The organism is Mycobacterium sp. AT1 (assembly GCF_002043095.1).
In the GTDB taxonomy this organism is placed as follows: domain Bacteria; phylum Actinomycetota; class Actinomycetes; order Mycobacteriales; family Mycobacteriaceae; genus Mycobacterium.
Genome location: NZ_MVOC01000009.1, coordinates 1 through 56,362, shown reverse-complemented (window position 1 = coordinate 56,362; position 56,362 = coordinate 1). Strand labels below are relative to the sequence as shown.

At 67.9% G+C, this 56,362-nt stretch carries 55 protein-coding genes and 1 pseudogene; 29 read left to right on the top strand and 27 right to left on the bottom strand.

The annotated features are described in order from the left end of the window. Nucleotides 1-4 precede the first annotated feature (4 nt). Nucleotides 5-790: a helix-turn-helix domain-containing protein gene (locus B1790_RS04725; protein WP_079922169.1), complete on the bottom strand. Its 786-nt coding sequence runs from the start codon at nt 788-790 to the stop codon at nt 5-7. A gap of 84 nt (nt 791-874) precedes the next feature. Here B1790_RS04725 and B1790_RS04720 point away from each other — a divergent pair, with 84 nt between their 5' ends. Beyond that, nucleotides 875-1,216 carry a hypothetical protein gene (locus B1790_RS04720; protein ID WP_079922051.1) on the top strand — a complete coding sequence of 114 codons (342 nt, stop codon included), beginning with the start codon at nt 875-877 and terminating at the stop codon, nt 1,214-1,216. Here the strand turns inward: B1790_RS04720 and B1790_RS04715 are convergent. After that, nucleotides 1,167-2,429: a cytochrome P450 gene (locus B1790_RS04715; protein WP_079922050.1), complete on the bottom strand. Its 1,263-nt coding sequence runs from the start codon at nt 2,427-2,429 to the stop codon at nt 1,167-1,169. The genes B1790_RS04720 and B1790_RS04715 overlap by 50 nt on opposite strands. 232 nt (nt 2,430-2,661) lie before the next feature. On the opposite strand from B1790_RS04715, the gene B1790_RS04710 reads away from it, so the two are divergent. Beyond that, nucleotides 2,662-3,234 (top strand): hypothetical protein, encoded by a 573-nt coding sequence (locus B1790_RS04710; protein ID WP_233164938.1) that lies wholly within the window; start codon nt 2,662-2,664, stop codon nt 3,232-3,234. A gap of 12 nt (nt 3,235-3,246) precedes the next feature. On the opposite strand, the gene B1790_RS04705 is transcribed toward B1790_RS04710, so the two are convergent. From B1790_RS04705 to B1790_RS04690, 4 genes are all read right to left on the bottom strand, one after another. Continuing rightward, nucleotides 3,247-4,053, bottom strand: a complete 807-nt coding sequence (locus B1790_RS04705) for a family 16 glycosylhydrolase (RefSeq protein ID WP_079922167.1) — start codon at nt 4,051-4,053, stop codon at nt 3,247-3,249. A 38-nt stretch (nt 4,054-4,091) separates the two neighbouring features. After that, a complete protein-coding gene (locus tag B1790_RS04700) occupies nt 4,092-6,329 on the bottom strand; it encodes a molybdopterin-dependent oxidoreductase (protein WP_079922049.1) in 2,238 nt (745 codons plus the stop codon). After that, a complete protein-coding gene (locus B1790_RS04695) occupies nt 6,319-6,888 on the bottom strand; it encodes a TetR/AcrR family transcriptional regulator (RefSeq protein ID WP_079922166.1) in 570 nt (189 codons plus the stop codon). Before B1790_RS04695 ends, B1790_RS04700 begins: the two co-directional genes overlap by 11 nt. Nucleotides 6,889-6,993: 105 nt before the next feature. Then, a complete protein-coding gene (locus B1790_RS04690; protein WP_079922048.1) occupies nt 6,994-8,127 on the bottom strand; it encodes a nitronate monooxygenase in 1,134 nt (377 codons plus the stop codon). Nucleotides 8,128-8,359: 232 nt separating this feature from the next. On the opposite strand from B1790_RS04690, the gene B1790_RS04685 reads away from it, so the two are divergent. Further along, nucleotides 8,360-8,992 carry a fatty-acid--CoA ligase gene (locus tag B1790_RS04685; RefSeq protein WP_079922047.1) on the top strand — a complete coding sequence of 211 codons (633 nt, stop codon included), beginning with the start codon at nt 8,360-8,362 and terminating at the stop codon, nt 8,990-8,992. Here the strand turns inward: B1790_RS04685 and B1790_RS04680 are convergent. Then, nucleotides 8,929-9,711: an HAD family phosphatase gene (locus B1790_RS04680; protein WP_079922046.1), complete on the bottom strand. Its 783-nt coding sequence runs from the start codon at nt 9,709-9,711 to the stop codon at nt 8,929-8,931. The genes B1790_RS04685 and B1790_RS04680 overlap by 64 nt on opposite strands. 251 nt (nt 9,712-9,962) lie before the next feature. Here B1790_RS04680 and B1790_RS04675 point away from each other — a divergent pair, with 251 nt between their 5' ends. After that, nucleotides 9,963-10,316, top strand: a complete 354-nt coding sequence (locus B1790_RS04675) for an STAS domain-containing protein (protein ID WP_079922045.1) — start codon at nt 9,963-9,965, stop codon at nt 10,314-10,316. 43 nt (nt 10,317-10,359) lie between these two features. Further along, a complete protein-coding gene (locus B1790_RS04670; protein ID WP_079922044.1) occupies nt 10,360-10,803 on the top strand; it encodes an ATP-binding protein in 444 nt (147 codons plus the stop codon). 7 nt (nt 10,804-10,810) lie between these two features. Here B1790_RS04670 and B1790_RS04665 read toward each other — a convergent pair whose 3' ends face one another. Then, nucleotides 10,811-11,887 carry a diacylglycerol kinase gene (locus tag B1790_RS04665; protein WP_079922043.1) on the bottom strand — a complete coding sequence of 359 codons (1,077 nt, stop codon included), beginning with the start codon at nt 11,885-11,887 and terminating at the stop codon, nt 10,811-10,813. 100 nt (nt 11,888-11,987) lie between these two features. Between B1790_RS04665 and B1790_RS04660 the strand changes: the two genes are divergently transcribed. Continuing rightward, the gene (locus tag B1790_RS04660; RefSeq protein ID WP_079922042.1) at nt 11,988-12,731 is read left to right on the top strand and encodes a glucose 1-dehydrogenase; all 744 of its coding nucleotides are present in this window, start codon (nt 11,988-11,990) and stop codon (nt 12,729-12,731) included. 94 nt (nt 12,732-12,825) lie between these two features. Next, on the top strand, nt 12,826-15,609 hold the full coding sequence (locus B1790_RS04655; RefSeq protein ID WP_369832287.1) for a sugar-binding domain-containing protein: 2,784 nt from the start codon (nt 12,826-12,828) through the stop codon (nt 15,607-15,609). Between the two features lie 287 nt (nt 15,610-15,896). On the opposite strand, the pseudogene B1790_RS35190 reads toward B1790_RS04655, so the two are convergent. Continuing rightward, nucleotides 15,897-16,706 (bottom strand): annotated as a pseudogene (locus tag B1790_RS35190) (glycosyltransferase family 87 protein); the annotation flags it as partial. 165 nt (nt 16,707-16,871) lie between these two features. Between B1790_RS35190 and B1790_RS04645 the strand changes: the two are divergent. Beyond that, nucleotides 16,872-17,123 (top strand): hypothetical protein, encoded by a 252-nt coding sequence (locus B1790_RS04645; protein WP_079922039.1) that lies wholly within the window; start codon nt 16,872-16,874, stop codon nt 17,121-17,123. On the opposite strand, the gene B1790_RS04640 is transcribed toward B1790_RS04645, so the two are convergent. Further along, nucleotides 17,038-17,730 (bottom strand): DedA family protein, encoded by a 693-nt coding sequence (locus B1790_RS04640; protein WP_079922038.1) that lies wholly within the window; start codon nt 17,728-17,730, stop codon nt 17,038-17,040. The two genes, B1790_RS04645 and B1790_RS04640, sit on opposite strands and share 86 nt — an antisense overlap. 144 nt (nt 17,731-17,874) lie before the next feature. Between B1790_RS04640 and B1790_RS04635 the strand changes: the two genes are divergently transcribed. From B1790_RS04635 to B1790_RS04620, 4 genes are all read left to right on the top strand, one after another. Further along, complete coding sequence (locus B1790_RS04635) at nt 17,875-19,161, top strand: competence/damage-inducible protein A (protein ID WP_079922037.1); 1,287 nt, start codon at nt 17,875-17,877, stop codon at nt 19,159-19,161. Between the two features lie 6 nt (nt 19,162-19,167). Then, nucleotides 19,168-20,091, top strand: a complete 924-nt coding sequence (locus tag B1790_RS04630) for a choline kinase family protein (protein WP_079922036.1) — start codon at nt 19,168-19,170, stop codon at nt 20,089-20,091. A gap of 21 nt (nt 20,092-20,112) precedes the next feature. Then, nucleotides 20,113-22,569 carry an FAD-dependent oxidoreductase gene (locus B1790_RS04625; RefSeq protein WP_079922035.1) on the top strand — a complete coding sequence of 819 codons (2,457 nt, stop codon included), beginning with the start codon at nt 20,113-20,115 and terminating at the stop codon, nt 22,567-22,569. 135 nt (nt 22,570-22,704) lie between these two features. Further along, nucleotides 22,705-23,934: a S9 family peptidase gene (locus B1790_RS04620; protein ID WP_079922034.1), complete on the top strand. Its 1,230-nt coding sequence runs from the start codon at nt 22,705-22,707 to the stop codon at nt 23,932-23,934. Here B1790_RS04620 and B1790_RS04615 read toward each other — a convergent pair whose 3' ends face one another. Further along, nucleotides 23,935-24,852 (bottom strand): alpha/beta fold hydrolase, encoded by a 918-nt coding sequence (locus tag B1790_RS04615; protein ID WP_079922165.1) that lies wholly within the window; start codon nt 24,850-24,852, stop codon nt 23,935-23,937. 113 nt (nt 24,853-24,965) lie between these two features. Here B1790_RS04615 and B1790_RS04610 point away from each other — a divergent pair, with 113 nt between their 5' ends. Further along, the gene (locus B1790_RS04610) at nt 24,966-25,619 is read left to right on the top strand and encodes a response regulator transcription factor (RefSeq protein WP_079922033.1); all 654 of its coding nucleotides are present in this window, start codon (nt 24,966-24,968) and stop codon (nt 25,617-25,619) included. 7 nt (nt 25,620-25,626) lie between these two features. On the opposite strand, the gene B1790_RS04605 is transcribed toward B1790_RS04610, so the two are convergent. Continuing rightward, nucleotides 25,627-25,980, bottom strand: a complete 354-nt coding sequence (locus tag B1790_RS04605) for a response regulator transcription factor (protein ID WP_079922032.1) — start codon at nt 25,978-25,980, stop codon at nt 25,627-25,629. Between the two features lie 122 nt (nt 25,981-26,102). Here B1790_RS04605 and B1790_RS04600 point away from each other — a divergent pair, with 122 nt between their 5' ends. Continuing rightward, a complete protein-coding gene (locus B1790_RS04600) occupies nt 26,103-27,728 on the top strand; it encodes an ATP-binding protein (protein WP_079922031.1) in 1,626 nt (541 codons plus the stop codon). Here B1790_RS04600 and B1790_RS04595 read toward each other — a convergent pair. The 3 genes from B1790_RS04595 to B1790_RS04585 form a co-directional block, all read right to left on the bottom strand. Then, nucleotides 27,671-29,131 carry an amidase gene (locus tag B1790_RS04595; protein ID WP_079922030.1) on the bottom strand — a complete coding sequence of 487 codons (1,461 nt, stop codon included), beginning with the start codon at nt 29,129-29,131 and terminating at the stop codon, nt 27,671-27,673. The genes B1790_RS04600 and B1790_RS04595 overlap by 58 nt on opposite strands. A 9-nt stretch (nt 29,132-29,140) precedes the next feature. Beyond that, nucleotides 29,141-30,145 carry a TerC family protein gene (locus B1790_RS04590; protein ID WP_079922029.1) on the bottom strand — a complete coding sequence of 335 codons (1,005 nt, stop codon included), beginning with the start codon at nt 30,143-30,145 and terminating at the stop codon, nt 29,141-29,143. Nucleotides 30,146-30,315: 170 nt separating this feature from the next. Beyond that, nucleotides 30,316-30,555 (bottom strand): hypothetical protein, encoded by a 240-nt coding sequence (locus B1790_RS04585; protein WP_079922028.1) that lies wholly within the window; start codon nt 30,553-30,555, stop codon nt 30,316-30,318. A gap of 77 nt (nt 30,556-30,632) precedes the next feature. On the opposite strand from B1790_RS04585, the gene B1790_RS04580 reads away from it, so the two are divergent. After that, nucleotides 30,633-31,040, top strand: a complete 408-nt coding sequence (locus B1790_RS04580; RefSeq protein WP_198951911.1) for a VOC family protein — start codon at nt 30,633-30,635, stop codon at nt 31,038-31,040. 27 nt (nt 31,041-31,067) lie between these two features. Here the strand turns inward: B1790_RS04580 and yaaA are convergent, their stop codons facing one another. Further along, on the bottom strand, nt 31,068-31,814 hold the full coding sequence (gene yaaA, locus B1790_RS04575; protein ID WP_079922027.1) for a peroxide stress protein YaaA: 747 nt from the start codon (nt 31,812-31,814) through the stop codon (nt 31,068-31,070). A gap of 10 nt (nt 31,815-31,824) precedes the next feature. Then, complete coding sequence (locus B1790_RS04570) at nt 31,825-32,961, bottom strand: alkaline phosphatase family protein (RefSeq protein WP_079922163.1); 1,137 nt, start codon at nt 32,959-32,961, stop codon at nt 31,825-31,827. A gap of 64 nt (nt 32,962-33,025) precedes the next feature. On the opposite strand from B1790_RS04570, the gene B1790_RS04565 reads away from it, so the two are divergent. Next, on the top strand, nt 33,026-33,613 hold the full coding sequence (locus B1790_RS04565) for a M15 family metallopeptidase (protein ID WP_079922026.1): 588 nt from the start codon (nt 33,026-33,028) through the stop codon (nt 33,611-33,613). 1 nt (nt 33,614) lies between these two features. Here the strand turns inward: B1790_RS04565 and B1790_RS04560 are convergent, their stop codons facing one another. Beyond that, nucleotides 33,615-34,049, bottom strand: coding sequence for a Rieske (2Fe-2S) protein (locus B1790_RS04560; RefSeq protein ID WP_079922025.1), 435 nt, complete (start codon nt 34,047-34,049; stop codon nt 33,615-33,617). Between the two features lie 272 nt (nt 34,050-34,321). Between B1790_RS04560 and B1790_RS04555 the strand changes: the two genes are divergently transcribed. Both B1790_RS04555 and B1790_RS04550 read left to right on the top strand, forming a co-directional pair. Further along, nucleotides 34,322-35,593 (top strand): acyltransferase, encoded by a 1,272-nt coding sequence (locus tag B1790_RS04555; RefSeq protein ID WP_079922024.1) that lies wholly within the window; start codon nt 34,322-34,324, stop codon nt 35,591-35,593. Then, on the top strand, nt 35,593-36,300 hold the full coding sequence (locus tag B1790_RS04550; RefSeq protein WP_079922023.1) for a GDSL lipase: 708 nt from the start codon (nt 35,593-35,595) through the stop codon (nt 36,298-36,300). The genes B1790_RS04555 and B1790_RS04550 overlap by 1 nt, the downstream gene beginning before the upstream one ends. On the opposite strand, the gene upp is transcribed toward B1790_RS04550, so the two are convergent. The 7 genes from upp to B1790_RS04515 form a co-directional block, all read right to left on the bottom strand. Next, nucleotides 36,301-36,930 (bottom strand): uracil phosphoribosyltransferase, encoded by a 630-nt coding sequence (gene upp, locus B1790_RS04545; protein ID WP_079922162.1) that lies wholly within the window; start codon nt 36,928-36,930, stop codon nt 36,301-36,303. 16 nt (nt 36,931-36,946) lie between these two features. Further along, entirely contained in the window at nt 36,947-38,179 is a 1,233-nt protein-coding gene (locus tag B1790_RS04540) for a URC4/urg3 family protein (protein WP_079922022.1), read from the bottom strand. Next, nucleotides 38,176-39,411: a GTP cyclohydrolase II gene (locus B1790_RS04535; protein ID WP_079922021.1), complete on the bottom strand. Its 1,236-nt coding sequence runs from the start codon at nt 39,409-39,411 to the stop codon at nt 38,176-38,178. The genes B1790_RS04540 and B1790_RS04535 overlap by 4 nt, the downstream gene beginning before the upstream one ends. 91 nt (nt 39,412-39,502) lie before the next feature. Beyond that, on the bottom strand, nt 39,503-39,886 hold the full coding sequence (locus B1790_RS04530) for a VOC family protein (protein WP_079922020.1): 384 nt from the start codon (nt 39,884-39,886) through the stop codon (nt 39,503-39,505). Then, nucleotides 39,883-40,491 carry a class I SAM-dependent methyltransferase gene (locus B1790_RS04525; protein ID WP_079922019.1) on the bottom strand — a complete coding sequence of 203 codons (609 nt, stop codon included), beginning with the start codon at nt 40,489-40,491 and terminating at the stop codon, nt 39,883-39,885. The genes B1790_RS04530 and B1790_RS04525 overlap by 4 nt, the downstream gene beginning before the upstream one ends. 75 nt (nt 40,492-40,566) lie before the next feature. Next, nucleotides 40,567-42,780: a catalase/peroxidase HPI gene (gene katG, locus B1790_RS04520; RefSeq protein ID WP_079922018.1), complete on the bottom strand. Its 2,214-nt coding sequence runs from the start codon at nt 42,778-42,780 to the stop codon at nt 40,567-40,569. A gap of 46 nt (nt 42,781-42,826) precedes the next feature. Beyond that, nucleotides 42,827-43,270 carry a Fur family transcriptional regulator gene (locus B1790_RS04515; protein WP_079922161.1) on the bottom strand — a complete coding sequence of 148 codons (444 nt, stop codon included), beginning with the start codon at nt 43,268-43,270 and terminating at the stop codon, nt 42,827-42,829. A gap of 136 nt (nt 43,271-43,406) precedes the next feature. Here B1790_RS04515 and B1790_RS04510 point away from each other — a divergent pair, with 136 nt between their 5' ends. The 4 genes from B1790_RS04510 (at nt 43,407) to B1790_RS04495 (ending at nt 47,380) form a co-directional block, all read left to right on the top strand. Then, the gene (locus B1790_RS04510) at nt 43,407-44,696 is read left to right on the top strand and encodes an ammonium transporter (protein ID WP_079922160.1); all 1,290 of its coding nucleotides are present in this window, start codon (nt 43,407-43,409) and stop codon (nt 44,694-44,696) included. A gap of 71 nt (nt 44,697-44,767) precedes the next feature. After that, complete coding sequence (locus B1790_RS04505) at nt 44,768-45,613, top strand: hypothetical protein (RefSeq protein WP_079922017.1); 846 nt, start codon at nt 44,768-44,770, stop codon at nt 45,611-45,613. A 7-nt stretch (nt 45,614-45,620) separates the two neighbouring features. Continuing rightward, nucleotides 45,621-46,406: a GNAT family N-acetyltransferase gene (locus B1790_RS04500; protein ID WP_079922016.1), complete on the top strand. Its 786-nt coding sequence runs from the start codon at nt 45,621-45,623 to the stop codon at nt 46,404-46,406. A gap of 29 nt (nt 46,407-46,435) precedes the next feature. Next, nucleotides 46,436-47,380 (top strand): enolase C-terminal domain-like protein, encoded by a 945-nt coding sequence (locus B1790_RS04495; protein ID WP_369832285.1) that lies wholly within the window; start codon nt 46,436-46,438, stop codon nt 47,378-47,380. Here the strand turns inward: B1790_RS04495 and B1790_RS04490 are convergent, their stop codons facing one another. Continuing rightward, on the bottom strand, nt 47,381-48,064 hold the full coding sequence (locus B1790_RS04490) for a cutinase family protein (protein WP_369832284.1): 684 nt from the start codon (nt 48,062-48,064) through the stop codon (nt 47,381-47,383). It lies immediately after the preceding gene. A 167-nt stretch (nt 48,065-48,231) separates the two neighbouring features. Here B1790_RS04490 and B1790_RS04485 point away from each other — a divergent pair, with 167 nt between their 5' ends. Next, the gene (locus B1790_RS04485) at nt 48,232-49,428 is read left to right on the top strand and encodes an ABC transporter permease (protein WP_079922014.1); all 1,197 of its coding nucleotides are present in this window, start codon (nt 48,232-48,234) and stop codon (nt 49,426-49,428) included. A 124-nt stretch (nt 49,429-49,552) separates the two neighbouring features. After that, nucleotides 49,553-50,959, top strand: coding sequence for an amino acid permease (locus B1790_RS04480; RefSeq protein ID WP_079922158.1), 1,407 nt, complete (start codon nt 49,553-49,555; stop codon nt 50,957-50,959). Here the strand turns inward: B1790_RS04480 and B1790_RS04475 are convergent. Next, nucleotides 50,956-51,396, bottom strand: coding sequence for an SRPBCC family protein (locus B1790_RS04475; RefSeq protein ID WP_079922013.1), 441 nt, complete (start codon nt 51,394-51,396; stop codon nt 50,956-50,958). The two genes, B1790_RS04480 and B1790_RS04475, sit on opposite strands and share 4 nt — an antisense overlap. Nucleotides 51,397-51,460: 64 nt before the next feature. On the opposite strand from B1790_RS04475, the gene B1790_RS04470 reads away from it, so the two are divergent. The 5 genes from B1790_RS04470 to B1790_RS04450 all read left to right on the top strand — a co-directional run. Continuing rightward, nucleotides 51,461-51,886, top strand: a complete 426-nt coding sequence (locus tag B1790_RS04470) for a hypothetical protein (protein WP_233164936.1) — start codon at nt 51,461-51,463, stop codon at nt 51,884-51,886. 172 nt (nt 51,887-52,058) lie between these two features. Beyond that, a complete protein-coding gene (locus tag B1790_RS04465) occupies nt 52,059-54,368 on the top strand; it encodes an MMPL family transporter (protein WP_233164935.1) in 2,310 nt (769 codons plus the stop codon). Further along, nucleotides 54,361-55,443 carry a type III polyketide synthase gene (locus B1790_RS04460; protein WP_255407245.1) on the top strand — a complete coding sequence of 361 codons (1,083 nt, stop codon included), beginning with the start codon at nt 54,361-54,363 and terminating at the stop codon, nt 55,441-55,443. The genes B1790_RS04465 and B1790_RS04460 overlap by 8 nt, the downstream gene beginning before the upstream one ends. 4 nt (nt 55,444-55,447) lie before the next feature. Continuing rightward, nucleotides 55,448-55,957 carry an isoprenylcysteine carboxyl methyltransferase family protein gene (locus B1790_RS04455; RefSeq protein ID WP_079922010.1) on the top strand — a complete coding sequence of 170 codons (510 nt, stop codon included), beginning with the start codon at nt 55,448-55,450 and terminating at the stop codon, nt 55,955-55,957. Then, the coding region (locus tag B1790_RS04450; protein ID WP_142271030.1) for an NAD(P)/FAD-dependent oxidoreductase at nt 55,954-56,362 on the top strand (409 nt) is incomplete at its 3' end. The genes B1790_RS04455 and B1790_RS04450, both read left to right, overlap by 4 nt.

The window sequence follows — 56,362 nt, the reverse complement described above, 5'->3', positions numbered from 1 at the left end:
GAGGTCAAGTGGTAATACCAGTTTGATGGGAGCGCAGGGCTCTCGCCGTGTGTTCGTCAGCGGGCAGGAACGCCTCGATGCTGAGCTCTGCGGCGGTCAGGTCCAGCGCCGTACCGAATGTCGTCACCGTGCCGAGGAAGGACAGGACCGTTCCCTCGGGGCCGTCCAGCTGTAGCGGCACGGCGACCGCACCCAGGTCGAGGTGGGCGTCGAACCCGCCCGGGTACGCCTCGACCTCGGCGAGTAGCTCCGCCAGGGTCTGCGAGCCGCTGACGGCGACCTCACGGCGCAGCCGGCCGACGACGTGGTGGCGCCACTGTGCGAGGTTGCGGATGCGTGGCGCCAAACCGTCCGGGTGTAGCGAAATGCGAAGGGCGTTGGGCTGATTCAGCAGATCCGCGGCGACACCCTCCAGCAGGAGAGTGGCCCCGCCGTTGGCGGCGACCACGTCCCAGTCGCGATCTACGGCAAGACACGGGTACGGCTCATAGGCCTTGAGCACCGTGTCGAGGCCGTCGCGGACCGCGGCCATGTCGGGATCGTCCCACCCGCGTTCCCCGTGCACCGGTGCCAGTCCGGCGGCAAGCAACATCCGGTTCTGCTCCCGTAAGGGCACGTCGAGCGCGCCGGCCAGACGCATCACCATGGCGCGGCTGGGTGCCGACCGGCCCGTCTCGACGAAGCTGACGTGGCGGGACGAGACGCCGGCCGCCAAGGCCAGGTCGAGCTGACTGAGGTGACGTCGCCGCCGCCACTGCCGCATCAGCGTTCCGAACGGGGGAGTCGGCATTCCCATTCGCTACCTCCGAGGTAATTGTCTCCACTACCCCTAGCACGCACGCTGGAAGGTGACCAGACGACGAAGGGAACGACCATGCGAGCCGCCCCGACCCAACCGCCGATCCCGAGCTGGCTGCGCTTCGTCCTCGCCTCCGACCGCGCGGGCTCCGCCTGGTACATCGGGCTCGGGTTCTTCTTCGCGCCGGCACTGGCCCTGGTGTCGCCGTGGCCGGCGGTGACCACCGCGCTGTGGGTCGTCATCGCACTCGCCGGGCTGTGGCTGGGGCTGCTGGGACTGGCGATGGCCACCGGTCTCGCCATCGTGCTGAGGTCCGGCGCGGAAATCCCCGAGGACTACTGGCGCTCGATCTTCGACTGGGACGCGCCTACGAAGCCGCCGCTGAAGCGCCCGTGTAGTCGACCTGCCAGTGCTTGATTCCGTTGAGCCAGCCCGAACGTAGCCGTTCCGGCTTGGCCAGCGACTTGATGTCGGGCATCGCGTCCGCGATCGCGTTGAACATCAGGTCGATCGTCATCCTCGCCAGGTTGGTGCCGATGCAATAGTGCGCGCCAGTGCCGCCGAATCCGACGTGCGGGTTGGGGTCGCGAAGGATGTCGAAGGTGTAGGGATCCTCGAAGACGTCCTCGTCGAAGTTGGCTGAGCGGTAAACCATCACGACTCGCTGCCCCTTCTTGATCTGCACGCCTGCGAGTTCGGTGTCCTCCAGCGCGGTGCGCTGAAACGACGTGACCGGGGTGGCCCAGCGGACGATCTCGTCGGCCGTGGTCGCCGGACGCTCCCGCTTGAAGAGCTCCCACTGGTCCGGGAATTCGGCGAAGGCCATCATGCCCTGGGTGATCGAGTTGCGGGTGGTCTCATTGCCCGCCACCGCAAGCAGGATCACGAAGAAGCCGAGTTCGTCGTCGGAGAGCTTGTGGCCCTCCACGTCGGCCTGGACGAGCTTGGTGACGAGATCCTCACCAGGGCTGTCGGCGCGCTCGGCGGCGAGCGTCATGCCGTAAGTGATCAGTTCGACCGACGCACTGATCGCGTCGTTGCCCGCGAATTCGGGATCCATGTCGCCGACCATCTGATTCGACCAGTGGAACAGCTTCATCCGATCTTCCTGCGGCACGCCCATCAAGCCAGCGATCGCCTGCAGCGGGAGCTCGCAGGACACCTGCTCGACGAAGTCACCCGTGCCCTCCGCGAGCGCCTTCTCCGCGATGTCACGGGCCCGCTCGGCGAGCTCGGCGCGCAGTCGTTCGACGGCGCGCGGGGTGAAGGCCCGCGAGACGATCTTCCGAAGGTGAGTGTGATGCGGTGCGTCCATGTTGAGCAGCACGAACTTGCCGGTGTCGATCTGCGCGGCAACGGTGCCGTCGGCGTACCTGGGTAGTGCCGTCTTCTCGAGGCTGGAGAAGACGTCGCTGCGTCGCGACACCTCCTTGACGTCCTTGTGCTTCGTGACGACCCAGTACCCGCCGTCGCCGAAGCCGCCGACCCCGTCGGGTTGGGCGTTCCACCAAATCGGCGCGACCTTGCGCATCTCCGCGAGCTCCTCCACCGGAAGGCGTTCGGCGTAGATGTCGGGGTCGGTGAAGTCGAATCCCGGGGGCAAGTTGGGGCTGGCTGCGGCGTTCGGCATGTCGTGGAAGCTCCTCACGATGACGCGGTCTAGCGGGATAAGGCATTGCTACACCACAGATCGCGGGTACCGCGGCAGGTTCCCGAAAGTCGCGAGTAGAACGTGTTCTCGCTGAGCAATCGCCCCGGGGAACACCTGTTCAGGGATTGCCCTGTAACGAAAAAGGGTCGATTGTGGATGGACCCAACAGCAACATCAGTCCCTGAGGCCACAGGGGGAAGGGGTCACGTACATGAAGGCAACCACGACCGCCAAGATCGCGACAGCGGCGGCAAGTTGTGCGACCGGTTTGTTCCTCGCGGTGCTCTCGGCGTCGCCCGCCGGGGCAGATCCCGTCGACCCCGCTCCGCCCCCGCCCCCGCCAGCGCCGGCGCCGCTGACGGTCATCCCCGCCCCCAGCCCGCCGCCAGGACCGGACGCCATCGTCCAGGCCGCCGCGCCCGGCGCACCCGTGCTGCCCCCGGACGCCGCTCCGCTGCCGGCGACCCCGCCCGACGGCGTTCCGCACCTCGCTAGCCCGGATGCGCTTCCCCCGGGGTCGACGATGGTGCCCCAGGACGCGGACTCGCCGAACGTCAGCTACCTCAAGGACCTGTGGCAAGCCGTGCAGAACCACGAGATCAGCGGCAAGGAAGCGCTGATCATGGGCATGGCCCAGCGTGGGATGAACACCCCGATCCCCGGTCAGGCCCCCGGCCCGAACGTACCGATCACCCCTGGTGCTCCCGGGGTCGCGCCACCTCCGCCGCCAGCCCCGATGGATCCGCCGCCGGCGCCGATGGGTCCGCCGCCCGCAACCCCGTAGCGACCGACCGGACTACCAGACCCGCACGTAGTCGACGAGCATGTCCGCCGGATACGTGCCGCCCGAGGGATCGCCACCACCGGATCCGGCGACCGCGAGGTTGACGATCGGGAACAGCGTGTAGCCAGGGGTGTTGAACGGCCAGTCCGGCAATGCGCTCGCCGGCACGTCGAAGTACGGCTGCGCGCCGTCGACGTAGTCCTTCCAGAAGCGGATCCCGTTGGTGTCCCACTGGGCGCGCCAGGTGTGCCACGCACTGTCGACCGCGATGGTCTGACTCGAGTGCTCGCCGCCGTTGAGCTTGGCGTGCACGGTGGTGCCCGGCGCCCAGCTGCCGTTGCCGTACCACTCCATGATGTCGACCTCGCCGCCGTTGACGGGGTTGTTGTTGGCCAGATACCAGGCCGGCCACGCACCGGGGGTGAGGCAGTTCAGCTTGATCCGCGCCTCCCAGGTGGTTCCGATCGGCCCGCGGTACTTGCCGAAGAGCTTCCCGCTGTAGAACGTGTTGCCGTCCTTCGCTGCGCGGAAGACGAGGTTGGACTTGCCGTCGAGGAAGACGTTGCGCCGGTCGTCGCGGTACTGCCCGACGTTGCCTGGGAGCTCCCAAAACGTCGGGTCCTCCATCGACTCGCGCTCCGTCGCCGTCTCCCACTTGGACGCGTCGGGCGCGGAGCCGGCCGGGCCGTCGAACTCGTCGCGGAACAGGTACTTGACCGGCGCGGGAGCGGCGTGGGCAGTGGCTCCGGGAAGGGCGACCGCGGCGCCGAGCACGCCGATCCCCGTCATCAGCATCCGGCGACGATCCATTTCAGGCATGTCGACCATGTAAGTCGCATGGTCGCGCCGGGTGCAAGTCAGCCGAGTCCGGCGACCGCCTCCACCCGGGCCGGAACGTGCTTGTGCCACGGCGTGCCCGCGTAGGCGTCCCGCCAGTCGGTGGAGGTCAGGGCGTTGGGCGCCACACCAGGTGAGGTCGACGAGCCGTCGGCCTCCCGGTAGTCGACTCCGTAGCCGTTGGGCAGCGAGACGTGCCCGGCCAGCATGGTGTCGGTGATCTCCACGGTGGCCTCGGCCGTGCCCGCCGCCGTCGTGATCCTGACGCGACCCCCGTCGGCCAGCCCGATCGCGCTCGCGTCCTGGGGGCTGATCCGCAGCGCGCCGTCGGCGTCGCGCGTGCGCCAACTCGGATTGCGCAGGATGTCGTTGGCGGTGAACGCGCGCCGCTCCCCGGCGGAGAGCACCATCGGAAACTCCGTGCTGGTGAGCGCCGTCGGTGCGGACCGCAAGGCTCGGACGTCGTCGAGCAGCTCGGGGATTTCGACGGAGATCATGCGGTCGGGATGGGAGATCAACGCGAAGTCGTCGGCGTACTCGTGCACGGTGAACGTCACGCCGGACTTCTCGGCAAGGATCGCCTCGAACAGGGCGTTGCCGTCGGCGTGCCCGGCGCGCTGGACGGCCGCCGGGTAGGTCATGGCCGTCTTCTGCGCCAGACCCCACAGGGCCGCCGCGCCGGCCAGGCCCTCGGGAAGTGCCGGCCCGAGCGTCTCGTACAACACGAACGGCAGCACCCGGCCCAGCTGCGGATTGGCGCCGACGGCGACCAGGAACGCCTGCGCGTAGGCGTCGAGCCCCTCGGCGGCCGCCCGGCGCAGAGGTGTCAACTCGGCGTCGTCGACCACGCCAAGCGCCCGGACCAGCCTCGCCCAGATCTCCGGCTCGGCCAGGGTGCCCGGCAGCGCCTCCATTACGGGGTGGCGCAGGTGAAAGGTGTTGTGCGGGAACTCGAGGTTGAAGAACGTCGCCTCGGGCTTCTCGAACTGGCTCGCCGCGGGCAGCACGTAGTGCGCGAGCCGGGCGGTCTCGGTCATCGCGACGTCGACGACGACGAGCAGCTCGAGTGATCGAAGCGCCTCGGTCACCGCGGCCGAGTCCGCGACCGAGTGCGCCGGGTTGCTGCTCTCCACGATCATCGCGCGGAGGCGGTCGGGGTGATCGGTCAGGATCTCCTGCGGCACCACGTTGCTGGGCACCAGCCCCGCGATGATCGGGGCGCCCGTGACCGGAGTGCGGCCGACGCCGGCAGGGCTGAAGAGCGGGGCGAACGACGAATGCAGATGCTGTGCACCACGTTTGGCGAAGTTGCCGGTGAGGATCCACAGCATCTTGTTGAGATACGAGCAGAGCGTGCTGTTGGGCGCCTGTTGGATGCCGAGATCCTCGAACACCGAAACGCTTGCCGCGCGGGCAATCCGACGGGATGCCGCACGCAGCAGCTGCTCGTCGACGCCACACCGTTGGGCGTACTCGCCGATCGGCACCTCGGCCAGCACCTCGCGGACCGCCTCGACGCCGGTGACGTGCTTGGCGAGGAACGCCTCGTCGCAGAGTTGCTCCTGGACCAGCACCGCGGCCAGGGCCGCCAGACACCACGCGTCGGTCCCCGGCCGCACGCGCAGGTGGAAGTCCGCAAGCTTCGCCGTGTCGGTGACCACCGGGTCGATCACGATCATCGAGCGGGTCGGATCCTTGGCGATGTCGTTGAGCACGACCCGGGCGCGCGGAAAGCTCTGCGACATCCACGGGTTCTTGCCGATGAACACTGACACCTCGGCATGGTCGAACTCGCCACGGGTATGCCCGCCATAGAGCTGTGCGTCGACCCAGTGCTCGCCAGTCTTCTCCTGCGCCAACGCATTCGACCGGTATCGCGAGCCGACGGCCTTGAGGAACGCTCCGCTGTAGGCGCCACCGAGGTGGTTGCCCTGGCCGCCGCCTCCGTAGTAGAAGATCTTGTCGCCGCCGTGCTCGTCGCGGATCGCGGCGAAACCCTGCGCGATCTCGGCAACGGCGGTGTCCCAGTCGATTTCCTCGTAGCTGCCGTCGGGTCGACGGCGCAGTGGCGAGGTCAGTCGGTTGCCGCTGCTCTGGTAGTGGTCGAGTCGTAGCGCCTTGTTGCAGGTGTAGCCCTGCGATGCCGGGTGTTCCTTGTCGCCGCGGATCTTGACGAGTTTGCGGTCGTCGACCTGGACGATCACCCCGCAATTGCACTCGCAGAGGATGCATGCGGTCGGCTGCCAGTCAGCGGTCATCTCGGGTACTCCCCATCTCGGCGTGCACCAGCGCCGCCAGTTGGCGGTGCGTCGAATCCAATGGCGCGACGTCGCGGATCGCCCTGGCGATCACGACGGCGCCCTCGATCGAGGAGGTCAGGAAGACCGCAAGTTCCCGCGCGCGGGGCTCGGCGACGCCGTCGAGCACGAGGCGTTCGGCGATCAGGTCGATCCACCGGGTGAAGGCCGCGCCGGCGCGATCCAGCACCGGTCCGTTGTCGGCTTCCACGGCCACCGCGACGACGGGGCAGCCGGCACGGAAGTCCGATTCGACCAGGGCGTCGCGGAATCTGGTCACGACGGTGTCGAGGAGCTCGAGTCCGGTTGCGGTGCTGGAGATCTGGGCCGCGATGTGGTCGGCGGCGAAGTCGACGGCTTCACTGAGAAGCTGGGTCCGTCCGCCGGGAAAGTGGTGATACGCCGAGCCGCGGGGCGCCCCGCTGTGTGCCAAAACGTCGGAGATGGCAGTCGAGTGGGCGCCGCGTTCGCGGATGAGAAGCGCCGTCGAGGAGATCATGCGTTCGCGGGGAGTCGCCATTATGTAGAGCATCATACATAGGGCGCGGCGCGTCGAGAATGCACTCAGGGCTGCGATTCACGAAGAATCGCAGCCCTGAGTGCAGTGTCGAGTGATGTACCGCGGCTACACGCCGGCAGCCTCGTTGAGGTCGTTCAGCACGCCGGTCGCATCGAGGTACTCCTGCACCCATCGCTCGATGACGGCGGAGGTGCGTTCCACCTTCGAAAACTGGCCGACGACCTGGCCGACCGGGTTGAACGCGACGTCGACGGTTTCGTTGGGGTACTTGTGCGTCGCGGCCACCGCCAGTCCGGACACCATGAACTGCAGCGGCATGCCGAGTGGCTTGGGGTTGTCCGGGTTCTCCCAGGCGTCGGTCCAGTCGTTCTTGAGCATGCGGGCCGGCTTGCCGGTGAACGAGCGGCTGCGCACGGTGTCGCGACTGCCTGCCTTCACGTAGGCGGCCTGCTGCGCAGGCGTGTTCTCGGCTTCCTCGACCATCAACCACTGCGACCCGGTCCAGGCGCCCTGGGCGCCGAGCGCCAATGCGGCCGCGATCTGCTGACCGCTTCCGATGCCACCGGCCGCCAGCACCGGAACGGGCGCCACCTCCTTGACCACCTGCGGCCAAAGGACGATCGAGCCGATCTCGCCGGCGTGTCCGCCCGCTTCGCCGCCCTGGGCGATGATGACGTCGACGCCCGCGTCGGCGTGCTTGCGTGCCTGGCTCGGCGACCCGCACAGCGCGGCGACCTTACGGCCCTCGGCGTGGATGTGGTCGATCATGTCCTTGGGTGGGGTGCCGAGCGCATTGGCGATCAGCGTCATCTTCGGGTGCTTGAGGGCGACCTCGACCTGCGGCGTGGCCGTCGCCTCGGTCCAGCCGAGTAGCTGCAGCGTGCTCTCGTTGTCCTCCTCGGTCAACGGAACCCCGTGATCGGTAAGGATCTTCTTGGCGAAGTCCAGGTGCTCCTGCGGCACCATGTCGACCAGCATCTTCGCCAGCTCGTCGGCGGACAGGTTCGAGTCCATGCCCTCGTACTTGTTGGGGATAACGATGTCGACGCCATAGGTGTGGTCGCCGATGTGCTCGTCGATCCAGTTCAGCTCGACCTCGAGCTGCTCGGGGCTGAAGCCCACCGCGCCGAGGACGCCGAACCCGCCGGCCTTGCTGACGGCGACGACCACGTCGCGGCAGTGGGTGAAGGCGAAGATCGGAAACTCGATGCCCAGTTGGTCGCAGAGTGGGGTGTGCATGCCTGGTGCTCCTCGAAGTGGGGCCCCGAAGGACGACGGGGGTGAACTAGAACGTGTTCTAGTTTAGTACCTTGCCACGGTTTCAGTGGCGACCGGGCGCAATCGGCTCGCCAATGCTTCGTCGAGACTGCGGTTGTTGACGAAATGGGGCCCAGACTGCGTCGCCTTCCGTAGTCTCGACGATCTTCGACATGCGAGATCGCCGGAGTGCCCCAATCGCGAAGGACCGGCCATGACGCACTGGCTCGACCACTCGCTGGTGCTGGCGTCGGACTATCGGGTCTCGCACCCCGAACGCGTCGGGCCGCTGCTCGAGCGACGCGCTCCCGCCCTGCTCGACGTCGGAGCCCACCACGTGCTGGTGTACGCCTCGACCACCGATCCGGAGCGCGTCCTGGTCGTGATCGCGCTCCACGCCCGTGAGCCACTGCTCGACATCCTCCATTCCCGCGTCCTCTTCGAGTGGTTCGACGCGATCGGAGTCGACGACATCCCGGCGGTCTTCGCGGGCGAACTGTTCGAGCGGCTGGAACTCGGCGCGGGCTCCCCGGACACCGTCCCGGGGGTCGTCGTGTCGATGGTGACACCGGTGGGTGACCTCGAGATACTGCGCGACCACGTCAGGGACACCCGAGACGAGATGAGCCGCGCGGGCGTCCGTCGGCTGTCGGTCTTCAGCGCTCTTGACAACCCACTCGAAGTGATGATGCTGCTGCAGATCGACGACGAGGAGCACGCTCAGCACTGGCTGCAGAACTCCGAACTGGCCGCCGAATGGCTGACGAGGGCCGGTGTCGGCGCCTATCCGCCGGTGTTCGTCGGCCGGTTCCAGAGCCTGGTGCGCATCGACCCACGCCGTCCTTGACCGACCCCCACCCGCAGCACGGGCCATCCCATGCGGACCGCCTCGGCGGCCAACCGGGTCCTCGGATTGACCGGCCGCGGATGGCCGATCACCCGCATCAGGGCCACGTCCTCGTCGCCGTCGGCGTAGAAGTAACTCTGTCGAAGGTCGACGCCGCGGCTCTCGGCGAACCGCGTCACCGCTGCCGCCTTGCCGCGACCCCACACGACCGGGGCGACGATGCCGCCGGTCAGCAGCCCGTCGTCGTCCACCTCGAAGTGGTTGCAGATCACGTCGTCGACGCCGAGGAAGCGGGCGACCGGTTCGGCGTGGATCGTCAACGCCGAGGAACTGAGCACCACGGTGTGGCCGCGATCCTGGTGCGCGCGGACGACGTCGTGCATCTGGGCGTAGACCCTGTGTTCGATGTGGCGCCGAAAGAGGTACTCGCCGAGCTCGTCGAGTTCGGCCATCGAATCGCCCCGCAGATAGCCCGCCGCACGCACGACCAGCCGTTTGAACTCCATTCGCCCCAGCCGGTACCGCAGCGACGCCTCAAGGACTCCGAGCACCTCACCGATGCTGGCCTGCCGGGCGTGCACCCGATGACCTGCGTGGGCGGTCGCGGTGAATCCGGACACCAGCGTGCCGTCCAGGTCGAAGAAGGCGCCGACACCCTCGCCGGGCGGGGCGGCGGCGATCTCCTCGAGCAGATGCGCCACGGACTCGTCGGAGTTCATTTCATTCCAGGTATACAGGTGGTGGCAGCCGCCGGAACCCCAAGGCCCCCGTGGGCACGAGGGCAAACCACCCGGCTGATAGGGACGATGGACCACCCATCGGATAGGTTCGACGTGGCGGTTTCAAATTCAGACGGGGTTCAGCCGGAGCCCCCTGTGAACGAGAATCACGGCGCCGCGCAACTCTTGTCGCGGTTGAACATGGAAGACGGGCTTTGAACGAACAACGGGAAACGACTGACGGCACTTCGATGGCACCGGGTTCGACCTGCGTAGTCAACGAACGACTGGTCGGACAGGTCGCCGTCATCGCCACCTCGGGTGTCGTCGACATGATCACGGCGCCTCAACTCGAGGACGCCATCACCGCGGCGCTTGCCAAGTCGCCCGCGGGTCTCGTCGTGGACTTGACCGACGTCGAGTTCTTGGCGTCGGCGGGCATGGGGGTCCTCGTTGCCGCGCACGACGCCGCACCCGAGGGCGTCGACATCCTGATCGTTGCCGACGGACCTGCCACCAGTCGGCCCCTCAAGCTGGTCGGCATTGCCGACATCATGCCGTTGCACGCCACTCTGGACGAGGCGCTCGCGACCTTTACGGCGTGAGCACGCATAGTCGATCGATCGATTGGGTACCAGCCTCGTTGAGATGATCGACTCACTTGCCAAGACGGCCCCCAGCGCAGAGCGCTTCGAGCGGGTAGGCGTGCCTGCCGACCCCGGAGCGGCCGCGCAAACTCGCGACGACTTCTCCCGGTGGTTGCAAGGCACCTTCGACATCGACTCCTACAAGGCCAACGATCTGGTCCTCGCGATATACGAAGCACTCGCCAACACCGCTGAGTTCGCGTACGTCGCGATGGGGCGCGTCGGCACCATGGACCTCCGCGCTGCGCACGATCCCTCGGACTCGGCGCTGTCGGTCACCGTGGCGGATCGAGGGCAGTGGAGGACGGCTCCGTCGTCCCCGCCCGACCGCAGTCGCGGCCGGGGGATCGCCCTGATGAAGGCGTTGGCCGATCGGGCGTCGATTCAGACGTCGACCGGTGGCACCACCGTTCGCCTGGTGTGGACGGGCATCCGTCGGCGCTGACGCATCCTCAGTCGAGGACGACCACGCCCTTGCCCGTCGGCAACGGCAAGTCCAGGGTGGTGCGGATGCCTGGGGCTGCGGCGATCACGTCGGGGATGGAGTTCACGATGCGGGCTGCGGCGGCGAGGATCGCCGCATACGGCGCGCCGCCGTTCGCGCTGGTGGGCACGATGTCGGCGAAGTACGAGGGTTCGCCGGTGATTTCGATCCGATACGAGCCGCCCGGATGCGCGGGCTGCGCCCAGTCTGGCCGCAGGTCGGCGCGCAGCCGGGTCACGTGCTCGACGACGATGACGGGCTTTCCGCCCACCATGCCTTCGATCTGGAAGCGCAGCGCCGCGACGGTGCCCTTGGCGATGTGCCCGGCCGCCACGTCGAGGTCCTCCGGTGCCGGTTCCTGTTCGACGGAATCCCTGATCTCGTCGACCTCGACCCCGAGGCCGGCTGCGAGTTGTCGTATTGCGGTGCCCCAGGCGATGCTCAGCACCCCGGGTTGGAAGAGCATCGGGAATTCGCCGATCGGGTTGCCGAAGCCCATGACGTCGAACATCACCGTGACGCCGTCGTAGGTGGAGTAGTCGGCGATTTCCATGGTGCGGATCTGCTGGATGGTCTGGCAGGTTCCCGCCAACGCGAACGGCAGCAGGTCGGTGGCGAATCCGGGGTCGACACCGGTGATGAAGACACTTGAATTGCCTTCTCGAGCAGCATCTTCCACGCGTTCGATGAACTTGTCGGGAATGACCTGCCATGGGTACTGCAGCACGCCAGGCGCCGAGCCGACCACGTTGACGCCGGCGCTGAGCAACACTCGTACGTCGGCCATCGCCTCCTTGAGGCGAACGTCGCCCATCGCGCAGTAGACGGCGCACTCCGGTCGGTCGGAAATGATCGCGTCGAGATCGTTCGTCGCGAGGACACCGGTGGACGTGTCGAGCCCCGCAAGTTCGCCCGCGTCCTTGCCAACCTTGGCGTCGGAGGACACCCAAACTCCGATCAGGTCGAATCGCTCGTCGGTGATCAGCTGCTTGAGTGCAAGGCTGCCGCAGTTCCCGGTGCCGATGAGTGCGACGCGTATCGCCATTCGTTTCTCCTCACGATGGATGCCTTGGGAGTATGCGGTCCCAAGGTCGGAATTGGAACAGGTTCTAGTTCGAAGGGGCCATGCGGTAGCCTGTCCCGTCATGGGACGCGTGGACGAAAAAGTTGCACTGATCAGCGGCGGGGCGCGGGGGATGGGTGCCGCGCACGCCAGGATGTTGGTGGCCGAGGGCGCAAAAGTGATCATCGGCGACATCCTCGACGAGGAGGGCAAGGCTCTTGCCGACGAGCTCGGTGAATCCGCGCGCTACGTCCACCTCGACGTCACCGAGGCCGACCAGTGGGACGCCGCCGTCGCGACCGCGGTCTCCGACTTCGGCAAGCTCAACGTTCTGGTCAACAACGCCGGCATCGTGGCGCTTGGCAAGATCGGCAGCTTCGACATGGTCAAGTGGCAAAAGGTCATCGACGTCAACCTCACCGGCACCTTCCTCGGCATGCAGGCCTCCGTCGAGGCGATGAAGACCGCCGGCGGTGGCTCCATCATCAACGTGTCCTCGATCGAGGGCCTCCGCGGTGCCCCGATGGTGCACCCGTACGTCGCGACCAAGTGGGCCGTCCGCGGCCTCGCCAAGTCCGCGGCGATCGAACTGGGCAAGTTCAACATTCGGGTCAACTCGCTGCACCCCGGCTTCATCCGCACGCCGATGACGAAGCACTTCCCCGACGACATGGTCACCGCGCCACTTGGCCGTCCCGGTGAATGCGACGAGGTGGCGACGTTCGTCGTCTTCCTCGCCAGCGACGAGTCGTCGTTCTCCACGGGCGCCGAGTTCGTGGTCGACGGAGGACTGGTGACCGATGTGCCGCACAAGGACCTGTTCTAGCGCAGCCGCCTGAGCTGCGGATCGTCGACGCGTTCGGCCCTCCCGCCGGTCGGCAGGCACAATGAGGGATCCCCACGTCACCTGACGTGCCCCCATGCCAGGACGGAGTAGCCCCATCGCGCCCTCGATGCGCCGCACCGCCGTCCTGGGCTTCGTGGTTCTCCTCGTTCTGCTCGTCCTCAGCGTCGGCGACGTGCCCCGCTTTGCCCGGCCGGAACCGCCTGCCAAGGACGTCGTGCTGGCCGACGGTTGGCAGCTGGCATCGGCGCGGGAGGTCACCGACGAGGGCTCGGCGATCTCGCTCCCGGCCTATCGCAATGCGAAGTGGCACGACGTTCGCCGTATGCCAGCCACCGTGCTGCAAGCGCTCGAGGACGACGGCACGTATCCAAATCTCTACTACGGCAAGAACCTCCTCGACGAGGTGCCGCAAGACCTGTGGAAGCAGGACTGGTGGTACCGCACCACCTTCGACGCCGAGGCGGGACACCGCTCGTACCAGTTGAACTTTCCCGGGATCAACTACCGCGCCGAGATCTGGCTCAACGGCCAGCTGGTCGCCGACGCCAGGCAGATCGTCGGCATGTACGTCGACCACGACCTCGACGTCACCCGATGGATCCGGCCGGGTCAGCCCAACACCCTTGCGGTCAAGGTGACGCCGGAGCGGTCGCTGCAGGACGTCGACGGGGTCGAGCTCGCCGACAGCTGGTTCGACTGGATCAACTGGAACTACCTGGGTTACCAGGGGCCGAACAAGAATCCGGGCAACGGAAACTCGTTCGTCGCCGACCGCAACGCGGGCGTGTGGAAACCCGTCACGCTGCGGATGTCCGGCGCGGTGACGATCGCGGCCGCCACGGTGAACACCGAACTGCCGCTGCCCAACACCGACTCCGCGCGGTTGTCCATCTTCACCACCCTGCGGAACTCGTCGAACGACCGCATCCGAGGCGTCGTCCGCGGCACCATCAGTCGCCCTGGCAAGCCGGACGTCGTGGTCGAAAAGGCGGTCAGCCTGGCGGCCGGCGAACAGCGCGAAGTCAGCTTCGACCCAAGCGATTTCGGTCAGCTCACCGTCGACCATCCTGATCTGTGGTGGCCCTACACGATGGGCGCACCCAATCTGTATGACCTGCGGCTGGAATTTCGCCAGTTCGGCAGTGCGGTCGACGAAACCCACCAACGCTTCGGTGTGCGGACCATCTCGCAGTTCCGCGACGACGACGAACGCTTCCCCGAGCTGGGCACCGGCGGCAGCTTCTACCTGCAGGTCAACGGTCGCGACTTCCTGGTGCGCGGCGCCACGTACACCCCAGATCTGTTGTACGCCTACGACCCCGGCCGCGAGGACGCCATCCTGTCCTACGTTCGCGACCTCGGGCTGAACATGCTGCGGCTGGAGTCGAAGATCCCCGACGAGCGCTTCGTCGAAGTCGCCGACGAGCTCGGCATCCCCCTGATGGTCGGCTGGATGTGCTGCAACCAGTGGGAGAAGTGGCCGCAGTGGGACGACGAGGACAACCGCGTCGCCAGGGACAGCTTGAGGTCGCAGATCACCATGCTGCGTTCGCACGCCTCGGCGTCCGTCTGGGCCAACGCCAGCGACGGGCGGCCACCGGACAAGGTCCGCGCGGACTACCACCAAATCTTGCGAGACCTGCACTGGCAGAACGCCGTCGTCGACACGGTGTCGTCCTACGTCACCGACGACACGGGCAAACGCCTGTGGGACGGCATCCAGATGGCGGGACCGTACACGTGGCGACCGCCGTCTTACTGGTTCAGCGGGGAGTACCGCGCGGCCAGGGGCGCCTCCGCCGAACAGGGCGACAACGAGCACATCCCGCCGTTCGCGAGCCTGCAGCAGTTCATCCCGCCGGACAAGCTGTGGCCCATCAACGACTACTGGTACTTCCACGCCGGTTCCAACCCCGACAACGAACGGTTGACCAGCACCCAACTGGCCGTCAACCGCCGCTACGGGTCCTCGGGCAGCGCCTACGAGTTCGCCCGCAAGGCCCAGCTTGCGCACTACGAGTCCACTCGTGCCCAGTTCGAGTCGTTTGCCGCCCTCGGCTGGGCCGGGCACAAGATGACGATCTACTGGATGCTGAACAGCCACTGGCCGTCCTTCTTCGGCAACCTGTTCGACTACTACCTGCGCCCCGGCGGCGCGTACTTCGGAGCCAAGCAGGGCCTGCGGCCACTGTCCGCGGTCTTCGACTCCTACGCGACGGGGGACCGCAGTCGGGCCAACGTCACCCTGGTCAACCAGACGCCGGACGAGGCGAAGGACGTCCGCGTCCGAGTCAGGGTGTACGACCTGCAGGGCAAGCTCCGCGACGACCAGACCAGCGCCGCTCTCGCGGTGCCTTCGGGTGGCACCGCGCGGGCCGTCACCCTGCCGCGGGAAGCGAGGGACTCCCGGGTCTTCTTCGTCCGCTGCGAGGTGCTCGACGCGTCGGGCAAGGTCGTCGACGAGAACGTGTACTGGCAGTCCCAGCGCAACGACGACGTCGGAGATCCCGACGGGGACTTCGCCTTCGAACTTCACCAGGACACCTGGGCCGACATGACCCCGCTCAACACCATGGCGAAGGTGCCGCTGACCGTGTCGGCGACGCGATCAGGTGGCGACGTGGTGATCTCACTGCGCAACCCGACCAAGCAGGTCGCCTTCTTCGAGCGGGCCGAGGTGACCGCGACCCGCGACGGCGACGAGGTCCTTCCGATCACCTATGACGACAATTACGTGACGGTGTTCCCCGGCGAGACGGTCGACGTCCGCGCGACGCTGCCGAGCGGTTCGGCTCCTGCCGACTGGGTTCGGGTCACCGGGTACAACTCCGCACCCGTGGTCGCGCCGATCTCGTAGGGCCGTCCGCGCAACCACCACGCGGTGCCGACCAAAACGACGACGAAGCCCGCCAGGTAGGCCGCCGGGATCACGACGTCCCACCATCCTCCCGGACGCAGCGACAACAGACCCGTCTCCGGCGTGTCACCGGTCGTCCGCACCACCCAGCCGGCGAACACGCCCCAGGAGAGCCACAACGCGACGACCGCCGATCGGCTGCCCACGACGTACGCGCGATGCCCGAGGTGAACCATCAGCGGCACCGCCCACACCCAGTGATGGCTCCAACTGAACGGCGACAGCGCGGCCGACGCCATCCCCACCACGGCAACCCCGAGCACCGCCTGACCCCGCCGCCACGCCAGCACCGCGACGGCCAACGCGGCGACCGCCAGCGCGGCGGTCATGGCAACCGTCGGCACCCCGGCGAGGTGCATCCTGACGAACAACCCCTTCAAGCTCGTGTTCGCGACGGGATCGCTGGTGATGCGGGCGACGTCGTCGAACCCGCCGCGCAGCCAGAAGTAGCCGGAGTCGCGGGGCAGCACCAGGAACCCGAGAACCACGGTGGCCGCGAACGTCACCGTCGCCACCACCGCGGCGCGTCGTCTCCCGGTCAGCACCAGGAAGACGACGAACAGGGCGGGGGTGAGCTTCACGCCGGCGACGAGACCAATGCCGACACCGGCCCACCTGCGCGTGTCCGGCCCGAGCAGGTCGGCCACCACGACGGCAAGGATCAGCAGGTTCACCTGCCCGAGCTGCAATGACAACCGCACCGGCTCGAGCCAGCACAGCAAGCCCACTAGCAGCGCGCCCAAGCTCCACAACCCGGTCGAGGTCGTCACCCCGAGCCGGACCAGCGTGCGCCGGACGACGTAGACCAGCAGCGCGGCGTTCACGACGAGTCCGATCACCTGCGCCGCCGGCGCCGTGACGAGGGTCAGCGGAAGCGAACACATCGCCGCGAAGGGCGTGTAGTCGAACAGCAATGTGCGCGGGTTTCCCGTCAGCCCGACTGAATAGAGATCCTGGCCTGCGAGGACCCGTCCCGCTCCGAACCGGTAGACCAGCAGGTCGACCTGGCTGGCGAGGCCGGGCCACCGCAGATACATCCCCGCGTAGGCGACGAGCGCCACGAGGAGGACCACCGGCCCGTAGACGCGCACCCACGCGTTCGGCTTCGTCGACATCGAGGCGAAGCTACTGAGGCTGGCTGGATACTTCCTGAAAGTCGGGGTGGCCGCACGGGTCTGCAGCGCTACCGGGAGGATGTCCCCATGAGTTCATCCGAAGAGGGGCCGGCGACGACCACGACGGACCTACGGTCCGAACTCGCCGAGATCACCGCCGCCGCCGGTTGGGACCGCAGGATCGACGACCGCGTGGACATCTACCTGCGTGGCCAGACCCGGGTCCGAGTCATCTGGCGGGGCGACGACGCGATCAGCGGCGCATCCCGGTTCCAGGAGGACAATCTGGAGACGTACTCGAGGGATCTGGACACGGTGAAGGGCTGGCTGGCCCGCTAGGCCGCCGCGCCAGGCAGGCCCGCACCACCGACGCGGCCACCGGCAGCGTGGACAGCACTGCGATCAACACCACCATCAGCTCGAGGTGGGTGCTGACGAACGCGACGTTGCCCAGGTGAAAGCCCACGACGGTGAGCCCGACGCCCCAGGCCGCCGCTCCCAGTACGTCGTAGGCCAGGAAGACGCGGTACCGCATCCCCGACGCGCCGGCGACGACCGGCATGAACGTTCGGACCACGCCGACGAAGTGCCCGATCACGATCGCCTTGCGGCCGTGCTTGGCGAAGAACGCGTGCGACGAGGCCAGGTAGCGCTTCTTGAAGATCCGCGCGTCCTCCTTCCTGAAGAACGCGGGCCCAAGTCGCCACCCGATGAGGTATCCGACCTGGCCGCCCGCGACGGCAGCCGCGGTGGTGCCAAGCGCCAGCGTCCAGATCTCCACGGGTGCGCCGTCTTGCGCCGCGAGCAGACCCGAGGTGAACAGCAGGGTGTCCCCTGGCAGGAAGGGGCACAGCAGCCCCGTCTCGAGGAAGACGATCAGCATCACGCCCGGCAGCACCGCCGAGCCGAACATGCCGTCGTGACCGAGCCAGTACATCGGGTCCATGAGGGCGGGCAGGGCAGCAACCACAAAGGTCGTCACGGCCGCCGACGGTAGCCGCCGGACATTGCCGCAGGGCCAACGGCGCCCGACCGCCACACCACACCGTCGGAGAACCGAATGCGGTCTGGGGTCGTAGTGTCATACCCCGTGAGCGCACGCGCGGGAATCGTCGTCACCGGAACCGAAGTCCTCACCGGTCGGGTTCAGGACCGCAACGGTCCCTGGCTCGCCGACCGGCTGCTGGAACTGGGCGTCGAGTTGGCGCACGTCACGATCTGCGGAGACCGGCCGTCCGACATCGAGGCGCAGCTGCGCTTCCTCGCCGACGAGGGTGTCGACCTGATCGTCACCAGCGGTGGGCTCGGCCCCACCGCCGACGACATGACGGTCGCGACGGTGGCGAAGTTCTGCGGTCGGGACCTGGTGCTGGACGCGGCGCTGGAGGCGACCATCGCCGACATCCTCAAGAACATGATGAGCCGCTCGCAGTCCTGGAACGGCGTCGACTTCGAGTCGGTGCTGGCGGCCAACCGCAAGCAGGCCATGGTGCCTGCCGGTGCGGAGATCCTTGGCCCGGTGGGAACGGCCCCCGGCGTCGTCGTGCCCGGCACCCCTACCGTGGTGGTGCTTCCCGGCCCGCCGCGAGAGCTACAACCCATGTGGGACAAGGCCGTTGGAACGGTCGGGGTGCAGGCGGCGATCGCCGGCCGCACGGAGTTCGTCCAGGCCACGGTCCGCATGTTCGGGCTGCCCGAATCGGCACTCGCCGAGACCCTGCGCGACGGCGAGGTCGGCATCGCCGGCTTCGACCGGCTCGAGATCACCACCTGTCTGCGACGCGGTGAACTGGAGATCGTCACCCGCTACGAACCCGACGCCGCCGACGTCTACGCCGCCCTGCTGGAACTGTTGCGTGAACGACATGGGGCGCAGCTGTTCTCCACCGACGGCGCCCTTGTGGACGACCAGGTCGCGGATCTGTTGGCAGGCCGGACGATCGCGACGGCCGAATCCTGCACTGCGGGAATGGTTGCCGCGAGACTCACCGACCGGGCCGGCTCGTCGGCGTACGTCGCGGGCGGTGTCGTGAGCTATTCCAACGACGCCAAGACGAACTTGCTCGGCGTGGACGAGCAGCTGCTGGCAGCCCACGGCGCGGTGTCGGAACCGGTGGCCGAGGCCATGGCGGCCGGTGCCCTGGACCGCTTCGGCGCCGACACCGCGGTCGCGATCACCGGGATCGCGGGCCCGGGCGGGGGGAGTACCGAGAAGCCGGTGGGCACCGTCTGCTTCTGCGTCCGCCTCGCCGAGGGGCCGACACTGACCAGGACGCTGTTGTTGCCCGGCGACCGATCCGACGTCCGCGAGCGATCCACCACCGTCGCGATGCATCTGCTACGGCGCATCCTCGTGGCATCCGGCGACGCCGACTGAACGCCGATGCCCTTCTCGCTCAGCGACTCCGAGCTCAACGATCGTCTGGATCGATTGCCGGTGCTCGCGGGGCGGGAGCGGGTGGTCGAGGACCTCGAGGGAGGGCTCACCAACCGCAACGTGAAGATCACCACCTCCGACGGCGTGTACGTGGCGAGGTGCTCGGGTAGCTCATCGGAGCTGCTGGCCATCGACCGCGACGACGAGCACTTCAACTCCCGAGCAGCAGAGGAGGCCGGCGTCGGCGCACCCGTCGTCGACTACCGTCCCGACCTCGGCATCCTGCTCATCGGATACCTGAACGGTGTGACGCTGACCAAGGAAGACTTCGCGCGCGAGGGCGTCATCGCGAAGGCCGCCGTGGCGTGCCGGACCCTGCACGGCGGGCCGCGGTTCCGCAACGACTTCGACATGTTCGCGCGACAGTCGGCGTACCTGAGAATCGTCGAGTCACACGGATTTAGGCTCCCCGCGGGATATTTGGACTTCGCCGGCCAGTTCGAGTCGATTCAGGCGGCGCTCGCGCATCCCGATCGGGTGTCGGTGCCGTGCAACAACGACCTGCTGGCGGCAAACTTCGTCCTCGACGGTGACAAGATCTGGCTGATCGACTACGAGTACTCGGGCAACAACGACCCCACCTTCGAGCTCGGAAACATCTGGCGCGACAACGGCTTGTCCCTCGAGCAACTCGAGGAGCTGGTCACCGCGTACTACGGCCGCACGACGCGTCACGAACTGGCAAGGGCACGGCTCCAGGGCACCGTCTCCCAGTACGGCTGGACGTTGTGGGGATGCATCCAAAATGGAAGCAGCACACTTGAATTCGACTTCTGGGAGTGGGCGATGGAACGCTACGACAACGCCGTCGAGGAGTTCAAGGGCCCAGACTTCACCCGCCTTCTCGACGACGCCAGGACCGGGGACTGACACCATGGGAGAGACGAACCGATGAGCGACAACACCTTGCCCAGTCGCGCCAGGGTCGTAGTGATCGGCGGTGGTGTGATCGGCACCAGCGTGGCCTATCACCTGACCAAGCTCGGCATCACCGACGTGTTGCTTCTCGAACAGGGCCAGCTGTCCTGCGGAACCACCTGGCACGCCGCGGGTCTGGTGGGTCAGCTGCGCGCCTCGGAGAGCGGTACCCGGCTGGTGCAGTACTCGACGGAGCTCTACCGCGAGCTCGAAGCCGAGACCGGGTTGACGGCGGGCTACAAGCAGTGCGGCGGGGTGACGGTGGCACGCACGGAGGATCGGATGATCCAGTTGCGTCGCACCGCCGCCAACGCCGCGGCCTTCGACCTGGAGTGCGAGCTGCTCACCCCGCTCGAGGCCCTCGAGCACTATCCGGTGATCCGCATCGACGACCTCGTCGGGGCCATCTGGTTGCCGGCCGACGGCAAGGCCAATCCGTCCGATCTGACCCAGGCGCTGGCCAAGGGCGCCCGAATGCGGGGTGCTCGAATCATGGAGCGCACCAGGGTGGTCGGCGTGAACACCGAAGGTGGCAGGGTCACCGGGGTACGGACGGATCTCGGCGACGTCGAGGCCGAGATCGTCGTCAATTGTGCGGGCCAGTGGGCCAAGCAGATCGGTTCGCTGGCGGGTGTGAACGTCCCGCTGCACTCGGCCGAGCACTTCTACGTCGTGACCGAGCCCATCGTCGGCGTGCACCCGGACATGCCGATCCTGCGGGACCCCGACGGCTACACCTACTTCAAGGAGGAGGTCGGCGGCCTCGTCATCGGCGGCTTCGAGCCGGAGGCCAAGCCGTGGGTCAGCCCGGACGCCATCCCGTACCCCTTCGAATTCCAACTGCTGGAAGAAGATTGGGAGCACTTTCAGATCCTGATGGACAACGCGCTGTTGCGGATCCCCGTGCTCGAGGAGACCGGGCTCAAGAAGCTGTACAACGGCCCGGAGAGTTTCACCCCGGACAACCAGTTCATCCTCGGTGAGGCGCCGGAGGTGGCCAACTTCTTCGTCGCCGCGGGCTTCAACTCCGTCGGCATCGCCTCCGCCGGTGGTGCGGGACGCGCACTGGCCGAGTGGATCTCGAACGGGTCGCCGACGACGGACCTCACCAGCGTCGACGTGCGTCGGTTCGCGCCGTTCAACGGCAACACCAGGTGGTTGCACGACCGGGTGTCCGAGGTGCTCGGCTTGCACTACGAAATCCCTTGGCCAAACCGGGAAATGACGACGGCGCGGCCGTTCCGTCGCTCTCCTGTGCACCACCTCCTCGTCGCGGCAGGAGCCAACTTTGGCAGCCGGATGGGTTGGGAGCGGGCCAACTTCTTCGCCCCCGAGGGGGTCGAGCCCATCATCGAGTACTCCTGGGGCAAGCAGAACTGGCTGCCGTACTCCGCCGCCGAGCAGGTCGCCACCCGCACCGCGGTAGCGGTCTTCGACCAGACGTCCTTCTCGAAGTACCTCCTGGCCGGACCCGACGCCGAGGCGGCGCTGCAGTGGCTGTGCACCGCCGACATGGCCGTCGACGTGGGGTCGTGCGTCTACACCGGCATGCTCAACGACCGCGGCTGTTACGAGTCCGACGTCACCGTCACCCGCACCGCCGCCGACGAATTCCTCATCGTCAGCAGCGCCGCGACGACCGAGCGGGACAAGGACCACATCGCTCGGAACCTGCCCGCCGGCGCGCGGGCTCAGTTGGTAGACGTCACGTCCTCGCTCGCGGTGTTCGGCGTGATGGGACCTCGGTCGCGGGACCTGCTGGCCATCCTGGCCGACGCCGACCTCGGTGACGAGGCGTTCCCGTTCGGTACCAGTCAGCGAATCAGCCTGGGCTACGCAGAAGTTCGCGCCACTCGCATCACGTATGTGGGGGAGCTCGGCTGGGAGCTCTACGTTCCCACCGAGTTCGCGGTCGGGGTGTACGAGGATCTGATGGCCGCGGGCGCCGAGTTCGGGGTGGTCCGCGGCGGCTACTACGCGATCGAATCGTTGAGGTTGGAGAAGGGCTACCGGGCGTTCGGCCGCGAGTTGACCCCCGGCGACAATCCGGTCGAGGCCGGGTTGCTGTTCGCCTGCAAGCTGGCCACCGACGTCGACTTCCTGGGTCGGGCTGCGCTCGAGAAGGCCAAGGCCGACGGGCCGCGGCGCCGGGTGGTGGGCTTCCGCGTCGACGCGCCCGACGCCATGCTCTGGGGCGGTGAACTGATCCTGCGCAACGGTGAGGTCGCCGGCCAGGTGACCTCAGCGGCGTGGGCGGAGACGACGGGTGCGTGCGTCGGCCTTGCCTACGTGCGGTCCGGTGACCAGGAGAAGGTCGACGCCACGTGGGTGGACGCCGGCTTATACCAGGTCAACGTCGGCGGGGTGCTGCACCCCGTCACCGTGTCCCTCAAGCCCCTGTACGACCCGTCCAACACGCGGATTCGCTGAGGGATGGACGACGCCCGAGGCGCTGCCGACGATAGGCTCGTCGCCGGTGACGGGACGGGGTTCACGAAATCGTCAGTTTGACGGTCTGAACATGGGTACTCCCGACGAAGGTCCGCAGATGGGAATCAACGGCTAGTGAAGATACTGCTCGACGACACGGAGATGGACGCCCAGCTGGGGCGGACGATGATCGCAGTCTCGGCCAATGCCGCCGACCTCGGCGAAGTCATGACGACCGCAGGCCGAGTGGTCGACGGGGACTACGACTCTTGGTACTCCGAATGGTCGGCGACCGCCGAGGTGGCCAACACGCTGGCCGAGGACGCCCTGCGCGGCGGGCACGTCGTGACGGCCCGCAAGGCCTTCCTGCGCGCGTCCGAATACTGGCGCCAGGCGTTCTTCTTCATCCGCCACGACATCGACGACGAGCGACTACAGGAAGCCTGGCGCCGGCATCGCCTCGCCTTCCGTGCGGCGCTGCCCCTGCTCGACTGCCACACCACGACCGTCGAGATCCCGTACGACGGCGTCACGATGACCGGTTACCTGTTTCGTCCCGCGGATGCCGACACGCCACGGCCGACGATCCTGGCGCCGTGCGGATTCGACTCGACCGCCGAGGCGGGCTACGTGTCCACCGGCTACATGGCGCTGCCGCGCGGGTACAACTTCTTCGTCTTCGAAGGTCCCGGGCAGGGCGGCACCCTTTACGAGCACCGGCGCACCTTCCGTCCCGACTTCGAGGTGCCGTTCGCCGAGGCCTTCGACTGGCTGCTTCAACAGGACGGCGTGCACCCGCACGCGATCATCGTCATGGGCCGCTCCTTCGGCGGGTATCTCGGCCCCCGGGCGACGGCGTTCGAGTCCAGGGTGGCTGCCCTGGTGGCCGACCCCGGGCAGTACGACTTCGCTTCGCGGATCGGCGCATTCGCCAAGACCCTGGGTCACGACGATGCCGACGACTTCCTGGCGCGGCTGCTGGCCCGTGACGCAGAACTCGATGCCCAGCTCGAGAAGGCGGTCGACGGCCCACGCAACGTCGAGTGGTACGGCTCGCGCATGGCGGCGATGGGGACGGCGACCGTAGGCGACTTCCTCCGCAAGCAGCTGACCTTCACGTTGGAGGACGCCGCAGGCAAGATCAAGTGCCCGACTCTGCTCACCGAGGGTGAGGGTGACTTCGCGGCGCAGGGTGAGCTGCTGTTCGACAAGTTGAGGTGCGAGCGACGCCTGACGACGTTCAGCGAAGCCGAGGGTGCGGGCGGGCACTGTGAAGGGTTGGGCAGCACTCTCTTCGAGGGATACGCCTTCGACTGGATCGACCGAATTCTCGGGCGAGCTCAGGCTCCCGCCGCGCAGACGTAGTCAGACACCCGGCTCGAGGTCGTCCCACAACGCCACCAGACGGTCGAGGATCTCCTCGGCGTAGCCGAGACCGGCGAGATGGCTTTCGCCGGGCAGCGTGTACAACTCGGCGTCGGGTAGCAGGGCCACCACGTGCTCGCCGTGCGCGAACGGGATGATGTGGTCCTTGTCGCCGTGCCACCAGCGCACCGGCACCTTGACCTCGTCGAGGCGGAAGCCCCAGTCCTTGGCGAAGACGACGACGTCGGCGAACGGCGCCGCCATCTGCTTGCGGCTGCCGTTGAGCAGGTCGTCGAGGAACATCGCCTTGAATTCGGGACGGGCCAGCAGACGCCGGTCACCTTCGGGGGATACCCGGCCGTACATGTCCACCGCGCGTTCGCCGAGGGGTTTGATCATGCGGATCAACCCGACCGCCGCAAGTCGCAGCGGCAGCCCGATCACCGGCATGAAGGGGGCGATCGCCGATCCCAACGACATCAGTCCGCCGCTGATGGCCTCCGGCCCGACGGCCGGGGCGACGCCGCCGAGCACGCCTACCGTCACGACGCGGTCGGGCATCGCCGCCGCGCAGGCCAAGGTGTAGGGCCCGCCGCCGGACAGACCGATGATCGCCATCTTGTCGATGCCGAGGACGTCGGCGATGGTCCTGAGGTCGTCGGCGAACGCCAGCACGTTCTCGTACTGGAACGGGGTCGACGAGCCGATGCCGGGTCGGTCGACGCCGATCAGCCGGATGTGGTTGCGCTCCGCGTAGACCCGCGCCTCGACGGGAATCTGGCGGCGGGCGCCGGGGGTGCCGTGCAGCCAGAAGACGGCGCGGCCCAGCGGATCACCAAACTCGGCGAAACCGATCTGGCGGTCGTCCCCGACGGCGACGTTGCCCTCCAGCTTGGGACGTGCAATTGACGGAACCATCAGGAGAGTGTCGCACGCGGGTTTCGGGCGGAAGTTTGCCGCGGCCCGCGGATTCGGCACCGTGACGGGCGTGGAGTTCGTCGTGCGGGCGTGGGGTGCAAGAATCATCCTTGATGAATGCTGTGCGCGTGGTGGTGGCCGACGACGACGTCCTCCTTCGTGAGGGACTTGCCAGCCTGTTGACCCGATCGGGTTTCGAGGTGGTCGGCCAGGCAGGCAACGCCGTCGAGCTGCTCGACATGGTCCGCGACCGTCAACCGGGGTTGGTGTTGACCGACATCCGGATGCCGCCGTCGCACGACACCGAGGGCCTCGACGCCGCGAAGTCCATCCGCGAACAGTGGCCCGACATCGCGATCCTGGTGCTGTCGGCGCACGTCGACGTCGAACACGCCATGGAGCTGCTGGCCGGCGGTCACTCGGTCGGGTACCTGCTCAAGAGCCGCATCACCAACGTCGACGACTTCGTCGAGACCGCGGGCCGGATCGCGGGCGGGGCGTCAGTGATCGATCCCGCGCTGGTTCAGGAACTGGTCTCGGCTCGCCGGCGCGACGACCCGTTGGAGGCGTTGAGCACCCGCGAACGTGAGGTCCTGACGTTGATGGCCGAGGGGCTGTCGAATTCCGGTATCGCAGGCCGCATTTGGGTGACCGAGGGCACCGTCGAGAAGCACGTGCGCAGCATCCTCACGAAGCTGAACTTGCCAGAGACCCATGACGAACACCGTCGGGTCCGAGCGGTGATCATGTATCTCGACTCGCTGTGACGGCGAGTCACCGAGCCAGCATGCCCCTGATCGCGTTCGGTGACAGCGCGAACTTCGCCAGAAAGCCAAGCGCCGAACTCTCGGCAATCATCTCGGCGTAGTCCTGTTCCGAGTGTGTCGAGATGAGGATCACCGACGGTGTGGGACCGTCCGCGTCGTGCAGTTGCTCGACGACGTCGAATCCGCTCTCGCCGCCCAATTCGACGTCGACGAGGGTGACGTCCGGATGCAGATCCGCGTATCGGGCCAACGCTTCCTCGGCCGTGCACGCCACGCCTACGACGTCGATTCCCGCGCGGCCGAGCATGTCGGTCGCGGCGTCACGGAAGTCGGCACTGTCGTCGACTATCAAACAACGCATTGCGCACCCCTGGAGGACATCATGAGACGAGCTTGTCAGGCGAGTACCCGTCCGGCATTGCTGCTAGCCGGAAACTTCCCTGTGAACGCAAAGTTTCCTGTGAGGGCATAGCATCCGGTGCGATGAACGAGCGACTTTCGACGGCCGACCACCAGCAGGAAGGCTGGTTTCGCCTTGTTCCCAGCCGCCTCCTCACGTTGTTCCTGCGCCCGACCGCGCGGCCGCTGGGTTGGGGAATCGTGGTCTCCGTCGGCTTCTTGGCGGCCGAGACGCTCGTGGTGCTGTACCTGACCAGGGTGGCCCCCGAGAACGCCTTTGGGGCGATCTTCTTGCTCGGCGTGCTCGTCATCTCGGCGGGCTGGGGCTTCGGCTTGGCTATCGCGACCTCGATCGCCAGCGCCCTGGTCTATCTGTCCTTCCACCTCGACGGCGTGACCGCCGCGTTGACCGTCTTCCTACCCGTGGCGCTGCTGGCCAACGTGCTGGCCGGGCAAGCGCGACTACGTGCCTTGGAAGCCGAGCAGCGTCGCCGCGAGGCCGCCGCCCTGGCCACTCAGCAGGACGCGTTGCGACGGGTGGCGACGTTGGTGGCCCGTGGCGCCGAACCGGCCGCGGTGTATCCGGTGACGGTCACCGAGTTGGCGCGCGGCCTCGACGTCAACCACGTCACGCTCGTCCGCTTCGACGCCGACGACAACTGCACCGTGCTGGCGGCGCATGACGGGCCCGGCCGCGAGATCCTCGAGGTGGGGGAGCGGCTGCCGATCGACGGTGACAGCATCACCAGCCGAATCCGCAACACCGGCAGCACCGCGCGTATCGACGACTACTCGGAGCTGACCGGCACCATCGCCGTCCGCATGCGTGGGCTCGGATTGCGTTCGGGCGCAGGCGCTCCCGTCACCGTCGACGGCAAGCCCAGGGGCGCGTTGATGGTCGGTTCGGTGAGAGCCGGCGCCATGCCGGTCGGGACGGAGGAACGCGTCTGCGACTTCGCCGATCTCGTCGCGACGGCGATCTCCAACGCGGAGACCAAGGCCGAGCTGAAGGCGTCCCGGGCGCGCGTCGTGGCGGCGGCCGACCAGGCCAGGCGGGGGTTCGAGCGCGATCTGCACGACGGCGCGCAGCAACGCATCGTGGCGCTGGGTCTGGGCCTGCGCACCATCGAGGCATCCGTGCCGTCGGACGACCTCACCGTCCGCAAGCAACTCGACAACGTCATCAACGGCCTGGCGGACCTCTACACCAACCTCCAGGAACTGTCGCGCGGCATCCATCCGGCCATCCTGTCCAAGGGTGGCCTCGGGCCGGCGCTTCGGGCACTCGGCCGTCGTTCGGTGGTCCCGGCCAGCGTGAGGGTCGACCTCGACAGGCGGTTCCCCGAACCCGTCGAGGTGGCCGCGTACTACGTGGTCGCCGAGGCGATGACGAATTCCGCGAAGCACGCCAAGGCTTCTGGCATCACCATCCGGGTGGGTCTAATCGGCGACGCGTTGTGCATCGAGGTCAGCGACGACGGCGTCGGGGGAGCCACCTCAGACGGCGACGGATCTGGGATCATCGGACTCCGCGACCGGGTCGAGGCGGTGTCGGGCCGGCTCGAGGTGTCGAGCCCCGTCGGCGAGGGCACGACGTTGACGGCGACCTTCCCCGTGGCTGCCGCCGACGAACCAGAACGTGCGGCGGTCGGTCAGCCGACCCAGGCGCCGGGTCGCCGGCCCGACCAGGGCGTCGCCGTCTCGAGCTGAGCGGCCAGACGTAGCAGTACGGTCTCGTCGGGTGCCATCAGTTGGACACCGATCGGCAGACCGGTCGACGTCACCCCGAGCGGAAGCGAAATGGCCGCCCAGCCGGTCACATTGGCCATCGTCGTCCAGCCCGTCGTGGCGAACTCGACGTCGAAGAACGCCCTCGTCGTTCCGCGTGGCTGGTTCAGCAGCCCGTACGGCGGCGGGGGAGTCAGCAGCGTGGGCACCAAAAGCACGTCGTGGGCGGCCATTCCGGCGGCGAAGCGACGCGTCTGCGCGTGCACGGCGCCGATGGCCTCGGCGTAGGCGACACCCGTCGTGGTGAAGCCCTCGCGCATCATCACCCAGCTGCTGGGCTCGAAGTCGTCTTCTTCTGGTTCGCGGCCGAGCACCTGCTTGCCGAACGCGTGCAGCTGCGCGTTGCTGACCGTGTGCAGCACGGCGATCGCATCGGCGACCGCGTCTGGGTCGAACGTGGGCTGGCCCTGGTCGACGTGGTGTCCGAGGGCGGCAAGGGTGGTGGCCGTCGCGTCGACGGCGGCGATTACCTCCGGATGTGTCGGCCCGCCGGGGAACGGCGAGTCCGTTGTGGTCAGGATGCGAATGCCGTTCGGCTGCTGAGTGATTGCCGCCAGGAAGGTGGTGTCGGGACGCGGCGCGGTATACGGATCGCCGGTGGCGGATCCGGTGATCGCGTCGAGGAGTGCGGCGCTGTCGCGGACGGTGCGGGTCAGTACGTGCCCGTTGACCAGCCCCTCCATTCCCTGGCCGCCGTCCGGGGCGAACGAGCTGCGGCCGCGACGTGGTTTGAGGCCCACCAATCCGCAGCACGATGCCGGTACCCGGATGGACCCGGTGCCGTCGCCGCCGGATGCCGCTGGCACGACGCCTGCCGCCACGGCCGCCGCCGAACCGCCGCTGGAGCCGCCGGGGGTGACGTCCGGTGACCACGGGTTCACGGTGGGACCGAACACCAACGGCTCGGTGGTGCAGTGGTTTCCCCACTCGGGGGTGTTGGTCTTGCCGAACACCACGAGGCCGGCGGCCAGATACCGTTCGACGACCCAGGACGACTCGTTCGGCACGTAACCCCGCAACGCCCGCGAGCCCATCACCTCCGGAGCACCCGCCAGCGAGGCGCCAAGATCCTTGAGCAGGAACGGAACTCCGGCCAGCGGGCCCACCTCTCCGGTGCGTAGTGCACCGGAGGCGTCAAGCGCGGCGGCCTGCCGCCGACCCCTGTCGAAGAGGTCGGCGACGACGGCGTTGAGTCCGCGGGCCGCGTCGAGCCGGGTGATGGCGGCGTCGAGTAGTTCGATGGCGGTCAGCTCACCCGACGCGGCGAGCTTCGCTTGACCGAGTGCGTCGACCGACGCCAACTCGCTGGCCTGTTGGGCGTCCATCGGCGGCGGCTAGCTGGTCTCTTCGGCGGTTTCTTCGGCGGTCTCGGGCTTCTTGTCCACTACGCGGGTCTTGTAGAGGCTCGCGGCGGTGGTGATGACAAGGGTCACGATGATGACGCCGAGGCTGGCCAGCGTCGGGATTTCCGGCACCGCAACGTGCTCGCCACCGTTGATGAAGGGCAGCTCGTTCTCGTGCAGGGCGTGCAGCACCAGCTTCACACCGATGAAGGCCAGGATGAATGCGAGGCCCTGGGACAGGTACACGAGGCGCTTGAGCATGTCGCCGAGCAGGAAGTACAGCTGGCGCAGACCCATCAGGGCGAACACGTTCGCGGTGAACACGATGTAGGGCTCCTTGGTGAGCCCGTAGATCGCGGGAATCGAGTCAAGCGCGAACAGCAGGTCGGTCGTGCCCAGCGCGACGATCACGAGGAACATCGGCGTCATCAGACGCTTGCCGTCCTCCTTGATCCACAGCTTGAGCCCGTCCCACTTGTCGGTCAGCGTCAGGTGGTTGCGGGCGAACCTCACCACGCCGTTCTCGGCGTCGTCGTCGTGGTCGGTGTCGCGGACCAGCGTGATCGCGGTGTAGACCAGGAACGCGCCGAAGACGTAGAAGATCCAGGAGAACTGGTTGATCGCGACGGCGCCGAGCGCGATGAAGATGCCGCGGAAGATCAGCGCCAGGATGATGCCGATCAGCAGCGCCTCCTGCTGGTACTTCCTCGGCACCTTGAAGCTCGCCATGATGATCAGGAAGATGAACAGGTTGTCCACGGACAGGCTGTATTCGGTCAGCCAGCCGGCGAAGAACTCCACCCCGAACTGGGTGCCGTGGAAGTACGTGACCCAGACGCCGAACGCGATCGCCAGACCCACGTAGAAGCTGAGCGCGATCGCGCATTCCTTGAACGTCGGCTCGTGGGGGTTGCGGGCGATGAAGATGATGTCGAATAGGAGGACCGCCAGGGTCACGCCGAGCGTGACAATCCATTCGATTTGAGTGACCTGCATGGGCTGAGACTGCCTCCGGACGTAGTTCTACGGCCGAGGTCTCTGCCACCGCACACCGGGTGCGATCCACGGCACCGGCTGCCCAGCTTTGGACAACGTGATGACGACACCGTAGCGAAGGAATACTCCCCTCGCGTGTCAGTCTGTCAGACGACTGTCAGGACGGGAAATCAGACGCGCTCGCGGGCCTTCGTGGACTTCTGGTGTGCCTTGTCCGCACGGGCGGACGAATCCGTGATGGCGAGGGCTATCAGAACATCCGCGGCGGTGATGAAGAGCCCGGTCCAGTACAGCCACCGCGTGTCCTGCTCGGGCTGAATGGAGAAGTACACGATCAGGAAGATCGGGCCGACGATCCCGCAGAGGAAGACGAACGCCTGAATCTTGACGTACGTGATGAACGTCTCCACCTGGCGATCTCCCTCCCCGCGCCGCAGCGGGAATCATTCTCCCGCGCCCGTGGCTCGACTGCCCCTACATTGGGCTCGTGATCCTGGACTTGCTCAGCCCCGGTGTCGAAATCGGTCTCGTCACGACGAACGTCGACGCGATGGTCGAATTCTACGAAGGGTTCCTCGGTCTGGAACTTCAGGGCGAGATCGACTTCGCCGACGGGACGCAACGGCGATACACCCTCGGTGGAAGCGTCATCAAGCTCGTCACCTACAACACGCCGCCACCCCTTCCCGCCGCGACGGGTGGCGGTCGGGCGCAGGCCGGGCTCAGGTACTTCACCGTCGGCGTGCGCAACCTTCACGAGCTCGCCGCCAAGGTGGAGGGCGCCGGCTACGAGATCGTCGAGGCGCCGACCGAATTCGCTCCGGTGCCGGGGATGGGCTGGATGTTCATCGCCGACCCCGACGGAAACTCCATCGAGTTCTTCGGGACGCTCTGATCCGGTCGTCGTCAGGCCGGCACTACTTCAGGCCGGAACCACGACGATCAGCTCGTTGCCCGTCCGCTCGACGCGCATGCCCGCGCGACGGGCCAACGTGGCCACCGCCGCCGCGTCGCCCGGCTCGGCCCTGCTGGACGCCAGCACCCGCGCCAGCCTGCCCTTGTGCGCCTTGTTGAAGTGGCTGACGACGGTCCGCCGCCCGTCGGCGTGCTCGGCGACCACGTCGACGTCGACTGCGCCCGGCAACCTGCCAAGTGCGGCGTAGGAGCCCGACCGCAGGTCGACGACCAGCTCGTCTTGCGCCAATTGGGCCAGCACGGGCTCCAGGACGGGGCGCCATCTGGCCGCCAGCGTCGCGCCGCTGGGCAGTTTCGAGCCCGCCGACAACCGGTAGGCGGGGACGGCGTCGCCCGCCCGGACGAGCCCAAACAGAGCCGAGCCGACGGCGAGGCGAGACCGGGCTCGCGAAGCGGCTGCGCCACTGAGGGATTCGATGTCGAGGGCGTCGTAGAGCACCCCCGTGTACCGCTCGACGGCAGGCATCGTCGGCGCGCTCCGCAGTGCGGCGTTGCGGTCGATCTCACTGTCCTGCGATGCGGAGATCCCAAGCGCACGACGGGCCGCGGGGCGGTCGGCGGCCAGGTCGACCAGCTCGTCGACCAGCGCAGCGCGCACGGCGCCCAACTCAGGTGAACTCAGCGAATCCAGGTGCAGCGGCGGGCCGTCGCCTCCGTCCCGTTTGGTCTCCGACGGCGGCAGCAGCACGATCACGGCGACGAGACTAGCCGTACGCCAGCAGCAGGGGGACACGCTGCTCGGCGGTAGTGAGCGAGCCGTGGTGTCCGATGAGAGCCGATTCGACGGGCTCCGCGGTGCGTCGCACCATGACCGCGGAGTCGCGGGCCGCCGCCACCACGTCGCCGATGCGCTCCAGCACGCGATCGGCGACGCGCTCGCCGAACCAGCCCGCCGCGATCGCCTCGTCGCGAGACACCACCCAGGCGCGGTCGCCGAGCGTCTCCCGCCAGGCCGCGAGGACCGCGTCCGCCGCGCCGTCGACCGTGTACACGTGCCTGGCCCGCGCCTCCCCGCCGATGGCGCTCACACCGGCGAGCAGCGCCTCGTTCCCGTCGACGTCCATCCGGTCGGCGTCGCCGACGGCGACCATGCCGTGATCGGCGACGACGGCCAACATCCCACCGGGCGGCAGGCTTTCGACGACCGATTCGACCAGTCGGTCGACCTGACGCAGCTGCATCCGCCACGCCGGGGAGCCGGGGCCGTGCAGGTGGCCGATGAGGTCGAGGTCACCGTGGTAGCCGTAGCAGAAGCCGCCGGCGGCGACGGCGTGCTGCACGCCTGCGGCCAGATCGCCGAGCCCCTGCACACCGACGTAGCGGGCTCCCCGTAGCACCGCGCGCGTCAACCCGGAGTCGGCGAACTGCGCGTTCGACACCACGCTCACCGCGAAACCCGTCGCAGCGGCCCGCTCGAACGTCGTCGGGAGTGGTTGCACCCGCTCGGGTGGCTGCGCGTCGCGGAGATCCTCACCCCACGGGTGCTTGCGCCACTGCAGCGCGTTGAGCACACCGGCGTCGCCAAGCCGGAAGGTGTAGCCGACCATGCCGTGTTCGCCGCTGCGGCATCCGGTGCCCACCGCCGCCAGTCCGGCTGCCGTCGTCGCAGGGAAGCCGACGCTCAGCGTCTGCCCACGGAGCCCCGCCAGGACGGGTGCGTCGGCGGCATGGGCGTCGAGCAACTCCGCGCCGAGCCCGTCGACCAGCAAGACGCAGGCCCCGGAAAGCCCGTCGCGCATCGGAATTCGACGATCGAAGTCGGGAGCGCCAAGCGCCGAGAGCACCGAGGGGACGACGTCGGCGAGGTGGGGGAGACCGGGGTCCGGGCGCGGTGTGTCCACGACGTCAGAGCCTGCCACAGGCGCCGGGGCGAGAGTCACCGTCCGCGACGAATACGCTCATCCCATGCGTCAGGGGGTGAGCGGCTCGGTGGTGACTGCCGTCGGGCTGAGCGCCATTCTGATGAGTTGCAGCTCTGCGGCGCCGCAGACCGCCGCACCGCCGCCGGGGCCTGCCGTCACCGTCGAACCGCTGTCGATCGGCACCGGGGCAGTCGACACGACGGGTGGATCGATTCCCGACGGTCAGCTGATCTCACCGTTCGACGTGAAGAACCCCGCCGTCGAATTCCTCGAGCCGGTGTTGCTCAAGGCGATTCAGGATGCCGCCACCGCCGCTGCCGCCGAGGGCGTCGACGTGTTGCTGACGTCGGGATGGCGGTCCAAGGGCTTCCAGCAGCGCCTGTTCGACCAGGCCGTGACCGCCTACGGAAACGCCGACCTCGCGGCCCAGTTCGTGGCGTCGCCGGAGAAGTCGATGCACGTGTTCGGCAAGGCGGTCGACGTCGGCCCCGTCGTCGCGGACCAGTGGATGATCGCCAACGGCTCGCGGTTCGGGCTGTGTCAGATCTACGCCAACGAGATCTGGCACTTCGAGCTCGCCGTGGACGCTGCGGGCACCTGTCCGCCGTTGCGGCCGAACGCCGCCGGGTAGCTCAGCCCGCCACGATCGACTCGCCCTGCACGGTGACGGCCTTCGTCTCCAGCGGTTTCTTGGCGGGGCCCTGGGCGACCGTTCCGTCGAGGTTGAACTCGCTCTTGTGACACGGGCAGATGATCTTGCCGTCGGTGATCGCGTTGACGTTGCATCCGGCGTGCGGGCAGACCGAGGAAAAGCCCTTGAAGACCCCCGTCGTCGGTTGGGTGATCACCGTGTCGCCGACGATGACACCCGAGCCGACCGGCACGTCGGTCGTCTTGGTCAGAGCACCTGACGCCGGCGCGCCCGTCGGCGCCGCCGCCGCCGGGGACTCCGATGCCGCGGCGGGTTCCTTCTCCGCGGAGCTGCATGCCGCGGCGGCCGTGGCAAGCGCGCCGACGCCGGCGCCGACGATGACCGCTCGTCGGGGTGGACGAATGTGTTCGAGCATGACGAGGGATCCTCCAGGGTGGGAGCAGGGGCGGCCGTGCGGGGCTGCGCAGGGTCGTGAACGAATTGTGGCCCCCGAAGCTGGCAGCTGACCGCGGAACCCGAAAGTGGCGCCTCGTCTCAGCGATCGCACAGCGTTGCGGACATGCCACCCCCAAGGCGGCGCTGTTACCCTGCCAGGAGCCGACAGCAGGTTCGGAGACCGCACGGCAGCTGACGCAACGGCGCGGATCACCTGCGAACCGACCGGCCCGAAATCACGGAAAGAGTGTTGTGCGCACCGGAGAAATCAAGGCCCTGTCCGGCCTGCGCATCGTCGCCGCTCTGTGGGTGGTGTTGTTCCATTTCCGGCCCCTGCTGCAGATGGCCTCGCCCCCGCTCTACGACTCGCTCAAGCCGATCCTGGACTGCGGCGCCCAGGGCGTCGACCTCTTCTTCATTCTCAGCGGCTTCGTGTTGACCTGGAACTATCTGGAGCGGATGGGTGACAAGTGGTCGACCAAGGCCACCATGCACTTCCTGTGGCTGCGGTTGGCGAGGGTGTGGCCGCTGTACCTGGTGACGATGCACCTCGCGGCGCTGTGGATCATCTTCACGCTCCTCTACGGCGACTTCCCGTCGCCGGAGGCGGCGTCCCTGACCGCGATCAACTACCTACGCCAGCTGGTCATGGTGCAGCTGTGGTTCCAGCCGTTCTTCGACTTCTCGAGTTGGGACGGCCCGGCATGGTCGATCAGCGCGGAGTGGTTGGCGTACCTGCTGTTCGGGTTGCTGGTGCTGGTGGTCTTCCGCATCGCGCGGGCGACGAGCGTGCGGGGTCTGCTGCTGCTCGCCTTCGCCGCCACCCTGCCGCCGCTGTTGCTGCTGGTCGGGTCGGGCGGACAGTTCTACACGCCGTGGAGCTGGCTGCCCCGCATCGTCCTTCAGTTCACCGCTGGCGCACTGGCGTGCGCCGCGGTGCGAAAGATGAGGCCAACCGACCGGGCCCGCAGTGGCGCCGGCGTCGCATCGGTGGTGTTGCTCGCCGCCATCGTCGGGGCCCTCTACTGGTTCGACGGCCATCCGGTGCCAAACATCCGCGACGACTTCGGCCTCGTCGACGTGTTGTTCCTGCCGCTGGTCGTCACGTTGTCCATCGGCTCCGGCACGCTGCCTGCGGTCCTGTCCACCAGACTGATGGTCTACGGCGGGCAGGTCTCGTTCGGGCTGTACATGGTGCACGAGCTGGTTCACACCGCCTGGCTGTGGATCATGGCGCAATACGAGATCACGATGGAGCCCAGCATCGGTGCGAAGCTCATCTTCGCGGGGCTGATCCTGGTGGCGGCGATCCTGGCGGTTCTGCTGTTCCACTTCGTCGAGGAGCCCGCCCGGATGTGGATGCGCAGGATGGTCGGCGAGCGCAGGCCGCCGGTGGACCTCGAGCACACGCCGCAGTCCGGTTCGCCAGATCCCGATCCCCCCGAGCCCGATGCCCCCGAGCCCCCGTTGATTCGGGGCACACTCGATGATCGAGCCACGACACTCCGAGTCCAGGCGGGTTGATGCAGGTCTTAGCTAGCCGTTTAGTCACATTCGTCCTGTCGGTGACCCTGCTCGTCGGGCTGCTGCTCAACGCCCCGTCGGTCCGCACGACGCCCTACGACGCCACGACGGCGGGGACGCCGGTGATGCGGGTCGCGGTCATCGGCGACTCGTACACCAACGGCACCGCCATCGGTGGTCAGGGCCCCAACGCGTGGCCCGTGCTCGCCTGGAAGACGTTGGCGCGCAGGGGCATGCAGGTCAACGCCGACGTCGCGGCCGAGGGCCGGGCGGGTTACGGCGTACGAGGCGACCAGGGCAACCTGTTCGTCGACCTCACCCCGCGAGCCGTCAAGCCCGACGACTCGGTCGTGGTGTTCTACGGGTCCCGCAACGATCAGGGTGTCGACCCGAACGCACTCAACGGGCAGGTCTTCAGCTCGCTCTCGCTGGCCCGCAACATCGCGCCGACCGCCCGCCTGTTGGTGATCGGACCGCCGTGGCCCACGGCGGACGTGCCGCCCGCGGTACTGCAGATCCGCGACATCCTGTCTTTCCAGTCGATGCTCGCGGGTGCGACCTTCATCGATCCGATCGCTGAGCGGTGGTTCGTGGACAGGCCGGATCTCATCGGTCCGGACGGCGTCCATCCCACCAACGCCGGACACGCCTACATGGCCGACAAGATCGCGCCGCTGATCGGCGACCAGCTGCCCCGGCGGGTCTGACTACTTGGTCCCGAAGATGCGGTCGCCCGCGTCGCCGAGCCCCGGCAGGATGTACCCGTGTTCGTCGAGTTGTCGGTCGACGGCGGCGGTGTAGATCGGGACGTCGGGATGTGCCTCCTGCATGGCGGCGACCCCTTCCGGGCACGTCAGCAGGCAGACGAACTTGATGGACTTCGGGGCGCATTCCTTGAGTCGGTCGACCGCTGCGATGGCCGAATTGCCGGTGGCGAGCATGGGGTCGACGATCACCACGTCGCGCTCCTCGAGGTCGCCCGGCATCTTGAAGTAGTACTCCACGGCCACCAGGGTCTTGGGGTCGCGGTAGAGGCCGATGTGTCCGACGCGCGCACCGGGCACGACGCTGAGCATGCCGTCGAGGATGCCGGTGCCGGCCCGAAGGATCGACACGAAGACCAGCTTCTTGCCGTCGATGACCCGGCCGGTCATCGTCTCGAGCGGCGTCTCGATCTCGATGTCGTGCAGCGGGATGTCCCGAAGCACCTCGTAGGCCACCAGCGCCGCGATCTCGTTGACCAATTGGCGAAAGGTCTTGGTGGAGGCGTCCTTTCGACGCAACAGTGTCAGCTTGTGCTGGACCAGCGGGTGGTCGACGAGGTGTAGCGACGTCATGTGTGAACTCATTCCCCTAGAAGACGGTGCCGTCGCTGACGACGGTCAACGGCGGGAGCCCGTTGCGCAGGCGCTTCGCCAGCGCTCGTCCCGCGGCCCAGGTGCCACCCTCCAACACGCACGCCAACGGCATTCGATCCGCGTCGACGCCCAGTTCGGCGCGTACCAGCGGAGCCAGCTCGTCGAGCAGGGCCACCGTCAACGCCCGCCATTCGACCACCAGTTCGTCGTCGACTGACCACGCGGTGTCGAGCCAACCGGGGTCGCGCAGTCGGAGCACGCCGGTGTCCAGCAGCAGCCCACCGTTGCGGTACTCCGGGAGTGCGGTCAACGCGTCGAGCCCCGAGACCTGGACGCCTGCCCAGCCGAACGGCTCGAGCAGCGAGTAGGTCAACCATTGCGACAGTTTGTGAAATGGCATCCACCCCGCGGTGAGGCCGGGCCCGGGGACGGCGGGGTGAGGCCAGCAATCGCCCAGTCGCTGGTCGCCGATTGCGTTGTCGGCCAGCCAGATTCCCGACAGCGACGCGAGCAGCTGAGACAAGATGTCATGCGCGGTGACCGTCGCGGCGCCGTGCTGGGGGAGCAGTCGGTCGAACAACCCTCCGGGTCGGCCGAGCGGTCCGAAGACCTCGGGCCGCGCGGCGAGCGCCGAGCCCAATCGGTGCAGAAGTTCCACCCGGCCGTCGACGCCGACCAGCGGGTTGTCCGGGGCGATCTGGAACGCCTCGGCCAGCCGCGCCGGGGTCAAGGCTCGCAGTCCCTCGGCGTCGACGCGCAGCGGTGCATCGGCATCGGAGGAGAACACTCCGTCGGCGAACGCGTTCCAGGACGCGACGCCGAGCCCTTCCGACCGGTCGAACCGCAGCCCGCTGGAGGCCTCGTCGTAGTGCCAATCAGGCCCCGCGCCGGCGTCGAGCAGCACGCTCACCACGGCGAGGTCGATCATGGCGCGGGCTCGGCCGGCCGGATCCAGGGCTGCGAGCCGCGCGTCGAGTTCGGCCTTGCGGTCGACCCCGCCCGCTTCGAAGTGGCGCCACCGGCTGTGGAACGGAATGTTCAGGTCGGGATAGCGGTGTCGCGTCACGGCGACCACTTCGGCCACCGCCACCGGGGTCGAGTCGTCGTCGACGACGAACCACGGCGACTCGCCGGCGCGTGCTCGCCCCAGCAGGAAACCGGCCCGGTCCCGGACGGCGGTGGTGGTGCGCAGCAGCACCGCGGCCCCGTCGGCCTGGGCGGCGCTCATCCGCCCAACCCGCGGCCCTTCGAGTTCTTGAGGTCTTCGGCGTCCGGTACCGGGCCGGGGGTGAAGTAGCCCGCGGCCATCTTGGCGTCGATCTCGACGCGGGCGTCGGCGGGCACCAGGTCGTCGGGAATGTTGACGCGCTCGCCGACCTCGATGCCCGATCCGGTGATGGCGTCGTACTTCATGTTGCTCATCGAGACGAGCCGGTGAATCTTGCGAACGCCCAGCCAGTGCAGAACGTCGGGCATGAGCTCCTGGAACCGCATGTCTTGAACGCCGGCAACGCATTCCGTGCGGGCGAAGTATTGGTCGGCCGTGTCGCCGCCGACCTGCCGCTTGCGTGCGTTGTAGACGAGGAACTTGGTGACCTCGCCGAGTGCGCGCCCCTCCTTGCGGGAGTAGGACACCAGTCCCACTCCGCCGCGCTGCGCGCCGAGGATGCACTCCTCGATGGCGTGGGTGAGATACGGCCTGCAGGTACAGATGTCGGAGCCGAAGACGTCCGAGCCGTTGCACTCGTCGTGCACCCGCGCGGTCAGCTCGACCGACGGGTCCGCCAGATCCTTGGTCGCACCGAATACGTACACGGTCTGGCCGCCGATCGGTGGAAGGAAGACCTCGAGATCGGATCGCGTGACGAGCTCCGGGTACATTCCTCCGGTCTCCTCGAAAAGCGCTCTGCGCAGATCGGTTTCGGTGCAGTCGAATCGTCGCGCCACGCCGGGCAGGTACCAGACCGGTTCGATCGCGGCCTTGGTGACCAGCGCGGCGCCGCTGGGGAGCAGTACGCGTCCGTCGGGGACGAGCCTGCCCTTCTGCACGGCGTCGACGACCTCGGGCAGGATGACGTGCGCCTTGGTGATGGCGATCGACGGGCGCATGTCGTGACCGGCGGCCAGCTCGTCGGCGAACACGTCGGCGACCATTGCCCCCCACGGGTCGAGGCTGACGATCTTGCCCGGCTCGCTCCACTGCGGGTATGGGCCGACGACGTCGGTGGGTGAGGTGTTGGTCAGGTCGGCCTTGTGCTCCCGCGACAGCGCGCCCGCGGCGACGGCGAGCGCGCGGTACACGCCGTAGGAGCCGCTGTGGGTGCCGATCACGTTGCGGTGCGCGCGCTTGGTGGTGGTGCCGATGACCGGTCCGCGCTGGGTGGCGGTCGGGGCGTCCCACGTAATGGGCAGGGCGCCCACCCCGCCGCTGTGCGAGGTCAGTCGGATGTGCGCGACCATGCTCGCTCCTCGGGGGTCGAACGTCCGGCCATCGGGCCGCTGGAATGCGCCAGCATAGCGATTGGCCGCACGCGACGCCGGGTGTCGGCCGCTACGCGCCGAAGGTGGTCAGACAGAAGGGATGTCCGGCCGGGTCGAGGAACACCCGCCACAAGTCGCGTGCGGGTTGGTGATCGGCGAGCCGGGCTCCGACGGCCAGCGCGCGGGCTTCGGCGGCGTCGAGGTCCGGAACCGAGACGTCGAAGTGCATTTGCTGACCCTGCTCTGGTGCGGGCCAGGTCGGTGCGACGTAGTCGTCGACCTTCATCATCGCCAGGGTGTGGGTGCCGTCGGAGATGGCGACGACGCTGCCGTCGGGTGCTTCGACGATCCGCGTCATGCCGAACAATTCGGCGTAGAAGTCCGCGAGCGTGCCGGGGTCCGGGCAGTCGACGGACACCGATCCGATGCGCAATGTGGGGGAGTCAGACGTCACGCCGGGGACCCTACCGACGCGGGCCGACAATGCACCGACACCGCGTAGTCGCCACCGTCGTAGGGCTCGCGGTCCCACGTCGCAAACCGGGCCACGGACTCCAATCCGGCGCCCGCGGCGACGCGGTCGTACTCGGCGAGCGGCAGCCGGCCGGGTCGAATCGAGAAGCCGGCGACCAGAAGTCCGCCGGGGGCGAGCCGGTCGACCAGCTCACCCATGACGAGTTCCTCGGTTCCCGGGGCGAGATAGATCATCACGTTGCCGGCGAGGAGGACGAGATCGAACGTCTCGGTCGAGTGCGCGCCGAGGTCCGCCAGGTCGGCGTGAATCCAGCTGAGGTCGGGGGCCTTGGTGCGCGCGCTGGCGAGCATGTCGGGGTCGGCGTCGACGCCGAGCACCGAGTGTCCGCGACGGGCCAATTCGATGGCGACCCGGCCGGTGCCACACCCCGCGTCGAGCACCCGGCGTCCGCCCGTCTGCCCCAGCAGGCTCTCGACGAAGTCCGCCTCGCCGTGGATGCTCTCACCCGATTCGGCGAGCTTGGCCCACCGCTGGTCGTAGCTGTCGCCGCGTGGCGCGTCCGTGTCCTGCCATCGGGTACCCATCACGCCATTCTGACGCAAGAACACCCCGCGATCCGGTGAGGGTTCGCGGGGTGTCCTTGGGGCTGCAGAGGTGGCTTAGACGAGGTCGTACCGGTCGAGGTCCATGACCTTGGCCCACGCGGCGACGAAGTCGGTGACGAACTTCTCCTTGGCGTCGTCGCTGGCGTAGACCTCGGCGACGGCGCGCAGTTCGGAGTTCGACCCGAACACGAGGTCGGCCCGCGTTCCGGTGTACTTCACGCTGCCCGACGCGTCGCTTCCCTCGAAGGTGTCCGACGAGTCGTCGGTCGCCTTCCAGGTGACGCCGATGTCGAGCAGGTTGGCGAAGAAGTCGTTCGTCAACGTCCCCACCCGATCGGTGAAGACGCCGTGCTTCGACCCGTCCCAGTTCGCGCCGAGGACGCGCAGGCCGCCGACGAGGACCGTCAGCTCCGGCGCGGTCAGCGTGAGCAGGTTGGCCCGGTCGACCAGCAGGTACTCCGCAGGCAGGCTGCCCTTGCCGAGGTAGTTGCGGAACCCGTCGGTCTTCGGCTCGAGGTAGGCGAAGGACTCCTCGTCCGTCCACTCCTGGGTGGCGTCACCACGACCCGGGGTGAACGGAACCGAGACGGAGAACCCGCCGTCGGCCGCGGCCTTCTCGACTGCGGCGACCCCGCCGAGCACGACGAGATCGGCGAACGACACCTTGTCGGCGCCGAAGGAGGACTGGATGCCCTCCAGCGTGCGGATCACCTGGGCGAGCTCGTCGGGGTTGTTGACCTCCCACGACGACTGCGGCTGCAGCCGGATGCGACCGCCGTTGGCTCCGCCGCGCTTGTCGCTGCCGCGGAACGTCGACGCGGACGCCCATGCGGTCGAAACCAGTTGCGGGACAGTCAGACCCGACGCCAGGATGTCACCCTTGAGCTTGGCGACGTCCTCGGTCGAGAGCTGGCTCTGGCCGGTCGGGATCGGGTCCTGCCAGTCCAGGGTCTCCGAGGGAACCTCGGGGCCGAGGTAGCGCTGGATCGGTCCCATGTCGCGGTGCGTCAGCTTGAACCAGGCGCGGGCGAACGCGTCGGCGAACTGGTCGGGGTTCTCGTGGAAGCGCTTGGAGATCGGACCGTAGATCGGGTCCATGCGCAACGCGAGGTCGGTGGTGAGCATCGTCGGCTTGCGCTTCTCCGACGTCGCCTCCGGGCCGGGCACGTAGGCCGACTCGGGAGCATCCTTGGCCACCCACTGGTTGGCGCCCGCGGGGCTCTTCTCCAGCTCCCACTCGAACCCAAACAGGTTGTCGAAGAAGAGGTTCGTCCACTCCGTCGGCTTCTGGGTCCAGATGACCTCGAGGCCGGAGGTGATGGTGTCGGCACCCTTGCCGGAGCGCAGCGACTGCTTCCAGCCGAGGCCCTGCTGCTCCAGCGGCGCGCCTTCCGGCTCCGGGCCGACGTTGGCGTCGGGATCGCCTGCGCCGTGCGTCTTGCCGAAGGTGTGACCGCCTGCGATCAGTGCGACGGTCTCTTCGTCGTTCATCGCCATCCTGGCGAAGGTCTCGCGAATGTCGACCGCGGCGGCCAGCGGATCCGGATGTCCGTTGGGGCCTTCGGGATTGACGTAGATCAGGCCCATTTGTACTGCGGCGAGCGGGTTTTCGAGATCACGCTTGCCGGTGTAGCGGGCGTCGCCGAGCCACTCGGTCTCGGGACCCCAGTAGACGTCGTCCTCGGGCTCCCACACGTCGGCCCGGCCGCCGGCGAAGCCGAAGGTCTCGAAGCCCATGGACTCCAGCGCGACGTTGCCGGTGAGCACCATCAGGTCGGCCCAGGACAGGCTCTTGCCGTACTTCTTCTTGACGGGCCAGAGCAGCCGGCGTGCCTTGTCCAGGTTGCCGTTGTCGGGCCAGCTGTTCAGGGGAGCGAAGCGCTGCTGACCGGCGCCCGCGCCACCGCGACCGTCGCTGACGCGGTAGGTGCCCGCGCTGTGCCAGGCCATCCGGACCATCAGCGGACCGTAGTGACCGAAGTCGGCGGGCCACCAGTCCTGCGAGGTGGTCAGAACGGCTTCGATGTCACTCTTCACCGCGGCCAGGTCGAGGGCGCCGAACGCGGCGGCGTAGTCGAAGGTGCCACCGAACGGGTCGACCTCAACGGGGTTCTTGGCCAGGATCCGCAGGTTGAGCTTCTTGGGCCACCAGCTTTCGTTGGTCCTCGCGCTCTCGGTCGGGTAGGGAGCGCGCATGGGGCACTGGCCCTCGATGCTCGACTCGTTCATTTCTCCGACTTCGGCGTTCGGAGTCTTGCCTTCGGCCATGGGGTTCCTTTTCGTTCGGGGCTGATCGATTGAGAAGTGGAACGGATCAAACTGTTCGTGCGGTGGAGCAGTCGGGGCACAGCCCCCAATAGATGACCTCGGCCTCGTCGACGGAGAAGCCCTCGAGAAGGCCGCTGCCGTCGGACGGGGTCAGGCAGGGAGCGTCGCCAACGGCGCAGTCGACGTCGGCGATGACGCCGCACGATCGACATACGACGTGGTGATGGTTGTCGTCGACCCGTGACTCGTAGCGGGCAACGGAGCCGGATGGCTGAATCCGACGTACCAATCCCGCGGTGGTCAGGGCCGCCAACACGTCGTACGCGGTCTGGCGAGACACCTCGGGCAGACCTGTCCTAACGGAGTCGAAGATCGTCTCCGTGTCGGCGTGCGGGTGCTCGCACACCGCCCCGAGTACCGCGACACGTGGCCGGGTCACGCGAAGGCCTGCATGGCGCAGCTGCTCCGCGTAGTCCGGCGACGGTGTCACGCGGACCACTATGCCCGTCTTTTCTGGAATCGGTCAAGAATTCGCAAAAGACGCGCCGACTGTTCATCTCGATCGCCTCGTCGGCGGATTCGGGCAGTTCGCTAACCTCGTCCGAATCTTCGGCGAGGAGTGGCGAATGAACACGATCGATCCGGCGGCGACCGCGTGGCTGCTGGCCAGTACGGCACTGGTGCTGCTCATGACGCCAGGGCTGGCCATCTTCTACGGCGGCATGGTGCGCACGACCGGTGTGCTGAACATGATCATGATGAGCTTCATCGCGATACCGCTCGTGACGATCGCGTGGTTGCTGTTCGGTTACACGTTGGCGTTCTCGGGGGAGGGCAACGCCGGGCTGATCGGCGATCTCTCGCACGTGGCGATGCTCGGCGTCGACCCGACCACCGTGCACGGCTCGGTTCCCGAACTGCTCTTCGCGACCTTCCAGCTGACCTTCGCGATCATCACCGCCGCTCTGGTGAGCGGTGCGATCGCCGACAGAGCCAGGTTCTCGGCCTGGATGGTGTTCGTGCCCATCTGGACCATCGTGGTGTATTCGGTTGTCGCGCATTGGGTGTGGTCACCCGGCGGTTGGCTGTTCAAGTTCGGTGCGCTGGACTACGCCGGTGGGTTGGTGGTCGAAATCGTCTCTGGCGCATCGGCGTTGGCTCTGGCACTGGTTCTCGGTCCGCGCATCGGGTTCAAGAAGGAGGCGATGCGGCCACACAATCTGCCGTTCGTCCTGCTTGGCGTCGGCCTATTGTGGTTCGGCTGGTTCGGCTTCAACGCGGGTTCGGCCTTGGCCGCGAACGGAACTGCCGCGGCGATCTTCCTGAACACGCTGGTGGCGGGCTGTCTCGGCATGCTGGGCTGGCTCACCGTCGAGCGCATCCGTGACGGCCGGCCGACGACCTTCGGTGCCGCCTCCGGCGTCGTCGCAGGCTTGGTCGCGATCACGCCGTCCTGCGGCACCGTCAACACCCTCGGCGCGGTCCTGGTCGGGCTTGCCGCGGGTGTCGTCTGCTCGTTCGCCATCGGGTTCAAGTTCCGTTTCGGCTACGACGACTCCCTCGACGTCGTCGGAGTGCACTTCGTCGGCGGAGTGGTCGGCGTGCTTCTGATCGGGCTGTTGGCCACCGAGGTCATGACGGGAGGGCCGCGGGGGCTCTTCTACGGAGGTGGCCTCACGCAGCTCGGCAAACAACTGCTGGCGGCGGTGGTGGTAGCCGCCTATGCGTTCGCAGTGTCCTACGGTCTGGCGAAGATCATCGACCGTCTGATGGGCTTTCGCGTCAGCGCCGAGGACGAGACCGCGGGGATCGACTTCAGCCAACACGCCGAAACGGCTTACGCCGAAGGCGTCCACGGGCACTCTCCCGGGCGCCGAGCCACGACGTTCGGCAACCAGGGCGTCGAGGAGGGTTGACGCGCAGGCAGATTCGGGCCACCGGCTCAACGAGCGCTCTTCCTGCACGTCACACGCGGTAGCATGGCCAGATGACGGTTCGGGATTTGGGCGCCGAATACGGATTCGACGACGCCGACGACGGGTGGTTCGGCGCGGCGCAACCAGTCGACGAGGCACCGTCATCCCAGCCGCAGCCTGCCCCGCCACGGCCCGCTCCGCCGGCCCCGCCGCGCCCAGCCCCTCCTGCCCCGCCTCGCCAGGAGTTCCCGCCCGCGATCGCCGACGATTCCGACCCCGACACGGATCGCTGGCTCGTCGAGGACATGAACCCCGTCGAGTCGGCCGAACCCGAAGGGCCAACCCTCGCCCCAGTCTTCGAACGTCCTGAAACCGTGTCCGTGGCCGCGTCGTTGAACGTGGTGCCGACTAGGCGCAACGGATTCGTCCGCGCTCCCGCCCCGTCGTCGCGGGAGTCCCGCCTCGTCAACAGCGGGGCATGGGACTTCAAGTCGACGCCGGCCAGCGCGCCGTTTCCGAAGCGAGCAGTGCTGATTGCCGCCGCGGTCCTCGGCGTCGTCGCGGCCGTCGTCGGCGTCGTCGTCTTGGTTCTGCGCAGCCCGGCCGGCGACGAGTCGGCACCCGTGGCTCCCAGCGAGTCCTCCGCCCCACCGGCGCCGACGCCGTCTGCCCCCGTGGTGTCCACGGCGGCTCCGTTGCCGCCGCCGGTACTCCCGCCACCGCCACCGCCTGCGGAGGTCGCCCCGCCGGTCACCCGGCAGTACCAGCCCAGTTATCAGACGCCCGACCCACCCAAGAAGCCGCAGCAGAACGTGACCCGATCGCCGCTGAGTGCGACGCCGCCGCCGCCGCCACGGCCAACGAACGGCGGCCGCGCCACCCCGGGGCAGTCGGGTTCGCACGGCTTCTTCGGCTGACCCCAGGATGCGCACCCAGTCGCTGGGTTGGGCGACCGATCTGGCGGTGCTCGAACTCGCGGGTTCCGCCGTCGAGGAGCACGCCGACCACCTCGTCGTCCGCTCGCCGAGCAATCCCGACTTTCATTGGGGTAACTGCATATTCGTGACCGACCCCGCCGCGGTCGACGACGCCGACCGGTGGGTCGACGTGTTCCGCGGGTCCTTTTCCGACGCCGAGTGGACCGCGATCGGGCTCGCGCGGATGCCCGTTTGCCGGACTGCGTGGGAACGCCATGGGCTGGCGCTCGAGTTGGACGACGTCCTGGCCACGACGCATCCGCCACGGCAGACCACACCGCCCGCCGGGTACGCCGTCCGTGGGCTCGTCGGGGAGGACTGGGATCAGCTCGTCGCGCGGGAGATGGCCGTGAACGAGGAGACGGCGCAGTATGACGCCGTGGCGCACGAACGCTTCGCCAGGGCACGCATCGAGTCGCAGCGAGCCCTCGTCGACCGGGGCGCCGCACTCTTCGTCGGCGCCTTCGTCAGCGGTCGGCTGGTTGCCGAGCTGGGGATCGTCGACTGCGGGGGGACGGCGCGCTATCAGAACGTCGGCACGGCACCCGAGCATCGCGGCCGGGGCATCGCGTCGCACCTCATCGGGGTGGCCGCGACGTGGGCGGCGTCGCGCGGGTGCGCGCAGTGGGTCATCGTCACCGAGGCCACCAACCCGGCCGGACGGGTGTATCGCAAGGCCGGATTCGAACTGGTCGAGCCGATCGTGCAGGCGTACCGTGCGCCGCACCGGTGACGGTCGGTTAGCTTGTCCCCGATGAAGGCATGTCCCCGATGAAGGCGATGATCGACTTCGACGCAACGCCGATCTTCGGCATCCCCATGGCCGACGGGTCCGGCGTACGCGAAGGGATGCTGATCGAGGGGCCGCAGGGGTGGGGCGAATTCAGCCCTGCGCCCGGCGGGGACGACGCGGAGAACGGCCGATGGCTCACCGCCGCGGTCGAGGGCGGCACCGTCGGATGGCCCGATCCGCGGCGGGGCCGGATCCCGATCGCCGTTGTCGTGGCCGCGGTCGACGCCGCGTCGGCCCGCCGCACCGTCAGGGGCTCGGGCTGTCTCACCGCGGAGGTTACCGTTGCCGCGACGCCCGGCTCCCTCGCCCAAGACGTCGAGCGGGTGGTCGCGGTCCGTGACGAGCTGGGTCCTCGGGGGCGAATCCGGTTGAACGCCAACGGAATGTGGAACGTCGACGACGCCGCGCGGGCAATCGGGATCCTCGCGGAGGCGGCCGCCGGGGTGGAGTTCGTCGCCGACCCGTGCCGCACCACCGCCGAGTTGGCCGCCGTCCGCGGCAGGGTGGACGTGCCGATCGCGGCCGGGGCGTCCTGCGCCGAGGCGGTCGACGTCGTCATCCTCCGCAGTGGGCCACTTGGCGGGGTGCGACGGGCGCTGCGTGTGGCGGAGCGGCTGGAACTGCCGTGCGTGGTGTCGTCCTCCGGCGAGACGAGCATCGGGCTGGCCGCCGGTCTCGCGCTGGCGGGCGCACTTCCGGAGCTGCCGTACGCATGTGCGCTCGGCACCGTGACCCTGCTGGACGGCGACCTCGTCGCACCGGGTCGGGTACTGCGTCCGGTCGACGGGCACCTGCCGGTCGCGCCGACGCCCGCCGCTCCGGTGCCGGAGCTCGTCCGGCGGTTCGCCGTCACCGACGCCGAACGGGTCGACGCGTGGCGGCGGCGGTTGCGGTCGGCTCGGGATACCGCCTGACTAGGTCGACTTCGACTTGGGATTCAGGTGATTGTCGGCGATCCACTGGGCGGCCTTCTTCACCAGGCCGGACTGTGGGTAGCGGACGTGTGAGGTGAAGTCCTTGCCAAGGGAACAGATCGGGTCGTTGGTGTTGCACATGTCGGCGGTCTTGGGTCCGTAGAGGGCGCTCAGGGTCGTCAAGGGCTGACCGAGCCGCGCCGACGGGTTGCCGAAGACCGCGACGGCGCTGATGTGGTCGGTCATCGCCGCCGGCAACGGAGCCTTGAAGCCGAGGCCGGTGATGGGGGACGTGGTCACGACGTCCATGACCGCCGCACCTTGGGAGTAGCCGCCAAGGACGATCTTGGTCTTGGGGCAGTTCTTGGCGGTCGACTGCACGCGGGCGCTCGCGTCGTTGGCACCGTCGGCCACCCCGAGGAAGTCGTAGGACGCCGGGTACTTCACGGCGTAGGAGCGGATCGACTTGCCCTTGACCAGCGGTTTGAGGGAATCCACTAGGGCTTGGCCGACGACACCGATGCCGGGGGGCTCATCGGTGCCACGGGCGAACACGACCTCGATGTCCGGGCACTCGGCGGCGGCGGCGGTCGGCGGGTTGTTCAGCGTGACGGTGGACAGCGCGACGGCCGCGGCAGCCGTCAATGCCGCGCGCGTCAGCAGCGAGGTCCCTTGCACGTGCACGGCCGCTCCTTGACCTGATGTGGGTTGAGTAGAAGAAGACCTTCAGCCCATACCCAATTTTCACTCCCGTCACTCTGACAACAGAATAGCGCCGTCGAGAGTTCCCAGCCGGTTAGCCGCGAATGTCGTCGTATACAGGGTCGACGCGGAATGGTTCAGTTGGCGCCATGACCCCGGACGCCCCGGAAGCCCACACTCCGCCCGACATCGCCGCAGTGGACGAACTGCGCTTCCTCGGCGACGCGATTCGGCGCGTCGACACTGCCGCCGGAGCCGCGCACTGGGACGACGAGGCGCTCGCCCGCGTGCTCGCCGACGCCGACGCCGAGCTGTCCTCGGTGCAGGCCACCATCAGCGGAGACATCGCCGTGGCCGCCGCATCCGCCCCGTGGCGTGAGCGGGCTGACGACTACGCCCGGGGGGTGGCGCGCACGCGAGGCGTTGCGGTGCCGCCCGAACACGCCAGCGCGGACGCGGTCTTGGCAGTGGCCCTGGCGAGGATTGCCGTGGCCGAGGCCATCGTCGCCGTCTGCCGAGCGCGCGGCGCGGACGCCGCCGCCGCCGGTTCGGGGGAGAACCGCATCGCGGTCCTTCGCGGCGCGCCGCTGTCCGGGCTTGGCAAGCGCGTCGTCGCCGAAGTGAGACACCTCGTCGCCGACAAGCCGCGGGCCGTCCTGATGCGGCTGCTGATCACCCTTGGCATCAGCCTGGCGCTGGTGAGCGTCTTCCACTTCAGCGGCATGTCGAGGTACGACGACGTGAGCCGACTGAGTCTCTACCTGTTCTCCGCAGTCGTCGGCAGCGTCGTGTGCACGAACGCGCTGTGCTTCGAGGCGCAACGGGTTCGCGACGCGATGTCACACGGCGACCGCCTCTGGCAGATCCTGGTGGCGAAGAACCTGGCGATGGCCGTCCTGATCACCGTCGCCGCGCTGCCCGTCGTCGCCTTCCTCACCGTGGCCAGCGAGGGCAATCCGGTGGCCCTCGTCGACCAGTTGGTCACCATGGTCTTCATCTGGCTCGGTGTTGGGAACGTGCTGTCCGTGCTGTATCCGCTTCGGCACGAACCGATTTCGGCCCGCCTGCACGACAGTACGTGGAAGCCGTATCTGTTCTCGTTTGCGCTCTCCTACGGGGTCGGCCTTAGCGTGAACCTGATGATCTTTTGGCGGTTGTGGTCGCGCCAGACCGCGGCGACCGAGTTGTCCGGTGGCGAGTGGGCGGCATTTCTGCTCGTCCTGCTCAGTGCGTTGGCGAGTTGGGTGCTGCTCACCGTGTTTGCGGTGACCTGCAGTCGTGAACCCCGGATCCGCCGAATCCTGTCGCGTGAGATGGTCGCCTACCGCCCCGATCGGCAGCCGTAGGGAATCGACGGCTCATCGGGCTCCAGGCGTGGCGGGTCGACGGGTTTTGAAATAACGTGCCGTGGGCAACCAGGCCGTCTGCGGTCAGCGTGCCGTGACGGCACTTAGGAAGGGTGGCGCTCAAATGACCGACCATGTGTCCACCGAAGGCCAGACGTCACAGCCGGATTCTCCGGACGCCGCGCTCGGCACCAGCCTCAAGCCGCGCCACATCACGATGATCTCGATCGCGGGCGTCATCGGCGCCGGCCTGTTCGTGGGGTCGGCGAACGCCATCAAGGAGGCCGGGCCCGCCGTCCTGATCTCCTACTTCATGGCGGGCACGCTCGTCGTCCTGGTGATGCGGATGTTGGGGGAGATGGCGACGGCCAACCCCGACACCGGCTCCTTCTCGGTCTACTCGGACCGGGCGCTCGGCGGCTGGGCGGGGTTCTCCGTCGGCTGGCTGTACTGGTGGTTCTGGGTGCTGGTCATCCCCGTCGAGGCCACCGCGGCGGCGGCGATCCTGTCTGACCTCGTCGGGGCTCCTCAATGGGTGTGGGCGCTCGCCGTCACGTTGCTGCTGACCGTCACCAACCTGATCAGCGTCGGCAACTACGGCGAGTTCGAGTTCTGGTTCGCGCTCATCAAGGTCGTCGCGATCATCGCGTTCATCGGCATCGGCATTGCGGCGATCCTCGGGCTCATCCCCGACTCCCAGGTCAGCGGGATCGACCAGCTGTGGCAGCCAGACGGGTTCATGCCCAACGGATTTGGCGCCGTCATCGCCGGCATGTTGGTCACGATGTTCTCCTTCATGGGCACCGAGATCGTCACCATCGCGGCCGCCGAGTCGCCAGACCCGACCACCGGCATCAGCAAGGCCGTGAACTCGGTGATCTGGCGAATCTCGTTGTTCTACATCGGTTCCATCTTCGTGATCGTCGCCTTGATGCCATACGACAAGCTCGAGAACGGCTCGTACCAGAGCACCCTCGAGGCGATCGGCATCCCGGGGTCGAAGATCATCATGGACCTGGTCATCCTCACGGCAGTGGCGTCGTGCCTGAATTCGGCGCTGTACACCGCATCTCGCATGTTGTTCTCGCTGGGCGATCGCCGGGACGCACCGCGCGCCGTGCGCAAGTTGACCGGCAACGGCGTTCCGTGGGTCGCCGTCTTGGCGTCGATGGTGGTGGGATTCCTGGCGGTGGTCGGCAACTACCTGTTGCCCGAGAAGATCTTCTCCTACCTGCTGGCAACCAGCGGTGCCATCGCCCTGTTCGTCTACCTCGCCATCGCGGCCAGCCAGTTCGTCCTCGGGCGCACCATGCGCGCCAACGGCGAGGAGGCACCGGTCAAGATGTGGCTGTTCCCCTACCTGACGATCGTGGTCATGGTGGCCATCGTCGCGGTGTTGGTGCTGATGGCCTTCGATCCCGATCAGCAGTCCGCGATCTTCCTGTCCTTGATCTCGGCGATCTTCATCATCGGCGCGGGCGTCGTCGTCCACCGGCGTCGTGGCCACAGCCTGACGGAGTCGACGCTCTAGCCCTCCTTGACCTGAAGCACCCGGTCCCGCAAACCGGTGGTTGCCGTCTCCAGGAGGCCCTTGGCGCCGCGCTTGATCAGGAACGACGGCAGCGGCACGATCGGGTCGACGGTGATGTCGAACCTCACGTGGGTGGAATCGCCTACGGGTGTCAGGGTGTATCGCGCCTCCTGCGCCCGTTGCTGCTGGGCGCTGATCAACGTCCAACCGACCCCGTCGGGATGTACGACGTGGGCGAGTTCCTGCTCGTCGCTGATCCCCACGATCTTGACCACCTGCCGGGATCGGCTCGGGTGCCCGTCGGCGTCCCGCTCGAGGACCTCGATCTCCTGGTGGGCCGGCGACCATTCGGGCAGGGATTCCAGGTCGAACAGCACGTCGAGGATTTCGCGGGGCGTCGCGTCGATGGTGATCTCGCGTGATTCGGTAACGGCCATGGGTGCAACGTATCCGACGCAACTTTGATGTTTCGAGCAGATTGACCGGTGGTACTCAGTCGCCATGAGAAAGCACCTCATGACACAGATCCTGTTCGCCGGCGCCGGAGCGACGGCGATTGCCCTTGCACCGCTCGCGGGAGCGAACCCACCGCCGCCGTGTGGCGTCGAGGGCACCCCAGCATGCGCAGTTGCAGGTCCCGACGGTGCGGCCGCTGGCGCGCCGGGCACGGGCGCGACCGCTGGTCCTGACGGCGCGTCGGCCGTGGCGCCGGGCACCGGAGCCACCGCTGGACCCGATGGCGCGGGTGTGACGGTGCCGGGCGCGGGCGCGCAGGCTGGCCCCGGCGGTACCGAGGCCACCGTGCCAGGGGCGGGCGCCGTGACCGGACCGGACGGCGCCAGTGCGTACGTCCCGGGCGGGAGTGCCAACGCCGGTCCCGGAGGCGCGAGCTTCTGTGTTCCGAACTTCTGTGCCAACGCCGGGTAGCCACACCCGCTCTAGAGCCCAAGACCCCCGCGGCGATCGACGATCGCCTCGGGGGTCTCGGCGTTCTACGCCCCTGACCGACCGCTAAGTCACCATCTGTTGACATAGCTCGCGACGTCCCCTACGGTCACAAGTCATCAACCGTTGACATGTGCATCGTGAGGAGTCGACCGTGACGCAAGCCACGTCGGGACGTTCGTTCCTTGGCGACATCGCCCGCGCGGCCATCGTCGCGCCCCGACGCTTCGTCGCGATCGCAGCGTTGATCACCGTCGCGGCGGGAATCTTCGGCATTCCGGTCGCCAAGACGTTGTGCGCCTGCGGTTTCGAGGATCCCACGTCGGAGTCGGCGCGGGCTACGGCCCTTCTGGCCGACACGTTCGACCAGGGAGGACCTCAGCTGATCTTCGTCGTCTCCGATCCGAACGGATACGGCAGCGACGCCGCCCGTTCCATCGGCCTCGGCATCGTCGACGAACTGGAGCGCTCACCCGACGTCGCGACCATCGTGTCGGCGTGGACGGTCCCCGCGGCGGCGACGGCCGGACTGATCGGCGACGGCGGACGATCCGGTCTGATCGTCGCGGGCGTGTCGGGTGACGACGCCAAGGCCCAGGAGGCCGCCAAGAACCTGTCCGACCTGCTTGCCCAGGACCGCGACGGCGTGACCGTCCGGTCCGGTGGAACGGCGATGCTCAACATTCAGATCACCGAGCAGTCGCAACACGACCTAATGGTGATGGAGTCGCTGGCGATACCGCTGAGCTTCGTCGTCCTGATCTGGGTGTTCGGCGGCGTTCTGGCGGCGTTGATCCCGATCGCCGTCGGCGGAATGGCGATTCTCGGTGCGCTGGCCGTGCTACGCGGCGTCACCTTCTTCACCGATGTTTCGATATTCGCGCTGAACCTCAGTGCCGCAATGGGTTTGGCCCTGGCCGTCGACTACACGCTGTTGATCCTCAGCCGGTACCGCGACGAGATCGCCGACGGTGTCCCGCGTGAAGAAGCCCTGGTGAAGACCATGGGAACGGCTGGCCGCACGGTGCTGTTCTCGGCGACCATCGTCGCGTTGTCGATGGCCATGATGGCCCTCTTTCCGATGCACTTCCTCAAGTCGTTCGCCTATGCGGGAGTCGCGACGGTCGGCTTCGCCGCGGCGGCCGCGCTCTTCGTCACCCCTGCGGTCATCGTGTTGCTCGGAGACCGCTTGAACGCGTGGAGGATTCGTGGGCCGTTTCGTCGGTCCACCGCGGCGCACCGCTCCGTCGGGCAACCATTCCTCTACCGGTGGACCAAGGGCGTCATGCGCCATGCGGTACCGATCGGCGTCGCCGTCGTCGGGGTGATGCTGTTGCTCGGCGCACCGTTCCTCGGGGTCAAGTGGGGTTTCCCCGACGACAGGGTGCTGCCCGTGTCGGCGTCGGCGCATCAGGTCGGCGACCACCTACGGGAGGACTTCGTCGACGACTCGGCCACCGCGGTCACCGTCGTCGTACCCGACGCGAAGGACCTCATGGCGGGCGACTTCGCCCGCTACGCAGCGGACCTGGCCCGCGTGCCGGACGTCACGAGCGTGTCCCCGCCGACCCAGGCCGACGGCAGCGCATTCCTGACGGTGCACAGCTCCGCACCGTTGTTCTCCGACGGCTCGCAGGCTCAGCTTGACCTCCTCCACAAGGTGCCGGGCCCCGGTGGCCGAGGGGTTCTGCTGACCGGCACCGCGCAGACCAACGCCGACAGCGTCGACGCCATCACCTCGCGGCTGCCCCTCGTGCTCGGGCTGATCGCGGCGATCATGTTCGTGGTGCTGTTCCTGCTCACCGGCAGCGTGGCGATCCCGCTGAAGGCGTTGGTGCTCAACGCGTTGTCTCTGACGGCGGCCTTTGGCGCGATGGTCTGGATCTTCCAGGACGGCCACCTCGGCGGCCTCGGAACGACGACGACCGGGACGCTGGTCGCCAACATTCCGGTGTTGTTGTTCTGCATCGCCTTCGGATTGTCGATGGACTACGAGGTGTTCCTGGTCTCGCGCATTCGCGAGTTCTGGCTGGAATCCGGCGGGGCCGGTGACGCGCAGACCGCGCGGGCCAGGAGCGACGAGAGCGTGGCGCTCGGCATCTCCCGCACCGGTCGAGTCGTCACCGCCGCGGCGGTGGTGATGTCCATTTCGTTCGCGGCGCTCATCGCCGCCGAGGTGTCGTTCATGCGGATGTTCGGGCTCGGACTCACCCTGGCCATCCTCACCGACGCCACGCTGGTTCGGATGGTTCTGGTTCCGGCCTTCATGCGCGTGATGGGGGAGTGGAACTGGTGGTCACCACGGTGGCTCACCCGGCTCCACGATCGCTTCGGCCTCGACGACGGTCACGGTGCCCGTCACGAGTCCCCGGCGTCGCAGCCACCTCAGCGCACCGGAGCGACCTCCGTCGCCCGCTCCGTTCATCTGACCCGTGAACCATTCGGTCCCGGGTGTCGTGTCTAAGAAGAAGGAGGGCGCCATGAGTGTGATCGCCGCCGTACGGGGAGAACTCCCATCCAACCGCTACACCCAGGCCGAGGTGACCGAGGCGCTGCTGGCCATTCCCGGCTATGCGGAGTACGCCGAGCCCATCAGGAAGCTACATCGGAGCGCGAAGGTCGACAGCAGGCACATGGTGCTCTCGCTGGAGGAGTACGCCACGCTCGACGACTTCGGCAAGGCCAACGACATCTTCATCGAGCATGCCGTCGAGCTCGGCTGCGCAGCGGTGCTGGGCGCACTCGAGGACGCCGGTCTCGAGCCGGCGGACGTCGACGTCATCTACTCGACGACCGTCACCGGTCTCGCGGTGCCGACACTCGACGCCCGCATCGCCGCCCGGATCGGCCTGCGGCCAGACGTCCGGCGGGTGCCGATGTTCGGCCTCGGCTGCGTGGCGGGCGCCGCCGGGGTGGCGCGCCTGAACGACTATCTTCGGGGGGCGCCCGACGACGTCGCCGTGCTGGTTGCCGTGGAACTGTGCTCGTTGGTGCCCAAGCGCAACCCGTCGATGGCGACCGTCGTCGGCAGCAGCTTGTTCGGCGACGGGGCGGCCGCCGTGGTCGCCGTCGGCGACCGCCGCGCCAAGGGCATGGTCGCCTCGGGGCCCGAGGTGCTCGACTCGCGGAGTCACCTCTACCCCGATTCGGAACGCACCATGGGCTGGGACGTCGACTCCACCGGTTTCCGGCTGGTGCTCTCGCCCGACGTCCCCAAGGTCGTCGAGCGCTACCTCGGTGACGACGTCACCAATTTCCTTGCCGCACATGACAAGACGATCGACGACGTCGGTACCTGGGTGAGCCATCCCGGCGGCCCCAAGGTCATCGAGGCCATCACCGCCACGCTCGGCCTGTCCGACGACGCGCTCGAGCTGACGTGGCGCTCGCTGGCGGAGGTGGGCAACCTGTCCTCGGCCTCGGTGCTTCACGTGCTGCGCGACACCATCGCCAAGCGTCCCGAGCCGGGAACGTCCGGGCTGATGATGGCCATGGGCCCGGGTTTCTGCTCGGAGCTCGTCCTGCTGCGGTGGAGGTGACCCGATGACCTGGTACGTGCTGCTGATCGTCGCCGTCGGCGTCGAGCGGATCGCCGAACTCGTCGTCTCCAAGCGAAACTTGGCCTGGAGTCAGGCCAACGGCGGCACCGAGTTCGGGGCCGCGCACTATCCCACGATGGTCGTCCTGCACGTCGGACTGCTGGTGGGCTGCCTCGTCGAGCCGCTCGTCCTGCATCGACCGTTCATCCCCGCCCTCGGCTGGCCGATGCTGGCCGTCGTGGTCGCGGCTCAGGTGCTCCGGTGGTGGTGCATCACCACCCTCGGATCGCAGTGGAACACCAGGGTGGTCGTCATCCCGGGGGCCGACCGCGTCACCGGTGGCCCGTATCGCCTGATACCGCACCCGAACTACGTCGCCGTCGTGATCGAGGGCGTCGCGCTGCCGCTGGTGCACGGGTCCTGGATCACCGCGGTCGTCTTCACCGTGCTCAACGCGGCATTGCTGCGGACGCGGATCAAGGTGGAGAACGCCGCGCTCGCGAGCCTGTCGTGATCGACCTGTTGGTGGGCGGCGGCGGCCCCGCGGGTTTGGCCACCGCGCTGTACGCCGCCCAGGCCGGGCTCGAGGTCGTCGTGGTGGAGCGGCGCACTGGCGACCTCGACAAGGCCTGCGGCGAGGGCATGATGCCACACACCCTCGCGCATCTCGCCCGCCTCGGGGTCGACCCGAAAGGACGCGCACTGCACGGGATCAGCTATCTCGGTGGCGGCCGGCGAGTAGACGCCACGTTCCGCGCGGGCACCGGTCTCGGCGTGCGCAGGACCGTGCTTCACGCCGCCCTCCGGGACGCGGCCGACGACGCCGGGGTGCGGTTCGTCCACCAGGACGTCGGTCCGGTCACGCAGGACGACTCGTCGGTTCGGGTGGGGGACTTGCACGCCAGATATCTGGCGGCGG

Coding starts and splice junctions, on each gene's coding strand:
- B1790_RS04595 (WP_079922030.1), bottom strand. CDS start 29,131: ATGGACGCCCAACAGGCCAGCGAGTTGGCGTCGGTCGACGCACTCGGT.
- B1790_RS04630 (WP_079922036.1), top strand. CDS start 19,168: ATGCCCTTCTCGCTCAGCGACTCCGAGCTCAACGATCGTCTGGATCGA.
- B1790_RS04640 (WP_079922038.1), bottom strand. CDS start 17,730: ATGGACCCGATGTACTGGCTCGGTCACGACGGCATGTTCGGCTCGGCG.
- B1790_RS04480 (WP_079922158.1), top strand. CDS start 49,553: ATGACCGACCATGTGTCCACCGAAGGCCAGACGTCACAGCCGGATTCT.
- B1790_RS04485 (WP_079922014.1), top strand. CDS start 48,232: ATGACCCCGGACGCCCCGGAAGCCCACACTCCGCCCGACATCGCCGCA.
- B1790_RS04590 (WP_079922029.1), bottom strand. CDS start 30,145: ATGCAGGTCACTCAAATCGAATGGATTGTCACGCTCGGCGTGACCCTG.
- B1790_RS04695 (WP_079922166.1), bottom strand. CDS start 6,888: ATGGCGACTCCCCGCGAACGCATGATCTCCTCGACGGCGCTTCTCATC.
- B1790_RS04475 (WP_079922013.1), bottom strand. CDS start 51,396: ATGGCCGTTACCGAATCACGCGAGATCACCATCGACGCGACGCCCCGC.
- B1790_RS04500 (WP_079922016.1), top strand. CDS start 45,621: ATGCGCACCCAGTCGCTGGGTTGGGCGACCGATCTGGCGGTGCTCGAA.
- B1790_RS04455 (WP_079922010.1), top strand. CDS start 55,448: ATGACCTGGTACGTGCTGCTGATCGTCGCCGTCGGCGTCGAGCGGATC.
- B1790_RS04700 (WP_079922049.1), bottom strand. CDS start 6,329: ATGACCGCTGACTGGCAGCCGACCGCATGCATCCTCTGCGAGTGCAAT.
- B1790_RS04625 (WP_079922035.1), top strand. CDS start 20,113: ATGAGCGACAACACCTTGCCCAGTCGCGCCAGGGTCGTAGTGATCGGC.
- B1790_RS04665 (WP_079922043.1), bottom strand. CDS start 11,887: ATGGCGATACGCGTCGCACTCATCGGCACCGGGAACTGCGGCAGCCTT.
- B1790_RS04705 (WP_079922167.1), bottom strand. CDS start 4,053: ATGCCTGAAATGGATCGTCGCCGGATGCTGATGACGGGGATCGGCGTG.
- B1790_RS04495 (WP_369832285.1), top strand. CDS start 46,436: ATGTCCCCGATGAAGGCGATGATCGACTTCGACGCAACGCCGATCTTC.
- B1790_RS04470 (WP_233164936.1), top strand. CDS start 51,461: ATGAGAAAGCACCTCATGACACAGATCCTGTTCGCCGGCGCCGGAGCG.
- B1790_RS04510 (WP_079922160.1), top strand. CDS start 43,407: ATGAACACGATCGATCCGGCGGCGACCGCGTGGCTGCTGGCCAGTACG.
- B1790_RS04600 (WP_079922031.1), top strand. CDS start 26,103: ATGAACGAGCGACTTTCGACGGCCGACCACCAGCAGGAAGGCTGGTTT.
- B1790_RS04565 (WP_079922026.1), top strand. CDS start 33,026: ATGCGTCAGGGGGTGAGCGGCTCGGTGGTGACTGCCGTCGGGCTGAGC.
- B1790_RS04675 (WP_079922045.1), top strand. CDS start 9,963: ATGGCACCGGGTTCGACCTGCGTAGTCAACGAACGACTGGTCGGACAG.
- B1790_RS04710 (WP_233164938.1), top strand. CDS start 2,662: ATGAAGGCAACCACGACCGCCAAGATCGCGACAGCGGCGGCAAGTTGT.
- B1790_RS04610 (WP_079922033.1), top strand. CDS start 24,966: ATGAATGCTGTGCGCGTGGTGGTGGCCGACGACGACGTCCTCCTTCGT.
- upp (WP_079922162.1), bottom strand. CDS start 36,930: ATGACGTCGCTACACCTCGTCGACCACCCGCTGGTCCAGCACAAGCTG.
- B1790_RS04645 (WP_079922039.1), top strand. CDS start 16,872: ATGAGTTCATCCGAAGAGGGGCCGGCGACGACCACGACGGACCTACGG.
- B1790_RS04605 (WP_079922032.1), bottom strand. CDS start 25,980: ATGCGTTGTTTGATAGTCGACGACAGTGCCGACTTCCGTGACGCCGCG.
- B1790_RS04550 (WP_079922023.1), top strand. CDS start 35,593: ATGCAGGTCTTAGCTAGCCGTTTAGTCACATTCGTCCTGTCGGTGACC.
- B1790_RS04525 (WP_079922019.1), bottom strand. CDS start 40,491: ATGGGTACCCGATGGCAGGACACGGACGCGCCACGCGGCGACAGCTAC.
- B1790_RS04720 (WP_079922051.1), top strand. CDS start 875: ATGCGAGCCGCCCCGACCCAACCGCCGATCCCGAGCTGGCTGCGCTTC.
- B1790_RS04505 (WP_079922017.1), top strand. CDS start 44,768: ATGACGGTTCGGGATTTGGGCGCCGAATACGGATTCGACGACGCCGAC.
- katG (WP_079922018.1), bottom strand. CDS start 42,780: ATGGCCGAAGGCAAGACTCCGAACGCCGAAGTCGGAGAAATGAACGAG.
- B1790_RS04680 (WP_079922046.1), bottom strand. CDS start 9,711: ATGAACTCCGACGAGTCCGTGGCGCATCTGCTCGAGGAGATCGCCGCC.
- B1790_RS04690 (WP_079922048.1), bottom strand. CDS start 8,127: ATGCACACCCCACTCTGCGACCAACTGGGCATCGAGTTTCCGATCTTC.
- B1790_RS04655 (WP_369832287.1), top strand. CDS start 12,826: ATGCCAGGACGGAGTAGCCCCATCGCGCCCTCGATGCGCCGCACCGCC.
- B1790_RS04660 (WP_079922042.1), top strand. CDS start 11,988: ATGGGACGCGTGGACGAAAAAGTTGCACTGATCAGCGGCGGGGCGCGG.
- B1790_RS04535 (WP_079922021.1), bottom strand. CDS start 39,411: ATGGTCGCGCACATCCGACTGACCTCGCACAGCGGCGGGGTGGGCGCC.
- B1790_RS04685 (WP_079922047.1), top strand. CDS start 8,360: ATGACGCACTGGCTCGACCACTCGCTGGTGCTGGCGTCGGACTATCGG.
- B1790_RS04725 (WP_079922169.1), bottom strand. CDS start 790: ATGCCGACTCCCCCGTTCGGAACGCTGATGCGGCAGTGGCGGCGGCGA.
- B1790_RS04715 (WP_079922050.1), bottom strand. CDS start 2,429: ATGCCGAACGCCGCAGCCAGCCCCAACTTGCCCCCGGGATTCGACTTC.
- B1790_RS04615 (WP_079922165.1), bottom strand. CDS start 24,852: ATGGTTCCGTCAATTGCACGTCCCAAGCTGGAGGGCAACGTCGCCGTC.
- B1790_RS04540 (WP_079922022.1), bottom strand. CDS start 38,179: ATGAGCGCCGCCCAGGCCGACGGGGCCGCGGTGCTGCTGCGCACCACC.
- B1790_RS04670 (WP_079922044.1), top strand. CDS start 10,360: ATGATCGACTCACTTGCCAAGACGGCCCCCAGCGCAGAGCGCTTCGAG.
- B1790_RS04560 (WP_079922025.1), bottom strand. CDS start 34,049: ATGCTCGAACACATTCGTCCACCCCGACGAGCGGTCATCGTCGGCGCC.